Genomic DNA, 57,671 nt, shown 5'->3' with positions numbered 1-57,671 from the left:
GCTTCAGCGCCGATCTTCTTCACGACCGTCTCGGCCGCCTTCAAAGGCCGACCATCGTCGTGCCGCAGCGCAAGCTTGCGGATCGCGCGCCCCGTGCTGCGATCGACCAGCACCGAATGCGGCTCGCCGCGCGCGAACAGGTTCGCTTCGCCCCACTGCCGCAGCATCACGATGACCGGAAACAGCCCCTCGCCCTTTTTCGTCAGCGCGTACTCCTGATACGCGGTGCCGTCCGACGCCGGCACGACGTCGAACACGCCGGCGTCCACCAGCATCTTCAGCCGGTCGGACAGGATGTTGCTCGCCACGCCGAGGCTCGCGCGGAAATCGCCGAAGCGGCGCACGCCGTCGAACGCATCGCGCACGATCAGCAACGCCCAGCGATCGCCGACGATATCGGTCGCCCGCGCCACCGGGCACGGCGAATCCGCAAGACTTTTCTGCCTGGCCATGTTCCTCTCCGCAATCGTGCCGGCCGCCTTTGCGGCAGCGCCGGCCATCCGTGCGCGAGCCGCCGCCCGCCGCACAACAGGTTGCATTTTAAAACTACTTTTCCTACACTCCACACCAGTTTCATTTTGCAACTACTTTGCGTGAGGAAACCCATGGCGTCTTCCTGTCAATCCGGCACCGTTGCTTCGAACGGGCCGACACATGCAACGCATCCGGCCGAAGACGGCCGCCTGTCTTCGGCACGCGTCGCATTGCTGGCCGCCTGCTGCGCGGCGAGCGTCGCGAACGTGTACTACGCGCAGCCGCTGCTCGATTCGATCGCGCGCGATTTCGGCGTGTCGCAGGCGGCCGTCGGCGGCGTCATCACCGCGACGCAACTCGGCTGCGCGCTCGCGCTGCTGTTCGTCGTGCCGCTCGGCGACCTGCTGAACCGCAAGCGCCTGATCGCCGTGCAGCTTCTGCTGCTGACGGCAGCCTGCATCGGCGTGGCCGCGTCGTCGACGCGCATTGCGCTGCTAGCGGGGATGGTGGCGGTCGGCCTGCTCGGTACCGCTATGACACAAGGGCTGATCGCGTGCTCGGCGGCCCTCGCTGGCGCAGGCGAACGCGGGCGCGTGGTGGGCGCCGCGCAAGGCGGTGTCGTGGTCGGGCTGCTGGCCGCGCGCTCGCTGGCGGGTATCGTCACCGACATCGCGGGCTGGCGTGCGGTCTACCTGGTGTCGGGCGTGCTCGCGATCGCGATGCTCGTGGTGTTGTCGCGGCTGCTGCCCGACACACACGCGCCGCGCGAACACATCGGGTACGTCGCGCTGCTGCGCTCGATGGTGTCGCTGCTGCGACATGAACGCGTGCTGCACGTGCGCGGTGCGATCGCGCTGCTGATGTTCGCGGCGTTCAGCATCTTCTGGAGTGCGCTCGTGCTGCCATTGAGCGCGCCGCCGCACGCGATGTCGCATACGCAAATCGGCGCATTCGGCCTCGTCGGCGCGCTGGGTGCGGCGGCGGCGGCCCGCGCGGGCCGGCTCGCGGATCGCGGGCGCGGCGAAGCGACGACCGGCGCCGCACTCGCGCTGCTCGCGTGCTCGTGGCTGCCGCTCGCGTTCGGCAATACGTCGATTGCGCTGCTGATCGTCGGCATCGTGCTGCTGGACGTCGGCGGGCAAGCCGTCCATGTCGTCAACCAGAGCATGATTCTCGGCGCGCGGCCCGATGCGCATGCACGCCTCGTCGGCTGCTACATGCTGTTCTACTCGGTCGGCAGCGGGCTCGGCGCGATTGCCTCGACGATGATGTATGCACGCGCCGGATGGACGGGGGTCTGCGTGCTCGGCGCGGTCGTGAGCGTGGCCGCGTTCGGCGCATGGGCCGTGACGCTCCGGCGCGCGTGACGCGCGCCGGCCGTGTGGATCGGTGTGGATCAACCGGGAAAAGCCGGCCCGCCCTCGTCGGGCGGCCGGCGCGCGAACCGGTCGCGAACATGCGCCGGCCCGGCTTTCGGGTTCGGCGCGCCAGGGACGCGCCGCGGACGCTCAGCCTGCCGCCTGGATCGCCTCTTCGTACACGCCGGCGACGCGTCGCGCGATCACCGCGTTGTCGAAATGATCGCGCGCATACCGCTTGCACGCGGCTTCGTCGGGCAGCGCGATCGCGCCCGACAGCGCGCCGCCGAGCCCGTCGGCAATCGCATCCGCGCCCGTCGACGGCAGCACGAGATCGTCGGACAGCCCGGCAACCGCCTCCGGCAACCCGCCGACCGGCGTGACCAGCACGGGCGTGCCGGACGCGAGCGATTCGACGGTGATCAACCCGAAGCCTTCGAGCGCGACCGTCGGCACGACGCTGATCGTCGCCGCGCGGTACAGCGCCGCGAGATGATGGTCGGGCACGAAGCCGAGCAGCTTCACGTTGTCCTGGAGCCCGGCATCGTCGATGCGCTGCTGCAGCTCCTCGCCGATCTTGCCCTTGCCGGCGATCAGCAGCAGCACGTCCGGGTGACGGTGCTGGACGAGGCCGATCGCATCGATCAGGTCCTCCAGCCCCATGCGCCGCACGAGCCGGCGCACGGCCAGCACGATCGGCCGGTCCTGCGGCAGCTGCAGCTTGTGCCGCGCCTCGGCGGGCGTGAGCGGCGTGTCGAACTGCGCGGTATCGACACAGCCGGGAATGACGCGTACGCGCGACGGATCGATCCCGTAGCGGTTCGTCAGGATCTGGCCGAATGCCTGCGACAGCACGATCAGCCGCGACGAGCGCGTATAGACGGCCTGTTCGAGGTAGCGCTTCGCGCGCTGCCCGAGCGATGCGGCGCCCTCGACCTGGCTTTCGTCGGCCCACGGCCCCTGGAAGTGCGACACCTGCGGAATCCCGCGCGTCACGTCGAGCCCCGGGAACGTGTACAGCGCGAAGTGCGACGAAATCACGTCCGGCCGCTCGCTGCGGATTTCCTCGCGCAGCGCGCGCCGCGCGGCGAGCATCCGGCGCGCGAGCGGCTCCGATGCGGGACCGAAGCCCTGGATCGCCCCGCCCGTGTCGTCGGCGACCTTCGGCGAGCCCGCAACGAGCCCGCGCACCTCGACGCCCGCGCCCGGCAGCGCGCCGACGAGCGAGTAGTACATCCGGTCGAGGCCGCCCGCGCGTTCGGGGAACCAGTGCATGCCGATCTGCAACGATTTGATCGGCCGGGAAGATTGAGACATCACGGTTGCTCCTGCGTGATTGCATGCTCGACCCGCTCGAAGGCGGACGGCTGCGTGGGTTGGCCGATGCGCCGGTAGAGCGCGACGTACTGGGCACCCATGTGCGCCCAGCCGAAACGGGTCATCAGTTCGCGGGCCGCGTCGCCCATCGCGCGGCAGGTGTCGCGCGAGGCCGCGAGCGAGCCGATCGCCTGCGCGAGCGCGGCCGGATCGTCCGGGTCCTCCAGCACGATCCCGCATTCGCGCGTGATGATTTCCGCGCCGCCCGCCGTGCGCGCGGTGACGACCGGCAGCCCGGCCGCCATCGCCTCCAGCAGCGACAGGCTCATCGCTTCGTAGCGCGACGGAAAGACATACGCGTCGACCGAACGCATCAGCGTCGGCATGTTTTTCACGAGACCGAGGAAATGCACGCGCGAATCGATGCCGAGCGCACGCGCCTCTTCCGGATAAGGGCTGCCGGGCAGATAGCCGGCCACCGCCAGGTGCACGTTCGCCGGCAGCTTCGTCAGCGCCTTCAGCACGGTGCCGAGGTTCTTGCGCGGCGTGCGCAGGTCGCCGACGAACAGCAGCAGGAACGCGTCGTCCGGCAGCTTGAACGCCGCGCGATCGGCCTGCGCGCCCGCGAACGCACTGCCGTCGACGCCGTTGTAGATCACGCTGATCTTGCGGCTGTCGATCCCGAGCCCGGCGATCTCGTCGGCCACCTTCTGCGACACCGCGGTAATCGCGCGCGAGCGCCGGTAGGCCCAGCGCTCGAGCACGGTGTTCACGCGCGTATAGACATACTGGTAAGCCGACCACATCCCCTTCGTGGGGCCGAACGGATAGTACGGACTCTTGAACCAGCCGCCGTGCACGAAGTGCGCGGTATTCACGTCGGCCTTGATCCATGAAATGAAGCCGTTCACGTGCAGCACGTCGTATTCGCTGCGATGCGCGCGCAGCCAGGCCGCGCTCTTCAGCGCGAACACCTGCTGCTTGACGAGATTCGACGGCCAGAAGCCGCCGACCTTCACCGGCACCCAGCGCACGCGCGGGTCGGCCAGCAGCTCCGGCGCGACATGCGACGCGACCAGCGTGACCTCGTAGTTCTCGGCCAGCGCCGCGCGCGCGATTTCGTAATTGACGCGGCCCTGCCCGTCGTTATGTCGCACGACATGCGTGACGATCGCGATTCTCAATGGTCGCCTCCCCGTGAACGCGCGGCGGCCAGCAGGCGTTGTGCCTTCTGCCAGTGCGCCGCGGCAAGTATCGAAAAAATGGCTGTGAACATCAGCAGGCCGCCCGTGCCGATCAGCGAGTTCGTGAACACGAGCATCGCGAGGGTCGACAGGCACAGGCTCAGGCACGCGGCGACGAACTTGTCCTTGCGCAGCTTGAAAGCCGCGCGCAGCGCGCGGCCGAACAGCATCACGACGCCGGCGAGATACAGCAGCGTGCCGGGCCAGCCGAGCACGAACGGCACGTTCATCACGCCGCTGTCGAAGCTGCCGTACTTGCCGAGCTCGCCGCTGTCGCTCGACAGCTTCGTCGACGCCCCCGTCGCGCCCATCCCTTCGCCGGCGACGTCGGTGAACGCGGTCTGCGCGAAGGTCGCGTAGAACTTGTTGCGATCGTCGTAGCTCCGGTCGTCCTTCAGGTTCGTGATCGACTGCAGACGCGCGCCCAGACGGTCGGCCACCGGCCCGACGGTCAGCAGCGGCACGCAGAGCCCGACCAGCACGATGCCGCTGATGAGGATCCGCATCCGCACGCGGTTGTTCGACTGAGCCAGCTGGATCGCGAGCGCGATCACCCAGCCGCCCCACGTCGAGCGCACGAGACACAGCGCGAACGACACGAAGCCGGCCGCCCCGGCGAACCAGCGGATCTTCTGCGGCGCCGCGAACACGAACACCAGCGCGCCCATGATCGCGAACGCGAACGGCCCCGACGAGTTCATCGTGCTGAATACCCGCACGCCGTACGGCACCGGCTCGCCCTGCGAACCCATGTCCGACCCGATCATCCACAGCACGTCCCACTGCGGCATCACGAAGTACTGCACGACGCCGTACACGCCCATCACGAGCATGCCCCACATGAACGTGGACAGCAGCACGTCGCGGTACTCGGGATAGTCGCGCGAGTTGACCATGATGTGAAAGCCGATCAGCACCGGGTACACCCAGTTCGCGAGGTCGTAGGTCGCGGCCATCACGCCGCTCGACACGATTCCGACGAGATAGGCGTACGCGAGCCCGAACAGCATCAGCAGCACGGGTATCCCGCGCCGCTGCGCGAGCGCGCGGTAATGCCTGAGCAGCCCCAGGCCCGCGATCATCGTCACCGCGAGCGGCGCGACCTGGATCAGGCTCGTCGGCGTGAACGCGCCCTTCGACCAGTCGGCGAGACGCCGCACCTCCGGGCTCAGGAACCACACCCACCACATGAAGCCGACATAGCGCGCCGGGCTCTTGAAATACAGCCAGATGCCGACCGCGATGGCCAGCACCGGAAACGCGAGCGTCAGTACCTTGCCCTGGTGGATGGCGATCAGCGCTGCGGTAAACGTCCACAATCCGGCCTGCCCGGCCCAGTGCTTCGGCTCGGCGAACCAGCGGCGGTTGCGCGACGGGGCGCGTTCGGCGGTAATCGTACTCATCGATCCGCTCTCAACGCGACGACGGACGCGAATCCGCGAGCGGCATCGTCACGCCTGCCGCGGCCGGCGTACGGCGCCGGCGCAGCATGTCGCGCGTGATCCGCACGTGCTGCTCGGCGAACGCCCGGGTGGTCAGGTCGCGTTCGCGCAGGCACGCGGCAGCCGCCCGCGCACAATCGAGCGCCGCAACCGGATCGGCGACGAAGCGGTCGGCCGCCTGGCGCATCGCCTGCGCATCGAACGCCGGCACATAGGCGGCCGTATCGTGCGGGAAGTAGTCGCTGAGCCCGCCCACGTCGGACACGATCATCGGCTTGCCGACGGCCGCCGCCTCGAGCATCACGGTGATGCCCGACGCATGGAAATTCGGCCGCAGCGGCACGACGATCACGTCGGCCCAAGCATACAGCTCGTGCTGCTTCGCGAGCCCCGACGCCGAACCGATCTTCACGTTCGGCGCGTGCCATTCGCGCGGCACGCGGCGGCGCGTCGCGAGCCGCACGTCGTAACGCTCGTCGCCGCCGAACGCGGCGAGGAACGTGCGCCAGTCGCGATCGCGGTCGTTGCCGATCGCCGCGATCCGCAGCGGCCGGCTCGGCTTCCATTGCTGCGGCTCGGTCGGCGGGAAATCCTGCGTGTTCAGCCCGTAGTAGACGAACTCGGCTTCGCGCCCGAGATAGCGGCGGCACAGGTCCGCGTTGTCGCGGGCGAGCGTGGTCAGCGCGTCCGCGCGCTTGAGCAGCTTGCGGTACAGCCAGCGGCGCGGGCCGCCGAAGCTGCCCCACTTGTCGAACAGCCACACGCTCTGCGCGAGCAGCAACGGGCGCTTGCCTTGCGCGCCGGCGAGCTTCAGGATCAGCGACGCGGCGAGGTGCTCCTGTTCCGTGTGTGTCCAGATCACGTCGGTATTGAGCAGTTCGGCGCGGTTGCGCCAGGCATGCACGAGATCGAAGCCGAGCGCCGCCTTCAACGCACGGCGCGCGAGGCTCGCGACGCGGTTCTCGCCGCCGTCCTGCGAATAGGTCAGCCGGAATTCGTCGGATTCGGCATGGTGATAGCCGTACAGGCAGCCGATGTTCTCGCCTTTCCGGTAGGTACGCGGATCGGCGCCGTAAAACAGGTGGACGTGGACGTTCGTTGCAGTCATGTCAGCCTCCGCCGGGCCGCCTGGCAGTCGGACGGACAAGCCCTCCGGAGACGGGGGGGCTGCGCCCCCCCATGCGAACGGCGTGAGCGTGGGGATTGTTTCATTTCGAGCCCTCCGGGCGTGGCCGTGCGCGATGCGCGCGAGCCGTTCAAGACGTCACCGGCGGCATCGCCGCACGGTGGGGGGCAAGGTTCGTGCGGCGCGCATCGCGCGCGCCGCGGCGCACCGCGCGCCAGTGCGCGAGCACGCGGCCGCGCCGTGCGGTATGCAGCGACAGCAGCACGTGCGCGAAGCCCGGGTAGACGCGCGTGCCCACCAGCGCCCACCACCACCACGCGATCTCGCGCCGTACCGGCGGCAGGTGCTCGCGCAGCGTCAGCTGCAGGTTGTACGCGCCGTTGCTGATCGCATTCAGCGATGCCGCATCGCGCCGGTCGTCGTCGAAGCGCTCGGCCGGGAAATGATCGACGGCGATCGCCGGGTCGTACAGCAGCTTCCAGCCCGCACGCTGCACCTCCATGCTGAACGCGGTGTCGTTGTGCGCCTGTGCGCCCGCGCCGCGCAGCCGCGTATCGAAGTGCAGCCCGGCGATCGCCGTGCGCCGGTAGCTCATGTTCGCGCCCTTCAGCGTGTCGACTTCACGCGCGCCGCCGACACCGAGGTGATGATTGCCGATGATCTTGCCCGACAGCGTGAGCTGGCCGACCAGCTCGCGCGACTCGTCGAGCAGGCGGCCCTTCTCGTGTACCCAGTCGCGGCCGCCGACCGCGCCCACACGCGGGTCGGACAGGAACGCGGCTTCGATGCGCGCGAGCCAGTCGGGATGCGGCGCCGCATCGTCGTCGGTGATCGCGACGACGTCGCCGTGTACCGAGTCGAGCCCCTTGTTCAGTGCGGCGACCTGCCCCGTCACGTCGACCGGCACGATGCGCAGCGGCAGCGCGCCGCCGACCGCCGGATCGGCGAGCCGTTCATGCGTGGCATCGTCCTCCGGGCGCGCGACGACGATCACCTCGTCGGGCAGCCGCTGCTGCCGCTGCAGCGCCAACAGGCAGCGCGCGAGGTCGGCGGGACGCCGGTAGGTCGGAACGAGCACGGAAATTTTCATCGATGGTTCTCCAGTCGGCCGGGCCGGCGGCACGCGCTGCCCGCCCGGTTACGCGCGTTGCGGATCAGGCGCTCAGGTATTCGTGCACGGCCGCATAGCCGCGACCGTAGCCGCGCGCCTTCGGCGGCACGCCGTTGAAGATCCCGCCTTCCAGATCGACGCCCGCGGTGCGCAGGCGCTTGATCGCATCGGCGATCTCGCCTTCGGTATGCATGCCCGAGCGCAGCACGAGGAACGCCGAGCCGGCCATGCGGCCGATGATGGTCGCGTCGGTCACCGCCAGTACCGGCGGCGAATCGATCAGCACGACGTCGTAGCGCTTGCCGAGCCCTTCGAGGTATTGCGGCAGGCGCGTCGACATCAGCAGTTCCGACGGATTCGGCGGGCGCGTGCCGGCCGCGATGAACGACAGGCCCTGCACCGGCGTTTCGCGCACCGCATCCTCGAGCGCCGACTGGTCGCTCAGCAGCTCGGACAAGCCCGGCTGCGCGGTCAGGCCAAAGTAGCGGTCGAGCAGGCCGCGACGCATGTCGGCGTCGATCAGCAGCACGCGCTTGCCCGAATGGGCGAGCAGCACCGCGAGGTTGACCGTCAGGAAACTTTTGCCGATGCCGGGCGTCGGGCCCGTCAGCACGATCACGCGGTTCTTCGCATCCATCATCGCGAACTGCATCGCGGTGCGCAGGCTGCGCAGGCTCTCGACGCTGAGATCCTTCGGACGCAGGCTGGCGAGGATCGGCCGTGCCCGGCCACCGCCCTTCTCGGCCGCCGCGTCGAGCTTCACCTGCTCGGCGCTTTGCGGCACCAGCCCGTACAGCGGCAGGTTGAACGCGCGCTCGATGCGGTCCGGATCCTCGATGCCCTGGAACATGTTGCGGCGCAGGAACACGACGCCCGTGCCGAGAATCAGGCCCAGGAACACGGCTGCCGACAGGATCAGCACCTTCTTCGGCTTGACCGGATCGCCCGGACGCAGCGCCGAATCGATCAGGTGGATGTTGCCGCCCGTGCCCGCCTTCTGCACCGACAGCTCCTGCACGCGGTTCAGCAGCAGCACGTAGATGTCCTCGGCGACCTTCGCGTCGCGCTGGAGCTGGACGGCCTTCACTTCGGTGGCCGGCAGGCTACGGAAGCGGTTGCTGAACTTGTCCTTCTCGCCCTGCAGTTCCGCGAGCTGCTGCTTCGCGGCGATCACCATCGGGTGCGAATCGGTGAAACGCTGCGCGAGCGACGCGAGTTGCAGGCGCTGCGCGGCGATCTGCTGTTCGTACTGCACGCTGCCTTCAAGGTAGACCTTCGCCTCGTCGCTCGCGTTGATCGAGCCCGACGTGCGCTGGTACTGCGTCAGCGCGGCTTCCGCGCGTTCGAGGTCGGCCTTCAGGCGCGGTTCCTCGCCCTTCAGGAAGTCGAGCATCTTGGTCGCTTCGGCCTGCTTCGCGACCACGTGCTGGTTCAGGTACGACTGCGCGAGCGCGTTCGCGATCGCGGCGGTCTGGTCCGGGTCCTTGCCTTCGAGCGAGATCTGCACGACACCCGTCTGCTTGCCCTGCTCGGTCACCTGGATGCCGGCCTGGAACCCGCTGATCGCATCGAGATCGTTGTAGCGGACCACCGTGAACTGCGTGCCGGGGCGCGCGACGAGGTGCTTCACGAGCAGCGACACGCCGCCGCCCTGCGCCGATTCGCCGACGCGGCCCGACAGCAGCCGTTTCCCGTTCTCGTCGACCAGCGAGTAGGTGTCGTTGGGGCCGGCCGTCAGCGTCAGCTTCTTGCCTTCGAGCACGGGATCGACGTTGATCGTGTCGACGTCGGCGACTTCGCCGCCCCACGCATACGATTTCAGGCCGAGCCACGGCCGCGCCGGCTCGCCCGTCGTCGCGAGGCGCGCGGAGAGACTGCCGATCACCGGCAGCGTCTTCGGCACGACCGAGAAGTTCAGCTTGAACTGCTCGACGACCGGCGCGACGACGCCGCGGCTCTTGATGATCTCGATTTCCGCATCGGTCGGCGCCTGCTGCGGGCCGCTGTTGATCATCGCGCCCGTCTGCGTCTGGGTGAGCGCCTGCGACGTGTTGTCGTTGCCCTCGACGCGCACGTGCACATCCGCCTGGTAGACCGGCTTGGCGATGAAGCAGTAGAGGCCGGCGAGTGCGATGACCGTCACCGCGATGCCGAGCAGCAGCCAGATGTCGTCCATGATCACCTGGAGCAACTGGCCGAGGACGACGTCCTCTTCCTCGGTTTTCGCGGTCAGATCCGCGTAGGAGTGTTTCGCTTGCGTGTTCACCATTCGTTCCCGCTTGAGTGGTGCCGGGGCGGAGGCGCCGCCCCGGCGGGCTATCAGCGTGTGATTTGCCGCATGTAGAAGATCGTCTGGATCGTCGGCAGCACCTGCTGCAGCACACGGTTGAACTGCACCGAGCTGGCCGTGCTGACGTACACGACGTCGAGCGGTTGAAGCGGGAAGCGGCTCGACAGCATCAGCGCGTCGGGCTGCGTCATGTCGAGACGGAACACTTCAGGCTTCGTCGGGTTGTCGCGCATCCCGCGCATCACGTAGATCTTGCGCGGGTTCGCGTCGGTGTCGAGGATGCCGCCGCCCGCCGTCAGCGCGTCGGCGATGGTCAGCCTGCCCTTGAGCATCGGCACCGTGACCGGCGTCTTGACCTCGCCCATGATGAACACGCGGCTGTCGCTGCGGTCCGGCACGTTGACGATGTCGCCCGCCTGCAGCATCACGTTCTTGTTGACCTCGCCGCGATCGAGCACGCCGTTCGCGTCGAGCGTGTAGAGCTTGCCGTCGCGCGTCAGGCGCACGCGCTGCAGGTCGGCCTCGTTGGTCGAGCCGCCCGAGCGCGAGATCGCGTCGACGAGTGTCAGCGGCACGTCGCTCATCGCGAGCGGGCCCGGCTGCTTCACTTCGCCCGTCACCTGCACCTTCTGGCTGCGGAACGACAGCACGCGCACGTCGAGCTGCGGATTCTTCACGTAGCGCGACAGGCTGGACGCCATCTGCTCGCGGATCTGCGCGACCGTCTTGCCCGCCACGCGCACGCGGCCGACGAACGGGAAGAAGATCGTGCCGTCGGCGCCGACCGTCTGGCCGTACGGATCGGCCTGGCCCGGCAGCGCAGTCGTATACGGCTGCTGCAGCGCGCCCGCGACCGATTGCGTCGTGTTGCCGCCGCTCGAGAACGACTGGCCCTGCGGCGTCGTCAGCTCGGGGTGATCCCACACGGTGACGCCGAGGATGTCCTGCGGGCCGACGCGATACGTGTACTGCGACGGATCGCTATAGCGCCCAGGCGGCAGCGGATGGTCGACCTGCGCTTTCTGCAGCTGGTCCATCACCACTTTGGCGTCGATGTAATGAACCGGATAGGTTTCGGCCGCTTCCTGCCGGCCCTCGTCCTTCAGGTTCGACGAATCGAGGTAGTTGCCGGGAGCGGTTGCACAGGCTGACAGGAAAGTCGTCAGCGCAACGGCAAGCGCCACCGGACGCATTGGGCGCATCGGGCGTTTCAGCATAGTTTCTGTAGCCATCCTTGAACCAGGCGTTCGATCAGTGAGTAGCTCTCGCGGTAATCGGCTTCGGGGCCGCCGTGCGGGTCGGCAATCTCGGCCCCTTCCCACTTGCCGAGCAGGTGGACCTTGCCGCGCGCGAACGGATCGACCTTTTCGACGGCCGCAATCTGTCCGCGCTCGCTGACGAGAATCAGGTCGGCGTCGCGCACGATCCGGCGCGACAGCCGCCGCGACCGGTGGGTCGTCGCATCGACGCCCCGCTCGGCGAGCAGTTGCCGCATCACCGGATCGATGCCGTCGCCGTCATTCGCGTGCACGCCGGCCGAGTGGAACGTCGGGCGCGGGCCGCCGCGCGACGCGGCGTGCGACTTGAACAGCATTTCCGCTGCCGGGCTGCGGCAGACGTTCGCGTGGCAGACGATCAGGATGTTCCGGAACATGGTGTCTCGTAACGAGTGACGGGAAACGGGTTACGCGCTTGCGCGCGCAGTGCCCGGCACGCGGGCGGCGACGGCCTGGCGCGAGCCCGGCCGGCCGATCGGGTGGTATTCGATGCCCTGCTCGCTCATCGTCTCCGGCTCGTACAGGTTGCGGCCGTCGAAGATCACCGGCGCCTTCCACAGGCGGCCGAGCGCAACGAAGTCGGGGCTCTTGAAGATCTTCCATTCGGTGACGATCACGAGCGCGTCGGCGTCGCGCGCGGCCTGCGCCTCGTCGTCGACGAAAGTCAGGCGCTCGAGCCAGCTCGGGTGATCGGCGAGATCGAGTGCGATCACGCGGTGCGCTTCCTGCTGCGCGACCGGGTCATACGCCGCGACGCGCGCGCCGCGCGACAGCAGCTCGGCGATCAGCTCGCGGCTCGGCGCCTCGCGCATGTCGTCGGTGTTCGGCTTGAACGCCAGGCCCCAGATCGCGAACGTGCGGCCCGTCAGGTCCTCGCCGAAGCGCGCGACGATCTTGTCGGCGAGCACGCGCTTTTGCGTCGCGTTGACCGACGACACGGCCTTCAGGATCTGCAGCGACTGGCCGTGCTCGTCGGCCGTGCGGATCAGCGCCTCGACGTCCTTCGGGAAGCACGAGCCGCCGTAGCCGCAGCCGGCATACAGGAAGTGGTAGCCGATGCGCGGATCGGAGCCGATCCCGCGGCGCACGGCCTCGATGTCCGCGCCGAAGCGGTCGGCGAGATTCGCCAGCTCGTTCATGAACGAGATGCGCGTCGCGAGCATCGCGTTCGCCGCGTATTTCGTGAACTCGGCCGAGCGCACATCCATGTACAGCGTGCGTTCGTGGTTGCGGTTGAACGGTGCGTAGAGCTTCTTCATCAGCTCGCGGGCACGCTCGCCCGGCACGTCGTCGTCACAGCCGATCACGATACGGTCCGGCCGCGTGAAATCGTCGAGCGCCGCGCCTTCCTTCAGGAATTCCGGATTCGACACGACCGAGAACATCTGGTCGCCGCCGCGCTTCGCCAGCTCCTCGGCCACCGCCGCGCGCACGCGCTCGGCCGTGCCGACCGGCACCGTCGACTTGTCGACGATCACCTTGAAGCTTGTCATGTAGCGGCCGATGTTGCGCGCCGCCGCGAGCACGTACTGCAGATCGGCCGAGCCGTCCTCGTCGGGCGGCGTGCCGACCGCGATGAACTGCACGTCGCCGTGCGCGACCGCCGCCTCGACGTCGGTCGAGAAGCGCAGGCGGCCGGCCGAGCGGTTGCGCGCGATGACTTCCTTCAGGCCCGGCTCGTGGATCGGCACGCCGCCGTTGTTCAGGATGTCGATCTTTGCCTGGTCGACGTCGAGACAGAACACGTCGTGCCCGATGTCGGCGAGACAGGCGCCGGTGACAAGACCTACGTAACCGCTGCCGATGATAGTCAGATTCATGATGTGTCGGACCTCGTGACCAATGATTCGAAATTCGTAAAACCGGAATGCCTGCGCGACGCGCCGTCAGTACGCGTTGCTGCCGGTGAAACCTTTCCAGAGCGTCAGCGCGACGATCTTGATGTCGAGCCAGAACGACCAGTTCTGCATGTAGTACAGATCGAGCTTCACGCGTCCCATCATCTTCTCGATCTGGTCGGTCTCGCCGCGAAAGCCGTTGATCTGCGCCCACCCGGTGATGCCCGGCTTGATCCGGTAGCGGAACATGTAGCCCTTGACCAGATCCTTGTAGATGTCGTCGTGCGCGAGCGCATGCGGGCGCGGGCCGACCACCGACATCTCGCCCTTCAGCACGTTGATGAACTGCGGCAGCTCATCGAGGCTCGTGCGGCGCAGGAACCGGCCGACCGGCGTCACGCGCGTGTCGTTCTTCGTCGCCTGCGTGACCTGCCCGGCCACTTCCTGGTGCACTTTCATCGAGCGGAACTTGTAGATCTCGAACTCGTGCCCGTCGATGCCCTTGCGCTTCTGGCGAAAGAACACCGGCCCGCGCGACGTCAGCTTGATCAGGCCCGCGATCAGCACCATCACCGGCGCGAGCGCCGCCAGCGCCGCCAGCGCGAACAGCCGGTCGAACACGAACTTCGGCATGATCCGCACGTCGGTGATCGGCGACGCCGCGAGATTGATCGCCGGCACGCCGAGCACCTCGACCACTTCCTGGTTGAAGAACGACAGCGTGCGCACGTCCGGAATGAAGCGGATATTCACGAAGTCGTGGCGGAACACCGTCACGATCTGGTGAATCCGGCGCTCTTCCGTGATCGGCAGCGTGAGCCACAGCTCGCTGATCGCGCGGCTGCGCACCAGCCACACCAGCGATTCGAACTGCCGCTCGATGCGCACGTCGTCGAGCGCCACTTCGCCCGGCGCCTCGCTTTCGTCGTACACGCACACCGGGTTGAAGCCCGCTTCCGGACGCGCCCGCATCTGTGAGATCAGCCGCCGCGCCGCCGGCGTGCCGCCGACGATCGCGACCGCCTTCAGGTTGTAGCCGCCACGGCGCAACTGCCGCAGCACGACGTGCACGCAGGCCTTCGAGCCGACGAGCAGCGTCATCGTCACGAGCGCCCAGTAGCCCAGCCACAGCCGCGACAGGTCGCCCGACTGGTGAAAGCTGAAGCTCATCAGGATGCCCGCGAGCTCGACCGCGAGCCATGCGAACACGACACGCCCCATCAGCCCGACGAGACGCTTGCCGCGCCACGACTGGTAAATGCCGAAGGCCGGGAAGGACACGACGACGAGCAGGCAGTCGAACAACACCGTCGTGCGCTGCAGGTCGTTGAGCCAGATGCTGCCGCCGTGCAGCGTGGCAGCGATCAGCGCTCCCGCCACGACCATCGCGATATCGATGACTCTCGCCAGCACGCTCAACATGTCTGCTTCCTCTTTGAACAGGCGTTTGCCGAACAGCTCCTCATGCGACCCGTGCCGCACATTCGATTCAAACGTTGCATGACGCTATTGAACCGGCAAGAAAATCGCCCCTCAAGCGCACAAGTATTTCGAAAAATAATCGGAAATTCTTGCCGCGATCTTTTTTAATTAAATCGGCACGTTTTCCCGGATCGATCGGGATTCGAGAATTTTTCGGAAACTTTACGTTCGCCGCGAACCCTTTGCCGGCGGGCGCCGACCGTCGATGCGCGGAATTATTTTTTATTTTTTTATTGGCATCCGATGCTATCGAGGAAAATTTTCCCAGATGCACGCGCGGCGAATATCCGCCAATGGATCCGGTTTTATTGTCGATTTACTTCATGCTACAACGACAGGCACTGACTTCAACCGTGGAGAGTGTCATCATGAATGCTCCGGCAGTGGCCGCCGAAACGCGCCAATCTTCTTCCGCCGCACCCGCCGCCGGCACGCGCCTCGCCGTGCAGCCCGTGATTCTTGCCGGCGGTTCCGGCACGCGCCTGTGGCCGATGTCGCGCGAACGTTTTCCGAAACAGCTGATCGGCCTGCTCGGCGATCATTCGCTGCTGCAGTCGACCGCCCTGCGCCTCGACGGCCTCGCGGCCGCCCATCCGCTGAACGACGACGTGGTGATCGTGTGCGGCGAGGATCACCGCTTCACGACCGCCGAACAGCTGCGCCTGACGGCCAAGGACGCGACGATCATGCTCGAGCCGCTCGGCCGCGACACCGCGCCCGCGCTGACGCTCGCCGCGCTGCGGCTCGTCGCCGGCGGCAACGATGCGGTGATGACCGTGATGCCGGCCGACCATGCGGTCGCCGACCTGCCGCGCTTTCACGCGGCCGTCGCGGCCGGCGTGCACTGCGCGGCGCAAGGCAAGATCGCGACGATGGGCATCGTGCCGAAGCACGCGGAAACGGGCTACGGCTACATCCGCGTCGGCGCGCCGCTCGGCGACGCCGCAACGGGCAGCCTCGACGTCCGCCGCCTCGACCGTTTCGTCGAGAAGCCGCATCTCGAACTCGCTCAGCAGTACGTCGCATCCGGCGAATACTGGTGGAACAGCGGGATCTTCATCGTCCGCGCCTCGGTCTGGCTGAAGGCGATCCGGCATCTCGAACCCGCGATCTACGCGGCCTGCGAACAGGCCGTCGCACTGGGCAAGTCCGACGGCGATTTCTTCCGCGTCGATCGCGACGCATTCGCCGCCTCGCCGTCGAACTCGATCGACTACGCGGTGATGGAGCCGCTCGCGGGCCAGCCGCAACTGTGCGAGAGCGTCGTCGTGCCGCTCGACGCGGGCTGGTCGGACGTCGGCTCGTGGGACGCAATCTGGCAGATCTCGCCAAAGGACGATACCGGAAACGTCGGCCGCGGCCACGTGCTGTTCGAAGACGCCGAATCGACTTTCGCGCATTCGGAAAGCCGGCTCATCGCCTGCGTCGGCACGCAGAACCTGGTCGTCGTCGAAACGCCCGACGCCGTGCTCGTCGCCGACAAGTCGCGCGTGCAGGACGTGAAGAAAATCGTCGGGCGCATCAAGGCGCAACGCGGCGCGGAAGCGACCGATCACCGCAAGGTGCACCGCCCGTGGGGCCATTACGACTCCGTCGACACGGGCGAGCGCTTCCAGGTGAAACGCATCGTCGTGAAGCCGGGCGCCCAACTGTCGCTGCAGATGCACCACCACCGCGCCGAACACTGGATCGTCGTGCGCGGCACCGCGCGCATCACGCGCGGCGACGAAACGTTCCTGCTGTCCGAAAACGAATCGACGTACATTCCGCTCGGCGTGTCGCACCGCCTGGAGAACCCGGGCAAGATGCCGCTCGAACTGATCGAAGTGCAGTCGGGCGCGTATCTCGGCGAGGACGACATCGTCCGCTTCGACGATACCTACGGCCGGCAATGACGCAGCAAAGCCGGGGGCGCCGCTTCGACAGCGGCGCCCCCGGATTGGGCAGGCCTGGAGAGATGGCGCTTCCGCGCGGCCGTCGTGGCACACGACGGCCCGCGCGTTGCATTGAAACGGCGATCAGCCTACGCGGTACGCGTACTCGCGGCGTTCCGCCTGCACGGGATCGTTGCGGCTTTCGGACAACGCGCCCGCGCGGCGTTCGGCAATGAAGCGCTTGATGTCCGATTCCGCGCGAGCCAATGCGGACAAGCCGGCCAGCACCTCGCCTTGCGGCTCGCGCGCCGGCTCGTCGCTCGCCCCGTGGCGATCGATCCATTGGCGCGCCCAGTCGAGCGCGAACTGCTCGGCTTCCTCGGCATCGGTGAAGCGCGGACCGATCAGGCCCGAGCGTTCGACGCGCCGTTCGTCCTGCGAAATTTCGGCCCACGCGCGGTACATCAGGTTCTGCACGGGTTGTGCAATGCCGCTGATCGTATAGCCGCGATACTCGTCGGTCTGCGGTTCGGCCGCGGCGAAGCTCGCCGACGACGCATGCGCGTGGCGCAGTTCCGTGGCCGGCGCACCGGGCACCACGAACGACGCGTCGGACGCGTCGAGCATCTGGTCGTCCGGCATCGTGCTCACCGACGCACCCTCGCCGTCCCAAACGTTTGCCTGCGAAACCGGCAATTGCCACGATTCCGGGTTCTGCCAGAACACGCCGCGCAAGCGGTCGTTGTCGGGCACGGGCTCCGCACGGTGCGCGGGAACGACCGGCAGCGGCGGCGGCGGAATGTACGCGAACGCGCGCCCGCTGAACTGGGTCAGCACGTCGATCATCTGCAGCAGCGTGCCGCTCGCGAGCCACTCTTCATAGCGGCGGCGGCACGTCGGCCCGGACGGATAGCGGCCGGGCAGCTTGGACCAGGCTTCGCCCGTCGTCAGGATCCAGAGCACGGCGTTGGCAACGACGCGCGGCTCCGCACGTGGACGCCCACGACGATTCAGCCGGATGGGTTCATCGGCGATCAGCGTTGAAAGACGAAACCACTCTTCATCGTTAAGCTCATCGAAGAACATAGTAGATCTCTCCACGCAGCCAGGCCGGGCTGCGATTGGCGGCGCCGTCGCGACACGTCGCGTCGCGGAGCAGCCAGGTTGCACATTATGGTTATCCGGTGTTGTGCATGCCGGTCCGACACCGCACTTTCACGGTGCCGCGATTCCCGGCAATGGCGCACAAATCACGGTCTCACTCCAATGTGGGAATTTTTGTGCACGAAGCATACCACCCCCAGGGTTTATCTCAATATGACAATGACTTAATGTTACGCACTGAAACAACCTGCCATGGATAGGCAATCTATTTACGCATGAATTTTTTTGCGAGATCTTTATGCCCGTCGCTGCAAAGGCCCGTCTGGCGGGGCTCTGCAGCGTATGAAGAATGCCTTGAAATAAGCTGTTACAGCCTGATCCGACCCTTGCCGGCAACAATCCCCGGAATTGCTTCTTAAAATCGGTAAATCCTGGCGAAATTCGTAACAAGATATTCACGAATCGGTAAATCATTCAAAACCGATTCAATCGAATTATCTCCGTGCACAATCTTTTAATTGTTTCTCCGCGAGTGATGAAAGTACGGTGACGCGCGATGCACAGTGTGTCCCCGCATGCAAACTCGACACGCCTGTTACATCTTCGCGGCGATGAGCGCGCGGCAGCGCCGCGCCGCATGCGGACATCCTGCTTCGGGTCGGAACGGAAAAGCGGAAACCGGCGTTCGGGACGCGCGGCGGCCGTGTCAGCGCAGATCGCCGGCCAGCGACGCGGCCACGTCCGCATCGACGCGCTGCGGCGGCATCGTGTAGGCCGGGTGATCGCAGCCGATCGACAGCGCCGCCCCCTCCTTGAGCGCCGCGCGCATCGGCGCGCCGAGTTCGAAACGCACGAAATGCACGGCCGACGTCTTCTCGGCATTGTCACGCTCGAGATCCTCGTCGGCGATCGCGTAAACGTTCGCATGCCCGTCGACCTGCAGGTACACGCGATCCTCCACCCCGATCAGCCGCGCGAGCGCCGCGCGCCGTTCGATCTCGTGCTCGTACTCGATCTGCATCGTCGCCTTCAGGTTGGTGCCGTCGGGCACCAGCGGCAGATACGCTTCGAGCTCCCCTTCGATGCCGGCCTCGTCGAAAATTTTCTCGATGTGCAGCATCTCCTGGATCTGATAGCGGATCGTCGTCTCGTCCTCGAACAGGAAGCGCAGGTGATTGCCGAGCGCCACCGCGCGGCGGCGCTTGTACGCGACCAGTCGCGCGTGTTCGGTCCGGCGGATCTTCGCGTACGCCTCGAGCGTCAGCAGGGAGTCGCGGGTCAGCGTCATGGCAGGTCCTCGTGAGTGGCCGGCATCGGCTCAGATGCCGTACGCGCGGCGCAACAGCGTCAGCGGATGCGCGAGCGGCGCAGGCGGCAGCCCCTTTTCGTCGATGCCCTGCACGATGTGATGGCCGGCCAGCGCGCAGTCGGACGACACGAAATCCGGTTGCGGCTCGGCCATCGCCTTGAACACGGGCGCGCCGATCCGCATTGCGTCCGCATGGAATTCCTTCTTCACGCCGAACGTGCCCGCGTGGCCCGAACAACGCTCGACCACGTTGACGCGCGTATCGGGCACGAGCGACAGCGCATCGGCGGTCTTGCGGCCGATGTTCTGCACGCGCGCATGGCACGGCACGTGATACGACACGGTGCCGAGACCGGTCTTGAAATCGGTCTTCAGCAACCCGTCACGATGCCGCGCAATCACGTATTCGAACGGATCCCAGAAGGCATCGGCCACCGCGCGTACCGCTTCGTCGCCGGGGAACATCAGCGGCAGCTCGCTCTTGTACATCAGTACGCAGCTCGGAATCGCGCCGATCAACGCATACCCTTCGCGCGCATAGCGTTCGAGCACGGGCATGTTCACGGCCTTCTTCGCGGCGACGCCGGCGAGGTTGCCCTGCTCGAGCAACGGCATCCCGCAGCAGGCTTCGCGCGTGACAAGCTCGTACGGAATGTCGTTGTGCGCGAGGATCGCAAGCAGGTCGTGGCCGATGCCGGGCTCGTTGAAGTTCACGTAGCACGTCGCGTAGATCGCGACCTTGCCGGGCGTGCGTTCGCCGTCGCGCACGGGCGGGTTGCCGGAACGCTGCGCGGCACGCCGGAACTTGCGGGGTGCGAACTCCGGCAGCCACGCGTTGCGATCGACGCCGAGCGCCGCTTCGAGCGCGTGGCGCGCGGGCGGCGTGCGGTTCACCGCGTTGACCGTCTGCGTGACGATCGGAATGCCCGCGAAATGGCCGAGCGCATCGGTATTCGACAGCACCTTGTCGCGCAGCGCCACCTCGCCGAGCCGGTAGCGCGCGGCCTTGCCGCGCAGCATCAGGTGCGGGAAGTCGACGTTCCATGCGTGCGGCGGCACGTACGGGCATTTCGTCATGTAGCAGAGGTCGCACAGGTAGCACTGGTCGACGACCTTGCCGAACGCTTCCTTGGGCACTTCCTCGATGTCGCCCATCGGCGTGTCGTCGACCAGGTCGAACAGCGCCGGAAACGCGCCGCACAGCGACACGCAGCGCCGGCAGCCGGCGCAGATGTCGAACACGCGCGTCATTTCCGCGTCGATCGCGGCCTGGTCGTAGAACGCTTCGGACTGCCAGTCGAGCGGATGCCGGGTCGGGGCTTCGAGACTGCCTTCCTTGTGGGGCATGGGGCGCTCCAGCGTGGCGCGCATGTGCGCAAGCGCGCCGCCCGCGCGATGCGGGCAGCGATGAACGAACAGCCGGCCGCGTGCCGTTCGCACGGCGATGCCGTGCGGCCTGCGGCGGCCCGTCAGTCGACGAGACTGTCCAGCGCCTTCGTATAGCGGTTCGCGTGGCTGCGTTCGGCCTTCGCGAGCGTCTCGAACCAGTTCGCGATTTCGTCGAAGCCTTCGTCACGCGCGGTCTTCGCCATGCCCGGATACATGTCGGTGTATTCGTGCGTTTCGCCGGCGATCGCCGATTCGAGATTCAGCCGCGACGAGCCGAACGGCAAGCCCGTGGCCGGATCGCCGACGGCTTCCAGGTATTCGAGATGGCCGTGCGCATGGCCGGTTTCGCCTTCGGCGGTCGAGCGGAACAGCGCGGCGACGTCGTTCTGCCCTTCGACGTCGGCCTTCGAAGCGAAATACAGATAGCGCCGGTTCGCCTGCGATTCACCCGCGAATGCGGCCTTCAGGTTCTCTTCGGTTTTGCTGCCCTTGAGTTGAGCCATTTGCGCCTCCGTTCGAGTCGGCGCGGCCGCATGCAGAGCCGGGCCGATCAGATATGTGGGGAACGATGCGTGCATCGGGGCGCGCGCATCGTGCTCTCCAATCTAGGCGCTCGCGTTCGCATCCCCCAATAGGCTTTTTCAATGCGCGCGATAGTGTCCGGCGCGGGCCGCGGGAATCATCGGGAAGACGGGTCCGGCGCACGGTGCCGCGCTTGCGCGCGCCGCGTCCGTCATGCGTCCGTCGCGCGCCTGAGCAGCAATTCGCGTTCGCGCTCGTTGCGCGTCAGTTCCGCCGCGCGGCGGAATTCGAGCTTGGCCTCGTCGGCGCGGCCGAGTTTCGCAAGCAGGTCGCCGCGCACGCTCGGCAGCCAGTGATAGCGCGCGAGCGCAGGATCGTCGCGCAGCACGTCGACGAGTTCGAGCGCCGCGGCCGGGCCGAACGCCATCCCCACCGCCACCGCGCGATTCAGCTCGACGACCGGCGACGGCGCGACCTCGGCGAGTGCGTCATACAGCGCGACGATCTGCACCCAGTCGGTATCCGACGCCTGCCGCGCACGCGCATGGCAGGCGGCCAGCGCGGCCTGCAGCGCATACGGGCCGCGCACGCCGCCGAGCTTCGTCGCCCGCTCCAGCGCCGCGAGGCCGCGCCGGATCAGCAACGGATCCCAGCGGCTGCGGTCCTGGTCGAGCAGCAGCACGGGCCGGCCCTGCGCATCGGTGCGCGCATGCATGCGCGAGGTCTGCAGTTCCATCAGCGCGACGAGCCCGAGCACTTCGCTTTCGTCCGGCGCGAGCCCGGCCAGCACGCGGCCGAGCCGCAGCGCCTCGTCGCACAGCGCCGGGCGCGTCCAGTCGTCGCCGGCGGTCGCCGCATGGCCTTCGTTGAACACGAGGTAGATCACTTCGAGCACCGACGCGAGCCGCGCGGGCCGCGCATCGGCGGCCGGCACCTCGAACGGCACGTGCGCGGCCGCGAGCGTGCGCTTCGCGCGCACGATCCGCTGCGCGATCGTCGGCTCCGGCGTCAGGAACGCGCGTGCGATCTCGCCCGTCGTCAGCCCGCCGAGCAGGCGCAGCGTCAGCGCGACGCGCGCATCGGTCGACAGCACCGGGTGGCACGACGTGAAAATCAGCCGCAGCAGGTCGTCGCCGATCTCGTCGTCGCTCGCGTCGGCCAGCGCATCGGCGATGTCGGGGACGACATGTGCTTCGAGCGCGTCCATCTCGTGGCCGAGCTGGTCGCGCTTCGCCGCGTGCAGCGACTCCTGCCGGACCCGATCGAGCGCGCGACGCTTCACGGCCGTCATCAGCCAGGCGGCCGGGTTGTCGGGCACGCCGTCGACGGGCCAGTGCTCGAGCGCCGCGACGAGCGTGTCCTGCGCCAGCTCCTCGGCCACGCCGACGTCGCGCACCACGCGCGCAGCGCGCGCGATGATTTTCGGCGCCTCGATCCGCCAGACCGCTTCGATCGCACGGTGAGTCGCCTCACGCGTCACGACGCGTGCCCCTGGGCGGACGCATCCAGTGGCATGGCCATCAGCTCCCATGCGTGGCCGTCCGGATCGTCGAACCCGTGGCCGTACATGTTCGGATACTCGCGCGGCGCTTGCGGCGCGGACCCGCCGGCCGCCAGCGCCTTCGCGACGATCGCGTCGACCTCGGCGCGGCTTTCGCATGACAGGCACGACAGCACCTGCACCTGCGTCGCCGGATCGATGATGGTCTTGCCGGTAAAGGACTGGAAAAACGGCCGCACGAGCAGCATCGCGAAGATCGTGTCGCTGATCTTGATGCAGGCTGCCTGGTCGTTGGTGTATTCGGGCACGACCTCGAAGCCCAGCGCCTGGTAGAACGCCTTCGAGCGCGGCAGGTCGGCCACGGGCAAATTGATGAAAACCATCTTGTGCATGACGGGTGCTCCCGGTGAGGTTGGATTCAGGTGGGCATTCACGCGTTGGTGCGGCCGACGTGGAGGTCGCGGAACCGCTCGACCGCGTCGCTCGGCGTGAGGTCGTCGAGCTCGAACAGCGGACGCACCTCGATCTCGCAATCCATCTCGGCGCCGAACGGCGCGGGGAACCGCCGCGTCCACTCGAGCGCTTCGTCACGCGAACGCACCTGGATCAGCGTATAGCCGGCGATCAGTTCCTTCGTTTCGGCGAACGGGCCGTCGACCACGGTGCCCTTGCCGCCCGTGTAGCGCACGCGCCAGCCGCGCGCGCTCGGCCGCAGCCCGTTCGCGTCGAGCAGCACGCCGGCCTTGGCCAGTTCCTCGTGATAGACGGTCATGGCTTCGACCAGCCGGTTGTCCGGCAACGCGTCGGATTCGCTGACGGCGTTCGCCCGGATCATGATCATGAATCGCATCGTTCACTCCTTGTCGTCGATGGAAGGCAGCACCCGTTCATCGGGGCCTTATCCGGACGACGGACGGAAGACCGCCGATTCGACACGCGCCACGACAAATCAGGGTAAATACCGAGCCGCGACACTCACAGAAAGCACGGCCCCACCGCGCGGACCTCGACCGTGCACCATTGCGCGGCCGGGCACTGACGCGCGATCTCGATCGCTTCTTCGCGCGTGTCGACGTCGACGAGGAAGAAGCCACCGACCATTTCCTTTGCCTCCGCGAACGGGCCGTCGAGCAAACGCGTCTCGCCGTCGCGCACCTGCACGCGCGTGCCGCGCTCGGAGCGCTCCAGCGACTCGACGCCGCGCAGCACGCCGCGCGCCTTCAGCGACTCGGCGAAATCGACCATCCGCGCATAGAGCGCCTGACCTTCGTCGAGCGTGCGCTCGGCGCGCTGTTCGGTCGGTTCGACAATCAACAGCATGTAAGACATGGATTTCTCCTGTGGGAACGGGGTGCGGCGGCACTCACCAGGCGCCCGGCCTGCGACACCCGACGCGAGAGCGTAACAGCCGCGGTGCGGCTTGCCGGCATCGTTGGCCGAACGACACTGGCCGGATGGCCAATTCGACCGCAGCCTGACATTTTGCCTTCAAGATGCGAGCCCGAACCGTCGAATTGTCTTCCTGTGGACCGCCCCATGTCACGCCTGCTTCCGCTGCTTGCCACTGCGTTGCCGCTTGCCCTCCTTGCCGGGCCGGCGGCCGCCGCGCTGCCGGTCAGCGCGGGCTGCGGCGGCGCAACCACGGCGATTGCCGAGATCCGCCGTGCCAGCGGCCCGTCGCCGCTGGCCGGGCAGACGACCTCGATCGAAGCGGTCGTCACCACGGCGTTCGGCAGCGCCGACGGCCTCGGCGGCTTCTTCGTCCAGCAGGCCGACGCGCAGCGGCAGCGCAGGCCGGGCGTCCCGGAAGGCCTGTTCGTGTATGCGCCGGGCGCGCGCGCAAAGGCGGGCGATCTCGTGCATCTCACCGGCAAGGTCGACGAGCGATACGGCCGCACGCAATTCACGCTGTCGGGCGGCATTGCCGTCTGCGCGCGCGGGCAGACGGTCACCCCGGCAACGCTCACGCTGCCGTTCGCCTCGCCGGCCGTACCGGCCGCGCACGAAGCCATGCGCGTGCGCCTGCCGCAAACGCTGACGGTCAGCGATACCTACGAACTCGGCCGCTACGGCAGCGTCGTGCTCAGCAACGGCCGGCTGCGCACGCCGACCCACGTCGCGCCACCCGCCGAAGCGGCCGTGCATGCAGCGGCCAATGCACTCAACCGCATCGTGCTGGACGACGGTTCGCTCCGCCCGCACCCTGCGACCGTCCGCTTTCCGCCGCCCGCGCTGAGCGCCGCCAACACGCTACGCGCGGGCTACACGGTGCGCGGCGTCGAAGGCGTGCTCGAGCTGCGCTTCGGCACGTGGCGGCTGCAACCGGTTACCGGCAAGACGCCCAGGTTCGATGCCGCCGCGAACCCGCGTGCCGCGGCACCGGCCCGGCATCCCGATGCCGACGTGCGCATCGCATCGTTCAACGTGTTCAACTATTTCAACAGCGACGGCGACGGCCACGGCGGCGGATTCGGCGCACCGACCAGCCGCGGCGCGAAAACACCCGCCGCGTTCGCCCGACAGGAGGCGAAGATCGTCGCAGCCTTGCGCGCACTGCGGGCCGACGTGATCGGGCTGATGGAAATCGCGAACAACGGCTACGGCGACGCGAGCGCCGTGCAGCGTCTCGCCGCGCAACTCGGCGACGGCTGGCGCGCGGTCGATCCCGGCACCGCGCGGCTCGGGCGCGATGCGATCGCGGTCGCGCTGCTGTATGACAGCCGCGCGGTCGAACCGGTCGGGCGCCCCGCCACCGTCGCACTCGGCGGCCGGCACCGCCCTCCGCTCGCGCAGACGTTCCGGCGCATCGGCGGCACGCGTGCGCTCACGGTCGCGGTCAATCACCTGAAGTCGAAGAACTGTCCTCGCGCGGAGGGGGCCGACCTCGACCAGTCCGACGGCCAGGGCTGCTGGAATGCGGCGCGCACGCGGGCAGCCGCGCGTGTCGCCGACTGGCTCGCCACGTCTCCGACGGGCGCCGCGGCCGACGGCGTGCTGCTGATCGGCGATCTGAACAGTTATGCGAAGGAAGACCCGATCCGCACGCTCGAAGCGCGCGGCTACACGAACCTGGTTGCCCGCTTCGTCGGCGATGCTGCGTACAGCTACGTATTTCGCGGTGAAGCCGGCAATCTCGACCATGCGCTTGCCACGCCACCGCTCGCCGCGCGTGTCAAAGCCGTGCATGTCTGGCACATCAATGCCGATGAACCGGCTGCACTGCAACCGGTGCCCGATTACAAAACGGCCGCGCACCGGCTGTCCTATTACGCGCCCGACGCATACCGCTCGTCGGACCACGATCCCGTCGTCATCGACATTGCGCCGGGCGACAGCGGCCCGGCACCGGCCGCGGGCACGAACCCTGCTCGCCGATACACCGTGGATTAGTGCATTTGCATCAGCACATCGCCTGCAACGGCACTATTTACCTGAAACCCCTGGCGACGCCATATTTACCGGACATTCACTTCGCGCCACCGGCCGTTGTACGCGTTTCGCCCGATCGGGAAATTTTTTCAACCGCCGCACGGCCCCGCGCGACGGGGCTTCGCGGCGATCCTGCCGACAAATTGAAAAATTGTCTCGAAACTCAATCGGATCAAGTGAATCACATTAGTTGCTGGGATTCGTCTTATCTTCAAACTTGCCTTGAATCAATGGAGGATAAACACCATGGCGCTTACCGACTCGATCGAACACAAGCTGGACCGCGGCCTGTCCGACATCCGTCGCACCGGCCGGCGCGTGGGGCGCACGACGCGCTCGGCCGCCCGCGACCTGCATACCGACGTGACCGACGATCTGCGCGGGCTGGTCGACGAACTGGAAGATCTGCTGAAAAACGATGGCGATGGTGATATCGCCGCCCTGCGCAAGCGTGTGCAATCCCGGCTCGATGAAGCGCGCAGCGCGCTCGACTACGCGTCGGGCAGCGCGGCCGCCCGGCTGCGCGATTCGGCCGAACGCGTATCGCAAGCCGTGCACGACAACCCCTGGCAGACCGCCGGCGTCGTCGCGGGCCTCGCGTTCGTTGCGGGCCTGCTCCTTTCCCGCCGTTGAACGGGGCCGGCCGCCCCGCTGCCCGCACCGTCCGTCCTCAATCAGACAACGAAGGAGAACCGCCATGCAGAAATCCCTCGCCATGAAAGCCGCCGCTGCCGTGATGCTCGGCAGCCTCGCGCTCGCCGGCTGTACGACCACGCCCGACAAACCCGAGAACGCATCGACCAGCGCGTCGAAGCGCCAGTCGATCGACGCCAGCGTGAACGCCACGCTGTCGCGCCTCTATTCGACGGTGCCGGGTTCGCGTGAGCTCGTCGCGAAATCGCGCGGCACGCTCGTGTTCCCGAACGTGCTGCAGGCCGGCTTCATCGTCGGCGGCCAGTCCGGCAATGGCGCGCTGCGCGTCGGCGGCAGCACCGTCGGCTACTACAACACGTCGTCGCTGTCGGTCGGCCTGCAGGCCGGCGCGCAATCGAAGGCGATCGTGTTCCTGTTCATGACGCAGGATGCGCTCGACGCGTTCCGCAAGTCCGAAGGCTGGGCTGCCGGCGCCGACGCATCGGTCGCGGTCGTGAAGGTCGGCGCGAACGGCGCGGTCGACACCACCACGGCCACCGCCCCGGTCGAGGTGCTTGTCCTGACCAACGCCGGCCTGATGGGCGACCTGTCGGTGAACGGCACCAAGGTCACGAAGCTCAACATCTGACGATGCGGCGCGCGGCTGTGCGCCGCGCCCGCTTCCCGGCAGCGCCGCGGCCCCGGCCGCGGCGTTTTCGCATGGGTCACACGCAGCGGCTATGATGGCGGGGCCTTTGCGGGCATACTCCCGTTCGGGCCGCCCCACGCCGCGTACCGCCGCGAACCCGTGACGTTCGCGAGCCGATCGCGCCCCGGGCAACGCAATTCAATCAAACGAAGCAACAATCTGCGCGAACGCCATCCATGGAAAGCGGACACGATCACCAAAAATTCTTCTATTTCCTGCTGGCCGCGGTCACCGTCGGACTCTGCTGGATCCTCGCGCCGTTCTCCGGCGCGGTGTTCTGGGGCACCATTCTCGCGATCCTGTTCCAGCCCGTGCAGCGCTGGCTCGCCGCGCGCTTCGGCAAGCGGCGCAACCTGGCCGCGCTCGTGACGATGTCGGTGATCATCCTGATCGTGATCCTGCCGCTCGTGTTCGTCGCGGCGACGCTCGTGCAGGAAATCGCGTACGTGTACCAGGAAATCAAGACCGCCCAGCCGAACTATTCGCAATACTTCCAGGACATCATTCACGCGCTGCCGTCGTCGATCCAGCACCTGCTGCAGAAGTACGGGCTGACCAACATCCCGGGCATCCAGAAGAAGCTGACCGACGGCGCCGCGCAGATCAGCCAGTTCGCGGCCACCCAGGCGCTCAGCATCGGCCAGAACACGTTCCAGTTCGTCGTGAGCTTCGGCGTGATGCTGTACATGGTGTTCTTCCTGCTGCGCGACGGCGGCGAGATCGGCCGCCGCGTACGTCGCGCAATACCGCTCGACGAAGAACACAAGAACCTGCTGCTCGCGAAATTCACGACGGTCGTACGCGCGACCGTGAAGGGCAACATCGCGGTCGCGCTCGTGCAGGGCGCGCTCGGCGCCCTGATCTTCTGGATCCTCGGGATCGAGGGCGTCGTGCTGTGGGGTGCGCTGATGGCGTTCCTGTCGCTGCTCCCCGCGATCGGTGCGAGCCTCGTGTGGGTGCCGGCCGCGCTCTACTTCCTGATGATCGGCGCGGTCTGGAAATGCGTGATCCTCGTCGCGTTCTGCGTCGGCGTGATCGGCCTCGTCGACAACCTGCTGCGCCCGATCCTCGTCGGCAAGGACACGAAGATGCCCGACTGGGTCGTGCTGATCTCGACGCTCGGCGGGATGGCGCTGTTCGGCATCAACGGCTTCGTGATCGGGCCGCTCGTCGCAGCGCTCTTCATGGCGAGCTGGGACATCTACGCACGCTCCGAACAGGGCGAATGACGCACCGCGCGGCCGCGTGCCGCGCCACCGGCCGACGGCAATCCGCACACCTGCGGCAATCGCCGGTCAGGGATGACGAATGTTGATCACGACGGGCGCCACGGCGCCCGTTGCTTCATCCGCGGCAACCGTCATCACGCCGCCATGCGGACCCACGCGATGGGCACGGCCCGACGCCAGCGGCACGCTTCGCCCGTCGCGCGCATCGCGCCACGTTGCCTGCATGCCCGCGCCGGCATCCGGCGCGAACGGCACACCATCGGCCCCGACCAGCGTCACCTGCGCACCCGGCAAGCGCCGGCCATGCGCATCGAACCGGAGCGTGGCCGTCGCATTGCTGCCGGCCCCCTCCGGTGCGTCACGGCGTGCGACCGACGGCGCATCGAGTGTCACGTCGTAGCGATCGACAAGTGCGCCGGTGAACCGTACGACGCCGTCCGACGTGGCCGGTCCGGCCGCCATCGCATTCGGCATCGCCAGCACCGCACCGAGTCCGAACGCTGCCGTCCACACGGCATCTGCGCACCGCCTCGCCCGCTCACGTACGTCTGCCGTTACCGATGCCGCCCGCTTCGCCTTGTTTCGCATGCTCGCCCTCCTGTGTCGCAACACCAGAAAAACAGGCGGCGTGACGCATCTGTCACACCGCCTGTTTGCTGGCAATCACTGTAGGGAGAGCGCCCCGGACAATATATGGGACAAGTCCTAAATTGCAGCCCGCTGGATCGTACTCACTGCCGCCGACACGACCGCGCGGCAACCCGCGACCGGCGTGGCATGCCCGTCACGCATCCGGATCGACACGCAGCACGAGCTTGCCGCGGTGGTCGCCATCGAACAGGCGATTCAGCACGACAGGTGCATTTTCGAGGCCGTCGGCGACGGTTTCCTCGGCCTTGAGCCGGCCGTCGCGCAGCCAGCCGGAAAGCGTCTGCACGGCTTCGCGGCTCTTGCGGTAGTCGAGGATCAGGAAGCCGCGCATCGTCAGCCGCTTCGAGATCAGCGCGCCGAAGTCGTCGGCCGCGCGGCCGCTGTTGTAGTTCGAGATCACGCCGCACAACGCGACGCGCCCGCCGATCACCATCCGCGACAGCACCGCACGCATCACCTCGCCGCCAACGTTCTCGAAGTTCACGTGCACGCCGTCGGGGGTGGCCGCCTTCAGTTGCTGACGGAAATCGTCGGCCTTGTAGTCGACGGCCGCGTCGAAGCCGAGCGTCTCGGTCAGGTAACGGCACTTGTCCGCGCCGCCCGCGATGCCGACCACCCGTGCGCCGTGGATCTTGCCGATCTGCCCGGCGATCGAGCCGACCGATCCGGCCGCCGCCGACACGACGAGCGTTTCGCCCGGCTGCACCGGCGTGATGTCGGTCAGTCCGTAGTACGCGGTCAGCCCGCTCATCCCGCACGCGCCGAGCAACGTCGGCAGCGGCAGGCCCGACTGCACGGGCAGCTTCACGAGCTGCGCGACCTGTCCGGCCGGCACGACTGCATAGTCCTGCCAGCCGACGAGCCCCTGCACGAGATCGCCTTCCGCGAAACCCGCGTGGCGCGATGCGACCACGCGCCCGATGCCGAGCGCGCGCATCACGTCGCCGATCGCGACGGGCGGCAGGTACTGCGGCACATCGCTCATCCACACGCGGTTGGTCGGGTCCATCGACAGGTACAGCACGCGCACGAGCACCTCGCCGTCCGCGAGCGCCGGCACCGGCGTCTCGACGAGCGAAAAGTGTTCGCGGCCGACCCGCCCTTCGGGGCGCGTCTTCAGCAGCAGCTGGCGGTTCACGGGTGTGGACATGATGTTCTCCTCCGGTCGTTGTGGTTCGGGATGCGCGTCAGACCGCGCACATGCCGCCGTCGATCACGAGTTCGGCGGCCGTCACGAAGCGGCTCTCGTCGGATGCGAGATACACGGCCGCATGCGCGACGTCGTCCGGCTCGCCAAGCCGGCGCAGCGGAATGCCGCGCGCGAGCTTGCGCGTCGCGTCGCGTTCGCCGAGCGACTGGAACAGCGGCTCGACGATCCCCGTGCGGATGAATGCCGGGTGAATCGAGTTGCAGCGCACGTCGATCTCGCGGCGCGCGCAGTCGATCGCGACCGACTTCGTCAGCGACGCAACCGCCGCCTTCGATGCGTTGTATGCGGTGAAATCCGGCTCGACCTTGAACGCGGCGACCGACGAGATGTTGATGATCGACGCGGGGTGGCTCTCAGCCAGATAGGACAGCGCGTGCTTGCAGCCGAGCACGATGCTCTCGACGTTGATCGCCATCACGCGCCGCCATTCGTCCAGCTCGATCTGCGCGGGCGAGCCGATCGAGCCGACGCCCGCGTTGTTGACGAGCACCGACAGCCCGCCCATCGCGTCGACCGCCTGCGCGAGCAGCGCCTGCCAGCGCGCTTCGTCGCGAACGTCCTGCGTCGCGGCGAACGCGACCGGCGTCGCGTGGCCCGCGTTGAGTTCCTGCGCGAACGCGTCGAGCACCGCCGCTTCGGCGATGTCGGTCACGAACACGCGCGCGCCCTGCTCGACCATCCGGCGCGCGATCGCGCGGCCGAGGCCGCCCGCGGCGCCCGTGATGTATGCGCACTTGCCTGCGAGGCGCGAAGAAACGACTGTCATGTGACTGGCTCCTGTCGTGAATCGTCGTCGCGCAACGTTGCCGCGACGGGTGTGTCCGTAGGTATCGCGCCGACGCGGGCCGCTCGCCGATGCATCGGCGCTGCGAGGCACGCTACGATTTCCGCGAGTATATCGAGATGAATGCGACACGCGCCGGGCAAGCCGGGCAGCCGGCCCCGGTTGAACGACAGCCAGCGTACGCGAATGACGCCAATCGATGAAATGAATATTCGTTATGCCCGGTCATCATCCCTGTTCATGACTTGCGCATACCGGCGCCGATGCGCCGGCCGGTACGCCGGCCAGCTGGCGCAGCGTTTTTCAGGGGAAATGACGCAAGTTGCGTTCCGCGCAGGCGCGGAAGCCATCGGGAAGATGAACGGGCATGGCGTCGTGCAACCGCCGGACGATTGCCGGCAGCCAGAAGGCGACGCAGACGCGCCGCCGTCGGCAACCGTCAGAATCCGTCGCCCGACGGTGCGCGCACGAACGCGCAGAGCTGCGGCGAATGCGTGTCGATCATCTGCTGGAACGGCGCGCGGTGCCCGTACGCGATGCCCGACACGAGCAGCAGGCAGACCGCCGCGACACGCGGCGAGAACGCGCGCTGCCGCGCGCCGTCGTAGCCGCGCAGGAACACCAGCGCGACCAGCGCGCCGAGCATCCAGCCGACGACGACTTCCGGGACGGTATGCGAGTGATCGAACACGCGCGCGACGGCCGTGACCGCGCCGACCGCGAGCCCGGCCGCGATACCCGGCGCCTTGCCCGGCCGGAATGCCTGCCACAGCATCGACAGCGCAACCGTCCACACGGACGTCGACAGCATCGTATGGCCGCTGATCACGCGGAAATCGAATTGCGGGAGTTCGATGCCGCACCCCGCATACAGGATCTTCGTTGCGCCGACGAGGCCCATGCCGGCGGCGAGCAGCACACCCCAGCGGACGGCGAGACGCCAGTCGGTCAGCGCCAGCCATGCCGCGCACGTCAGCGCGATCGGCAAGGTCAGCGCGGCATCGCCGATGTTGCTGATTTCACTCCACATAACGGACTTCGCAGACGATCGAAAGGCCGCAGTTTACCGCATGCGCGCCGTGCGTCTGTGTCCGCCTGTGACAGGCTGTATCAGCCCGCGACACCGGTAATCAACAGCAGGTTCGTCCCGCCGATGACGACGAACAGCGCCCACGCGGCGACCTGCATCCCGCGCCCGATCGCATGTTCGCCCATCGTCTTTCGATCGCTGACCGAACGGATCAGCGGCCACATCGCGAACGGCAGCTGCAGGCTCAGCAACACCTGGCTCCACACGAGCAGCTGCCCGACCGAGCCGTCGCCGAGCCACAGCACACCGATCAGCGCCGGCACGAGCGCGAGCCCGCGCGTGATCAGCCGGCGCTGGTAGCACGGGATCTTCGTATGCAGGAAGCCGTCCATGATCACCTGGCCGGCGATCGTGCCGGTCAGCGTCGAGCTCTGCCCCGACGCGAGCAGCGCGATGCCGAACAGCAGCGCGGCCGCACCGCCCGCGATCGGCGTAATCAGCTTGTAGGCCTGCTCGATGTCGGTCACGTTGTGCTGGCCGGTCGCGTGGAACGCCGCGCCGGCGACGACCAGGATCGCCGCATTGACGAGCATCGCGACGAACAGCGACACGCAGGTATCGATGCGCACGAGCGCGAGCGTGTCGCGGATCACGCCGCGCGCGCCGCCGACCACATGCCGCGTCTGCACGACCGACGAATGCAGGTACAGGTTGTGCGGCATGATCGTCGCACCGACGATGCCCAGCGCGAGCACGATCGCGTCCTTGCGGTCGTGGCCCGGATCGCCCGGCACGAGCCCGCCGACCACCGCGTGCCAGTCGGGCGGCGTGATCGCCACCTGCGCGACGAAGCAGAACGCCATCGTCGCGATCAGCCCGAGCACGATCGCCTCGATCTGCCGGAAGCCCTTGCCCTGCAGGCCGAGCACGATCACCGTGTCGAGCGCGGTCAGCACGACGCCCCACGCGAGCGGCACGCCGAGCAGCAGCTTGAACGCGAGCGCGCAACCGAGCACTTCCGCGATGTCGCACGCGATGATCGACACTTCGGCCGTGATCCACTGCACGATGCGGCCGAACCGGCCGTAGCGGTCATAGCTGGCCTGCGCGAGATCCTTGCCCGCGACGAGGCCGAGCCGTGCCGCGAGCATCTGCAGGAAGATCGCCGCGAGGCTCGAGAACGCGACGACCCACAGCAGCGAATAGCCGAACTGCGACCCGGCCTGAATGTCGGTCGCCCAGTTGCCGGGATCCATGTAGCCGATCGCGACCAGCAGGCCGGGGCCGAAGAAGCGCTTGAGCTTCTGCCAGCGCGGCGCGGCGGCATCGATCGTGATGCTGCCCTTTACTTCCGACGGGCAGAAAGGGGCGGTGGCGGTAGTGGGGAGGAAGGGCATGGAAACCGGGAATCGAGATCGCGACAGGACGATTTTACGGGTATCCGTCCCGTTTTCTCGTGCGCGTCGATACACGCGTCGCAACTCGCCCCGTCGCCATCGCAAAACGCCGGGGCAGGCCCGTCGTCCGCATCGGGCCGCATGGTGCCGTGATTCAGGATCCTGTCCCGTTCGGCCAGCCGAAATTCGGTCGGCGACATCAGGAGGCGCTGGCGAAACAGCTTCGCGAGCCGCTCGCCGCTGCCGAACCCGGTGCGCCGCGCGACCTTGTCGGCCGGCAGCGTCGTATGGATCAGCATGTGGCACGCGCGCTCGAGCCGCACGTGCTGCACGAACTCGGTCGGCGTCACGCCGATTTCCTTCTTGAAGCGCCGCAGGAAATTGCGCTCGCTCATCGCGGCCGCCTGTGCAGCGTTCGCAATCGAAATGCGGTTCACGCTCTGCGCGCGCAGCCGCTGCGCGGACATCCGGATCGACGGGCTCGCGCTCAGTTCGCGGAACGCCCACATCGACTGGGCATAGCGCTGCTCGACCGGCCGCATCATGTTGCTGGCGATCTCCTGCGCGGCGCTGTCGCCGAGGTCGGCGCGAAACATGTCGAGCGCGGCGGCAAACACGTCGGTCTCGCCGGCCTGCAGTTCGACCGTCGCGGCGGCACGGCGCCGGCCGGGCCGCATGTCGAGCGTCGCCGATGGCCGATGCGTGGCCGCGAGCGCAGGCAGATCCATCGCGTCGACGATCCACCGCGCATGATGACGAATGTCCGTCAGGCGCCGCTGCAACGCGTCATCCCAGTTGACGGCCGCGCGATCGCCATGAAGATGAAAGAACGCGAGCGCGCGACGGCCGTGCTCGTCGCCGAGCGGATCCGCTGCGATTCTCACGCCGGACGACGACTGCAACAGTCCCCCGCTTTCGGATACGTACTTCAACTGGTAATCCGCACTGTACGCATGCAGGCGATTCGCCAGGTTGAAGGCCTCGCCAAGGCGCGCGGCCTGGGCTAACGAAAACCCCGTACTCAAATAGATAACGACCCACCGCTGATCTGCTGCATTCACTGGCCAAGCCCCCGACTTGTTCGACTTCTTCTAATACCGTCGAACTGTCAGGCTTATATTTGGTTTGAATGCGTGCGACAGGACGGCTATCCCGAAATATGAAGCGACGGCATCTTAGCCGAACGGGTAGCGCCTTTGGCACGAAATGGCCGACGTGGACAGCATGATGGCGGATTACTACAGGCTGTCGGCGGCCACTGGTATGCCAGCACAGAATCGCGTGCGCGATGCGGTCGATTATTGCGGCTGTCGTGCGTCATGACGGCCGGGTTCGATTGCATTGCGCATCGGGCAATGCGGCACTCGCGTATCGGTTCGATACGGAATCGATACGGAATCGATACGCATCGAACGCACGCGATGGCCCCAGCGCATCCGTTGCCTGCGCATCCTTTAGAATCGAGCCGTCCTTTACCACGCCCTCCGCGCGCCGTGCCCGCCGATCATCGACTCGACCTGAACCTGTTTCGCGTGCTCGACGCCGTCTACGTGCACGGCGGCATCGGCGCGGCCGCCCGCGCGCTGCATCTCACGCAGCCGGCCGTCACGCATGCGCTCAACCGGCTGCGTGCGCATTTCGACGATCCGCTGTTCGTGCGCCAGGGCAACCGCGTCGTGCCGACCGAGCGCACGCGGTCGATCATCGCGGACGTGCAGTTGCACCTGAAGGGCCTGCAAGGCGCCGTGCGCGATCCGTCGGCATTCGATCCCGCCACGCTCGACCTGAGCATCGCGGTGGGCATTCGCGACGTGCTCGAATCGATTGCATTGCCGCGCATCGTCGCCGCGTTCGCCGACGAAGCGCCGGGCCTGCGGCTCGTGAGCCGCCGCGTCGCGGTATCCGAGATCGAGCGCGAACTCGCGTCGGGCAACATCGATCTCGTCGTCGACCGTCGCGTGCAGACGGGCTCGCGCATCGCCACCGAACACCTGCTCGACGATTCGCTCGTCGTCGCGCTGCGCCGCGATCATCCGCTGGCGGGCGACCCGCTGCGGCGCGGCGATTATTTCGCGGCGCAGCATATCGCGGTGTCGTCGCTCGGCGAACCGCAATCGCTCGACGTGCTGCTCGGCAACGACGGACGCTTCCGCGACATCCGGCTCACCTGCCAGCACTATTTCGCCGCATGCCAGATCGCCGCGGCCGGCGATCTGCTGGTCACGCTGCCGCAGACCTATGCGCTGCGGATGGCCGCACTGCTGCCGATCGTCGTGCAACCGCTGCCGCTGCGGCTCAAGCCGTTTCCACTGTTCGCGTACTGGCACGAATCGCGCGACACCGATCGCGCGCACCAGTGGGTGCGCGAACGCGTCGCCGCACTCGTCCGCAGCAGCGCCGGCGTCACCGACGCATAACGGCACGGCGCGCGCCGTCGCGCCCGGGACGGTATGCTGACGGCTGCATGCCGCCACGCGGCGCCCTCTTTCCTTCTTGCTCACCGGAGACTTGTCATGTCGCTCATCCACGCCGCCGCCGTCCTCGAGGCCGACGCGCCCGACTACGTCGTCCAGTTGCAGGCCGGCACGCACGCGCTGACCGGCGACGAAGCGCCGCGCGAAGGCGGCCAGGATCGCGGGCCCGCGCCGTACGAATTCGTGCTGGCCGGGCTCGCGCAATGCACGGCCGCGACGCTGCGCATGGTCATGCAGCGCAAGACGTGGCCGGCCGTGCGCATCGCCGTGCGCACCGAGCTGCATGCGGATCGCGAAGGCGTGCAATACGTGCGCCGCGTCGTCACGCTCGACGGCCCGCTCGACGACGCGCAACGCCAGCGTCTCGCGGAAATCTGCGAGAAGACGCCTGTGACGCAGTTCATCAAGCGCGGCACGCGGATCGAAACGACGTTGAACTGATACAGGCGGCAGGCGACAGGCGGCACGCGATCGCCGCCTGACATGCAAAACGGGCGGGCCGCGCATGATGCGCGACCCGCCCGTTCATCGATTCCGCGTGGCGCTTACAGGCCGAGCGCGGACAGATCCAGCTTGCCGCCCTTCATCGGCGGGCACCAGAAATACGCGCCCGTCAGCGGCCGCGTGAAGCGGAACAGGCCGTCGACGATCCCGTCGTCCGCACCGCTCATCCGGCGCATCTGCACGTCGAACGCGCGGAACGAGCAGCCGAACGCGACGAAGTAGAGGCCCGCGCGACGCGCATCCGACCACGGCGACGAACGGCGCAGCATGAACGCCTCGGGCTCGAAGCTTTCCTGCGCGGTGCGCTTCACGTGCGCGAACTCGGGTGCATCGTCGAGTTCCTCGTTGTCCGAGCGGCGGCGCCCGATGATGTTGTCCATGTCGCCCGACGGAATGCGTTCCATCTGGTCGAAGTCGTGCAGCCATTGCTGCACCGCGACGAAGCTCGCGCCGTCGAGCCCCGCGCCCTGCCCCGTCACGACCGCCGCAGCCACCGCGTCGTCGCCTTCCGGGTTCTCGGTGCCGTCTTCATAGCCGGACAGGTCGCGATCGTTCGAATAGCGGAACCCGTCGACGGCATCCTGCAGCGCGAATGCCGGCGCGAGCGCGCGTTCGATCGCCCGTGCGCGCAGCACGATCTCGCCGCGGTCGTCGGCGCGCAGCCAGACCCACACGTCGGCCGGCGTCGCCGGCAGCGTGCTGTCCTTCACCGCGAACGCCGGGAAGCCGGTCAGGCCCGGAACCGGGCGCCCGAGGTGCGCGGCCAGCGACTGTCCGAAACCGACGACCGTGTCGCGCCCGTCGACGATCTCGCGCAGCGCGGCCAGCGCCGCTGCCACATTGCCGTCATTCGATATCGTGAAAGTGAGGTATCGGGCTGCCGTGTCGATCGGAGCCAGGATGCCTTGCTGAACGTCGCTCATCGTTTCCTCAGGAATGGTTCGGAGTAAATCTGTACGGGCCGCATCGTCGCGCGCCGCGGACGCCGAAGTGTAATCGATGCGCGCGCCGGCCCGTACCCGCCGTGGCGGAACGCACGCGAAAAGGGGCCAAAACCCTGAATACTAACCGTATCGACGCCGCAACGTCGCATTCGTCAGACGTTGCAGCGCGCGTGACACTGCTGATAGAATCTTTACACGTCTTTTCGGCGTCCTTTCAACCGTTCACACTTCAGGGAGGTGCAGATGTTCCGAATGCCAGCAACCTTCCCGAACGTGGTCCCACGGCGCAGCTGATCCAGCCCGCCGTCCGCGCAGGCTCCCGAGTTTTCCGCTAACCCGTCAGCCGCGCTTTTCCCGACAGCCCGTTTCGTTCCGCCCGCGTCTTTCGCGCGGCCCGGCTGTTGCGTTTTCGACGTTCTCCGAACCGGAAAGTCCCGTCGCGCGATGCGCCGGGCAACGATACATGACCAGAAAAACCACCCATCTGGGCGGCCACGCATTCCAGGCCGTCTTCGGCTTCACCATTCGCTACTGGCGCAAGCAGCCGGCGCGCACCGCCACGGTCGCGAGCTTCGCGCTGCTCGCCGCGCTCGCCGATGTCCTCACGCCGCTGTTCGCCGGCCGCCTGATCGACGCGCTGTCGACCGGCCTGACCGACCGCGCCGCCGCCTGGCACGCGGCCCTCGTCGCGTTCGGCACGCTCGCCGCGCTCGGCATCGGCGCGACGATACTGCGCCAGGGCGTGTACCTGAACATCATCACGCTCACGCTGAAGATGATGAGCGAGATCGCCGCCGCGTCGTTCCACCGCGTGCAGCGTTTCTCGACCGACTGGCACGCGAACAGCTTCGCGGGTTCGACCGTGCGCAAGATCACGCGCGGGATCTGGGCGCTCGACCTGCTCAACGACACCGTGCTGATCGCGCTGCTGCCGTCGGTCACGATGCTGGTCGGCGCCACCGTGCTGCTCGGTTCGCACTGGCCCGTGATGGGGCTCGTCGTCGGCGCGGGTTCGCTGCTGTACATCGCGGTGACGGTCGCGGTGTCGCTCGGCATCGTCGCGCCGGCCGCACGGCTCGGCAACCTGTGGGATACGCGCATGGGCGGCGCGCTCGCCGACGCCGTGAGCTGCAATGCCGTGGTCAAGGCCTTCGGCGCGGAAACGCGCGAGGAAACGCGGCTCGCGCGCGTGATCGGCAAGTGGCGGCAGCGCACGCGCCGCACGTGGGTGCGCGGCACGTTCAACGGCGGGTTGCAGGGCGCGATGCTCGTCGCGATGCAGGCCGCGATGATCGGCGTCGCGCTGCGGCTGTGGGCGAACGACGAAGCGAGCGTGGGCGACATCGCGTTCGCGCTGACGATGTTCTTCATGCTGCAGGGTTACCTGCGCGACGTCGGCATGCACATCCGCAACCTGCAGCGCTCGGTGAACGACATGGAAGAACTCGTCGCGCTCGAGCGCCAGCCGCTCGGCATCGACGATCGCCCCGACGCACCGGCCATCCGGATCGGGCAAGGCGAGATCCGCTTCGAGCACGTGACGTTCCGCTACGGCAACCACCCGGTGCCGCTGTACGACGATTTCTCGATGCGGATCGCACCCGGCGAGCGCGTGGGTCTCGTCGGCCACTCGGGGTCGGGCAAGACGACGTTCATCAAGCTGATCCAGCGCCTGTACGACGTGTCGGGCGGCCGCATCACGATCGACTGCCAGGACATCGCACGCGTGCAGCAGGATTCGCTGCGCAGCCAGATCGCGATCGTCCAGCAGGAGCCCGTGCTGTTCCACCGCACGCTCGCGGAGAACATCGCCTATGCGCGCCCCGACGCGAGCCGCGCCGACATCGAGCGCGCCGCGCGTCTTGCCAGCGCGCACGACTTCATCGTCGCGCTGCCGGACGGCTATGACACGCTCGTCGGCGAACGCGGGATCAAGCTGTCGGGCGGCGAGCGCCAGCGGGTCGCGATCGCGCGTGCGTTCCTCGCCGATGCGCCGATCCTGATCCTCGACGAAGCGACGTCGAGCCTCGACAGCGAAAGCGAGCTGCTGATCCAGCAGGCAATGGAGCGGCTGATGGTCGGCCGCACGACGCTCGTGGTCGCGCACCGGCTGTCGACCGTGCGCGCGCTCGACCGGCTGCTCGTGCTCGATCGCGGCAAGGTGATCGAGGAAGGCAACCACGACGCGCTGATCCGCATCGACGGCGGCATCTACCGCCGGCTGTTCGAGCGGCAGGCGCTGGAGCTCGCGAAGGGGCTCGCGGATGCGCCGCGGCGCATGGCGAACGATGACGCCGGGCCGCTGGGGGAGCCGGCCGAGGCTTGACGCAAGTGCGTCGCGGCACGCGCCGGCGGTGCGGTCATCACCGCCGGCACGCGTCGATAAACGGATCCGGATCGAGGCCGTGCCAGGTGCACGGCCTTTTTTACGTCCGCGCGTCACGCCTGCAGCCCTGACGCCGCGCGCCACGACGTGCCCTTTTCCGGTATCCCTTATCATGTCGACCAGGAAATTTGCGACTAGGGATCGACCATGTTTACAGGAATTGTCCAGGGTGTTGCCACCATCAAGACCATCGCCGACCACGGGGAACTGAGAACCTTCAGCATCGAATTCCCGGAGCGGTTTACCGACGACATCGAGATCGGCGCCAGCGTGTCGGTCGACGGCGTCTGCCTGACGGTGACGACCATCCATTCGCCGGAGCTGATCGACTTCGACGTGATGCTGCCGAGCCTGCGGATCACGACGCTGGCCGATCTCGCGACGGGCGCGCACATCAACGTGGAGCGGGCCGCGAAGGACGGCGCGGAGATCGGCGGGCATCCGCTGTCCGGCCATGTCGACTTCACCGGGACCATCCGGCACATCGCGATGTCCGAACACAACCGGATGGTGCGCATCGGCGTGCCGGAAGCGTTCAAGCGATACGTGTTCGCGAAGGGCTATATCGCGATCAACGGCTGCAGCCTGACGGTGTCCGACGTCAACCGCGACGAAGGCTGGTTCGACGTCTGGCTGATCCCCGAAACGCGCCGCGCGACGACCTTCGATGCGAAGGGCGTCAACGACACGGTCAACATCGAGATCGAGCGCAGCACCCAGGTCGTCGTCGATACGATCCGGGAATCGGTCAAGGAAACGCTCGGCGAACTGAACGGCGTCGTCACCGCATTGCTGGCGGAAAAAGGCATCGATATCGAGGAACTGCTGGCGCGCCATGTTGCGCGCCTGCCGAAGCAGTAACGGATGCCGGCGTGCTAGGGCCTGTTCCACTCGCCCGCGACCGGACACGGATCGTCTTCATCCGATGACATCGACGCCACGATAAAGCGTTCGATGTCGGCCGCCACGCGCCCAGGTGTGCCGTCGCTCGCAAATCGCCTGCAGTTCAGGCGCATGAAGGCAGGGAACCGATCGCGGATCTTGCGCATCTCGTCCGCTTCATTCGCATTCAGATACGGCCGAGCCATTTGCCGGCCCACGATCAGTTTCACGCAGCGTTCGAGATCGAACGAAGGCAGCAGGAGCACGGTGAATCCGTCCTCCTCGATGCCGCGGCGAAGTGCCGGATAGGCCGGCGCGACATCGGCCGGATACAGCATGAAACCGGACGACACCGCGCAGATCGTGGGCGCCGACATGCCGCGTGCGAGTTGCTCGTACAGCCGGACGTTGTGCGACGCATACTCGGCATGGCCGCGATCGCGGATGAAATCGCCAATGTTCCCGTGCGCGGCCAGGAAGCACTGATCCACATCGACGAACCGCCAGTTCAGGCGCGCCGCGACAATCGCCCCGACCGTGGTCTTGCCGGCGCCGCCCGGCCCGATCAGATGTACCCGCAACGACACGCTCCCCGTCCGATATCGCATGCATCGCGCTCCCGGAGAAGCCGCAACGAATCCGCCTTCCGCGCCCGCCTCACTCCGCCTCGGCCTGCGCCCCCTTCCCCACCGCCACGCGCTGCGCGCGGTAAATCCCCGCGTGCCCCGAAAACAGGTACGCGACGACACACGCGACGATCGCATACACGCCGATATCCGCGCCGAACAGTTCGATCGCCATGATCGTCGACGCGATCGGCGTGTTCGCGGCGCCTGCGAACACCGCGACGAAGCCGAGCCCCGCGAGCACGGGCACCGGCAGCGCCAGCAGCTGGCCGAGCGCATTGCCGAGCGTCGCGCCGATGTAGAACAGCGGCGTCACTTCGCCGCCCTTGAACCCCGATGCGAGCGTGACGACCGTGAACGCGAACTTGCCCGCGAAATCGTAAAGCGGCAGCGGGCCGTGAAACGCGGCTTCGATCGTCGGGATGCCGAGGCCGAGATACTGCGGCACGTTCAGCACGGTGGCCGCCGCGGCGACCAGCAGGCCGCCGAGCACCGGCTGCAGCGGCGCATAGCGGATCACGCGGCGGAACCACGCGGTCAGCGCATGCGTCGCGAATGCGAACAGCCGCCCGGCCACACCGAACGCGATACCCGCGACGACCGTCACGGCCAGCCCCGTCGCCGACACGGCCGGCACGAACGGGATCGCATAGGCCGTGTGATGCACGCCCCACGCGCGGCACACGACGTCCGCGACGATCGCCGACGCAACGCAGGTCAGCAGCGCGTCGTACCGCACGCGCCCGATCGCGAGCACCTCGAGCCCGAACACGGCGCCCGCGAGCGGCGTGCCGAACACCGACGCGAAGCCGGCCGCGATGCCCCCCATCAGCAGCACGCGCCGGTGCTCGCGATCGAGACGGAACACGTGCGTGATGCGATCGGCGAGCGCGCCGCCCATCTGCACGGCCGTGCCTTCGCGGCCGGCCGAGCCGCCGAACAGGTGCGTGACGACGGTCGCGACGAGCACGAGCGGCCCCATGCGTTTCGGCACGAGCGCCTTCGGGTCGTGAATCTCGTCGATCAGCAGATTGTTGCCGCGGGCGACCGACTGGCCGAAGCGATGATAGATCCAGCCGGTGGCGAAACCGGCGGCCGGCAGCCCCCACAGCAGCCACGGATGCGCGACGCGCGTGCCGGTCGCCCAGTCGAGCGCAATCAGGAACAGCGCGGATGCCGTGCCGGCCAGCGCGCCGAGCAGGGCTGAAAGCGCGAGCCAGCGGCACACATAGCGCACGGTCGCGAAAAGATCGGCAGAAGTCGTGAAAAACATGATTTCCAGATTCGACAGAACATCAAAACCTGGGCGGCAGAATACCGCATGGACGGCCTGCGACCTCCTGAAGACCCAGGAACACGCAGGCATCATCAGCCGGGCAAACCGGCGGTTGAGGGCCGCACCGCGCGCGCAACGCGCCGGGAACGACCGCAGGGAGGCATGCCATCTCCGCAGGCGGCCATTGTACGCGACGCCGCGCAGCACGCGCAATGCGCGCGCCGGGGCGCCGCGAAACGCCGGCGCCCGCCCGCTGCGCCGTCAGTCGCGCGGCGCGAGCGCGATCCGCGAAATCAGGTGGGGCGCGATCCGCTCGAGCGGCAGGATCGCCGACGCCGCACCGATCGCCGCGGCCGCCTTCGGCATCCCGTAGACGGCACTGGTCGCCTCGTCCTGCGCAATCGTGTAGCAGCCCTTCGCACGCATCGCCTTCAGGCCGAGCGCGCCGTCGCGCCCCATGCCCGTCAGCAGCACGCCGAGCGCATCGCCCTGCCAGCCGTCCGCGACGCTGTTGAAGAACACGTCGATCGACGGCCGGTACGGCGTTTCGGCCGGATGCCGCGTGTAGCCGAGCACGCCGCGCGGCGACAGGGTCAGGTGATCGTTGGTCGCCGCGAGCAGCACTTCGCCCGCCTGCGGCACGCTGCCCTGCCGCGCGACGCGCACCGGCAGCCGCGTATAGCCGTCGAGCCATTCGGCCATGCCGTACGCAAACGCCTGGTCGACGTGCTGGACGATCACGATCGCGGCCGGAAAATCCTCCGGCAGCGCGCGCAGCAGCGCGGTGAGCGCGGTCGGCCCTCCCGCAGACGCGCCGATTGCGACGAGCGTCGGCTGGCCGCGCGCGGGCGTCGGCCCCGGCGGCACCAGCGCCGCGGTGCGGCTTTCGAGCAGCCGGCCAATCTGGTCGATCTTCGCGAGCAGTGCTTGCGGCGACGCGTCGGTCGACAACCCGAGCGCGAGCGTCGGCGTGTCGACCGCATCGAGCGCGCCGGCGCCCATCGCCTCGTAGACCGACGACGTGTTCGCGCTGACGCTCGCCGTCACGACCAGGATCGCGCACGGCGCACGCGCCATGATCCGGCGCGTCGCGGCGACGCCGTCGACCTTCGGCATCACGAGATCCATCAGGACGACATCGGGCGGATGCGCGACGCAGAAATCCACCGCCTCGTCGCCATCGGTCGCGACCCATAGCACGCGGTGGTCGGCACGCAGCGCAATCACGCGGCGCAGCGCCTCCACGGCCAGCGGCAAGTCGTTGACGATGCCGATGTTCATCCGCGCGAGTCTCCGATCAGGTCGTGCACGGCATCGAGCAGCGCCTCGTCGTGGAAGCTGCTCTTCGCGAGGTAGTAGTCGGCGCCGGCATCGAGCCCGCGGCGGCGATCCTCGTCGCGATCCTTGTACGACACGATCATCACCGGCACGCGCTTGAGCATCGGGTCGCCCTTGATCAGCGTGACGAGTTCGATCCCGTCCATGCGCGGCATGTCGACGTCGGTCACGACCAGATCGAACGCATCGCTGCGCACCGCGTTCCAGCCTTCCATCCCGTCGACCGCGACCGTCACGTCGTAACCGCGCTTTTCCAGCAGCTTGCGTTCGAGCTCGCGCACCGTCAGCGAATCGTCGACGACGAGCACGCGGCGGCGCCGGTCGGCCAGCGCAAGCTGCGGATCGCGCGTGAGCCGTGCGAGCTGCCCGCCGCGCACGAGCTTGTCGACCGAGCGGATCAGGTCCTCGACGTCGACGATCAGCACCGGGTCGCCGTTCTCGAGCAACGCGCCGGCCGCGATGTTCTGGATCTTGTGCAGGCGGCTGTCGAGCGGCTGCACGACGAGCATCCGCTCGCCGAGGAAGCGGTCGACCGCGACGCCGTACAGCTCGGGCTCGCCGCCGACGACCACGACCGCCGTGCTGGTGCGCGCGACGTCGGGCTCGCCCGCGTCGAGCAGCTGGTGCGCGGCGACGAGCCCCGCGCGCCGGCCGTCGAACGGGAAATGCGGCTGCCCTTCGAGCACGTCGATGTCGTCATGCGCGAGCTCGAGCGTGCGGCGCACATGCGCGAGCGGAAACGCGTACGGCTCGCCGCCGACTTCGACGAGCAGGCTGCGGATCACCGACAGCGTGAGCGGCAGTTGCAGCACGAAACGCATGCCCGCGCCCGGCTCGTTGAAGATCCGCACCGCGCCGCGCACGCCGCGCACCATCTCCTGCACCGCATCGAGGCCGACGCCGCGCCCCGACACGTCGGTCACCGCGTCGCGCATCGAAAAACCCGGCAGCAGCAGGAATTCGAGCAGCTCGGGATCGGACAGCCGCGCGGCCGTCTCGTCGTCGGTCAGGCGCTGGCGCACGACGGCTGCGCGCAGCGCGTCCATGTCGACGCCCGGCCCGTCGTCGATCACGCTGACGAGCAGCGAGCCGGCGCTGTGGCGCGCCTCGAGCGTGACGCTCGCCTCGGCCGGCTTGCCGCGCGCGTGCCGCGCGTCGGGCGAATCGACGCCGTGGTCGATCGCGTTGCGCAGCAGGTGGCCGAGCGGCGCGTCGAGCAGGTCGAGGATGTCGCGATCGACCTGCGTGCCTTCGCCGACGATCGAGAAACGCACCTGTTTGCCGAGCGAGCGCGCGAGATCGCGGACGATCCGCGGGTACGCGCGCGTCGCATCGCCGAACGGCCGCATCCGGCATTGCAGCGCCTCGTCGTACAGCTGCTCGGCGATATGCGTGCTGCGCCGCTCGAACCGGTCGAACTCGTCCATGCGCTCGGCGAGCGAACGCTGCAGGTCGTTGAGCATGTGCCGCACTTCGTTCATCGACGCGAGCATGCCGGCGTCGAGATCGTCGGCGAACTGTTCGTACATCAGGTCGAGCGAACGGGCCGCATCGCGCTGCGCCCGCTTCACGCGCAGCATCGATTCGGCGAACGGCTTGAGCCAGCGCGATTCGACCAGCGATTCGCCGGACAGGCTCAGCAACCGGTTCAGCGTATCGGCGCGCACGCGGCGCATCGCGCCGGCGCCCGCCACGCGGCCGGCCTGGGCCGGATCGGGCACCGCGCCCGACACGGCGAGCGGCGGCACGGTCGCGCTGGCCCCGACGGGTTCGTTCGCGGCGCCGTCGTGGTCGCGATACGACATGACCGGCGGCGGCACCGGCGGCACCGCGGAAGACGCCTGCATGGTCTGTGCGCCGTCGGCGCCCGTCAGCGCGGCCGCGAACACGTCGATCTCGGTCGGCGTGACGGGCTGCGCCTGCGGATCGCCGACGCGCACCAGCAAATCGACGCCGGCCAGCAGCACATCGACGTGCGTGGCCGTCAGCGAGATCGTGCCGGCCTGCGCAGCGACGAAGCACTCCTCCATCCGCCCCGCGATGTCGACGCCGAGCGGCACGCCGACGATGCGCGCGGCACCCTTCAGCGAATGCGCGGCGCGCATGCAGGCTTCGAGCGCGACGGAATCGGGCTCGCCCGATTCGAGCGCGAGCAGCCGCTCCGACAGCGCCTGGGTCTGCGTGCGCGTCTCTTCCCGATACAGCTCGAGCAGCGACAGGTGGCTCAGGTCGTCATCGCCGCTCATCGCATGCTCCGTGTGACGGCATCGAACAGACGATCGTCGTCGAGCAAGCCCACCGACTTGCCGCGCCACGACAGCACGCCGCGCGACAGGCCGGCGCTCGCGCGCCCGACCGTCGCCGGCACGGGCACCCAGTCGGATGCGCCGAAGCGCAGCACGCCCTCGACCTCGTCGACCGGAAACACAACCGGTTCGCCCTGGTGCGCGGCCACCAGCAGCCGCGTGAAACGGCCGTCGTCGCTGCCGCGCTTGCCGGCCTCGAGGCCGAGCAGCGCGCCGATCGAGATCGCGATGCGCAGCGTGCCGCGAATATTGACCACGCCGAGCACGGCCGAATTGCGGCGATGCGGCAGCGAATGCATCGGACGCGTGCCCGCGATCTCGCGCAGCACGCCGATCGGCAGTGCCAGCCATTCGTCGGCCACGCGGAACGCCAGCGCCGCGTGGCGCGTATCGCCGTCTTCGTCGCCCGCGCGTGTCGTGTCGAACGCGCTCATCCGGCGCGTGGCGGCGGCCATCTCGGCAGCGTCGAGCGGACGCTCGAGCAGCTTCGCCGCGTGAGACGCGTAGACCGGACAGTTCAGGCAGCGCTGGCAGTCGTTCAACCGCTTGCACGAGCGGTCGCCGCGCGTGCCGATCCGGTTCCAGCAATCGTCGACGTCGATCGTCGTGTCGTCAGTGGCAGCGGCGTCGCGGTTCATGAATTCCTCTGGTCATCGCGGTGTCGGTCCCTATCCCGTCGTCGTGTCAGCCGGCCGAGCGCCGCGCGCGCTCGAGCAGCCATTGCGCGCCCGCGCGATCGCCGCCGACGTCGAGCAGCGTCGCAAGATGCGTCAGCGCCTCGTGGTGCGTGGGCCGCAGGTACAGCGCCTTCCGGTAGAAGTCGCCCGCTTCCGCGGCACGCCCGCGCGCATCCGCAATCAATCCGTTCAGGTAGAACGCATCGGCATGCGGCCCGACGCGCGCCGAGAATTGCGCGAGCACGCGCTCGGCCTCGTCGAACGCGCCCGCATTCGCGAGCGCCTGCGCCTCTTCCAGCGTCGGCGCGACGTCTTCGGCAACCGGTGCTACCGGGTCGGCCGTCGCCACCGACAGGTCGGCCCGTGCATCGAATGCGGCCGTGCGCACGGCCGGCGGCGGCGCTGCGAACGGCTGACCCACGTCGCCGAGCCAGGCCGGCGGCGCGACGGCCAGCACCGGGCGCGTCGCCGCGAGCGGCGCGACCGTGAAGCGCTCCGCACACCGGTACGGCGCCACCGCCGACAGCGGCGCGACCGGCCGGGCCGCGCACGCATCGGCCGGCTCGCGCTGGAACGCGAACGCCAGCGGCACGCGCGCCGAGCGCATCCCGTGCCGCATCGCGACACCCGTTTCGGCCGGCCCGACGAACAGCGTGCCATCGTCGGCGAGACGCTCGTCGAGCGAGCGGATCACGCGATCCTGCGCGTCGCGGTCGAAGTAGATCAGCACATTGCGGCAGAACACGAAATCGTAGCGAATGCCCGTATCCGCGACCGGTTCGACAAGGTTTGCATGACTGAACTGCACGCACGCGCGCACGCGATCGTCGAGCAGCCAGCCGTCGCGGGTTGGCGTGAAGTAGCGCGAACGAAACTCCGTTGCGGTCCCGCGGAACGCATTGCGCCCGTAACAGCCGAGCCGCGCCTGCTCGATCGCGCGCGCGCTGAGGTCGATCGCGTCGATCGCGAAACTGGCCGGGTCGAGCCCGGCATCCAGCAACGCCATCGCCGCCGAGTACGGCTCCTCGCCCGTCGAGCACGGCGCGCTCAGCACGCGGATTACACGGCCGGGCAGCGCGGCAAGCCGTTCCGCGGCCAGCCGCGCGAGCGTCGCGAAGGCCTCGCGGTCGCGGAAGAACCATGTCTCCGGGACGACGAACAGTTCGATCAGCGCGCGCCGTTCGTCGGCCGATGCGTTGAGCTGCTGCCAGTACGCGTCGAGCGCTTCCGGCGTCACGGGCGGCCGCGCCGCCGACAGCAGGCGCTCGCCGTCCGCCTGCAGTGCGTGCACGCGATCCGTCAGCGCCCGCGTCAGAAAATCGTTGCCGAGCGAATCGGGGTCGATGCCGGTCTCGCGCAGCAGCCAGCCGCGAAATCGCGCTTCGGACTCTTTCATGCGGACTCCTCCCCGTGGCCCGGCAGGCCGTCGAACAGATACAGGCGCGCAACGTCGTCGACCAGGTCGGACACCGACACCTGCTGCACGACGCCGTCAGGCGTGTTCGCGACGAGCCCGAGCCAGCGCGTGCGTGCGGTCGAGACGCCGCTTGCGCGAAACGCCGCGCGATCGATCCGCATCGTCTGCGTCGCGCGTTCGACGATCAGGCCGAGCGTGCGCTCGCCGTCGGCCTCGCCCGCGCGATAGCGGACCATCACGAGCCGCGTCGAGCGCAGCGCATGCGCACGCCGCCCGAGCGCCAGCATCGGCACGTCGATCACCGGCACCGGCTGGCCGCCGCGCATCAGCAGCCCGGCGATCCAGTCGGGCGCGCCCGGCACGGCTTTCGTGACGGCGAGCGGCAGCACCTCCTCGATGCCGGCCGCGTCGAGCGCGTAACGCTCGCCGTCGAGCTCGAACATCAGGAACAGCGCATGGGCGCCGCCCTGCGGATCGGCGCGCGTCACGCGTCGACCTTGAAACGCGACACGCTGGTACGCAACTGGTTCGCCACCAGCGTCAGGTCGTCGATCGCCTGCGACGACTGGCGCAGCGACTCGGCCGTCTGCTGCGCAGCCTCCGACAGCTGCGACAGCGCCTGCGTGATCTGCTCGGCGCCGTTCGCCTGCGTCTGCATCCCTTCGTTGACCATCTGGAAGCGCGGCGCGAGCGTCTGCACCTCGGCGATGATCTGCGACAGCTGCCCGCCGACCTGCTGCACGTCGAGCATCCCGCGACGCACTTCCTCGGAGAACTTGTCCATCCCCATCACGCCCGCCGACACGGCCGACTGGATTTCCTTCACCGTCTGCTCGATGTCGTAGGTCGCGACGGCCGTCTGGTCGGCCAGGCGGCGGATCTCGGTGGCGACGACCGCGAAGCCGCGGCCGTACTCGCCGGCCTTCTCGGCCTCGATCGCCGCGTTCAGCGACAGCAGGTTGGTCTGGTCGGCCACCTTGGTGATCGTCGCGACCACCTGGTTGATGTTCAGCGCCTTCTCGTTGAGGATCGCGAGCTTCGCGTTCACCGAGCCGGCCGCATCCATCACGCTGCGCATCGTCTCGCCCATCCGCGTGAGCCCGCTCTGGCTCACGCCCGCGAGCGTCGCCGATTGCTCGGCCACGCCGGCCACCTCGTTCATCGTGCGCAGCAGGTCGCGCGACGTCGCGAAGATCTCGCGCGACGTCGCGCCGATTTCCGTCGTCGTCGCCGCCGTTTCATTCGCGGTCGCCTGCTGCTCGCGCGACGTCGCCGCGATCTCGGCCACCGACGTCGTCACCTGCAGCGAGGATTGCTGCGCGCGGGCGACGAGTTCGGTCAGCTCGTCGGCCATCCGGTTGAAGCCCGTCTCGAGCGTGCCGAATTCGTCGCGGCGGCGCAGGTCGAGGCGGCGCGTCAGGTTGCCGGTGCGCATCACGTCGTGCACTTCCACAAGGCGCGCCATCGGTACGGTGACCGAACGGTACAGCACGTAGCCCAGCCCGAGCGCGGTCAGCAGCACGAACGCGAGTGCGGTCGCGAGCACGACTTCGGTGTCCTGCACGGATTCGCGGATCATCTTCGCGGACTGTTCCGCGAACTTGCGGTTCTCCTGCACCAGCACGTTCGCGTTGCGCACGACCTCGGTCCATGCGGGCAGCGTTTTCGCGTACGCGGCGACGGCCTCCTCGCGCGACACACGGCTCTTCTGAACGGCTTCGTTCAGCAGCGGCACGTAGCGATCGTAGGCGCCGCGGAACGTCGCGAAGCGTTGCCGGTCGTCGTCGCGGAACGTCGTGCTCTGGTAGTCGACCGACAGCGACTCGATGTCCTTCAGCGCGTCGGAGATCTTCGCGAGATCGCGCTGCACGGTTTCGGACTCGGTGTCGACGAAGGTCGCCTGCTGCAGCAGCGTGAACGATTCGTTGACCGAACCGCGCAGCGACGACGCGAGGTAGACGCCGGGCAGCGAGTCGCGCTCGATGCTGACGGCTTCGCTGTTGATCGCGCGCAGTCGCTCGTACGACACGCCGGCTGTCACCAGCATCAGCACGAACAGCACGCCGAAGCTGAGCAGGATGCGATTGCCGAGCGTCAGCCGGGCAGCGCCGATCGTCGGATGCAGGCTTTCATTGGTCGCGCGGGGCGTCACGGTGGCCATGTTCGTTATGGGCTTTCTAAAATCAGCGTTGAAAAAATCCGCGCCCGCCTGCGCGCCGGAAGGCGCGCCACGAGCGCATCGGGGTCTGCGGGCGGCGCGGCGCCGGCTGGCCGCACCGCGAAATCACCGCTCCGGTTGCGCCGGCAGCCGGAGCGCGACCATGAAGCCGCGCGCCGTATTGCGCATCAGGATCTGGCCGCGATGCCGCGCCGCCGTCGCGCGAACGAACGCGAGCCCGAGGCCAAAGCCGCTGCGCGCCGCGCCATGCGCGGATTCGAGCTGCACGAACGACTCGGTCGCAGCCGTGCGCTGCTCCGGTGCGATGCCGGCGCCGGTATCCTCGACGCCGATCAGCCAGGCGCCATCCTCGACGCTCAGCGTGCAATGCACGTCCGTGCCGGCCGGGCCGTACTTCAGCCCGTTGTCGATCAGGTTCGCGACCGCGCGCGTGAGCATCATGCGGTCGCCCATCGTCACGCACTCGGCGTCGGGCACATGCGCGACGACCCGGCAACCGAGCCCGGCCGCCTTCTCCCACAGCTGGTCGACGGCATCGAGCACGATTTCGTTGAGACTCACGACGTCGTGCGCACGGCGCTCGGACTGCGCACGGGTCAGATGGATGAAGCCGTCGGCGAGCGCGAGCGCGCGCCGCGCATGGCCGGCGATGCGCTCCATGATCGCCGGCATGTCGCCGTGCTCGGTGCGGTAGACGTCGAGCAGCGCGAGGATCGACGTCTGCGGCGAACGCATGTCGTGCGACAGGAAATCGAGCGCCTCGTCGCGCTGCCGGGACATCAGGTACGAATTCGAGTGATAACGGATGCGCGCGGTCAGTTCCATCGCGTCGGGGAGCTTCACCAGATAGTCGTTCGCGCCGGCGATGAACGCCTCACGCTTGACGATCGGCTCCTCCTTCGCGGACAGCACGATGATCGGCACGCGTGCGGTGCCGGCGTCGGCGCGCCACGCGCGAACGAGATCGAGGCCGTCGATCTCCGGCATCACGAGGTCCTGCAGGATCACCGTCGGCTTCACGTCGCGCGCGACCGCCATCGCCCGGTGCGCGTCGGTGCACACGTGCAGGTCGATGTCGTGCTCGCTGCGCAATGCGCGGCGGATCACCTCACCGACGAACGGCTGATCGTCGACCAGGAGGACCGATAACCCCGATTCGAGACAATCCGAGGCATTATCACTGCTCGATTCTTTCATAAATACAGTTTCAAACGCCGAATCTCCAATCGATTCTTTCATAGGAGTTGTTTATCCGACTTGGACGCCATCTTATTTTGGCGGTTGATAAACCCGCCTGATTCCGCCGATTTAGCCTGTCGGCACTGCCTTGCGGGGCTTTGGACGCCGCTTCTTTCCCCGTCGGCGACCGCATTACCTCCGCATTCTTTCTCTCAATAAAGATAACCGGCTGATTCTAAATGAAATTAGAACACAGCATCTATCTCCTTCCGGTTTAGTTTTGCCAAATATGCAGAAAGAGACGGAATCAGATAAATCAGATCATTTCCGGATTCGAAACACGATAACGTTTGCGAGACCGGCGCCATCAGGTTTGCATGCGCTGCAAGGCTGGCTGCCGGTCGTATTGAGGGCCGGATTCAGAAACACCGAATCGGCGCGCGGGCGGGAGCAAAAAGTCGCGTGACGGGCGAGGATCGCCCTGTGCGCGCATCGGCGCCGGCAGGACGCCGGCCCGTGAGAAGGCGGGTCGCGCCCGCTTACCCGCGCGCGTGCTGCGCGGACACTTCCTGCAGGTCGAGGTCGCGCTCGAGCGCGTGCAGCATTTCGTCGTGGATGCGCCCCGAACGGTGCAGGCGCAACAGCTCCGCGCGCCCGGCCCGGATCGCGGCCAGCACCACATCGTAGTGCGCGGCGCGCACTTCCGCCGGGTATTCGGGCTCGTTCTTCGCCCGCTCGGTCAGTTCCGCGCGATACGTGTATTGCTCGAGCAGGCGCGGATGGATCACGACGCCGTTCTCGTCGCGCACGAGCGGCTGGATCGCCGCGAGCTGCGCGGCCTCGACGTGTGCCCACGTCTGCGGCTCGGTCAGGTGGTGCGCGGCGCGCTCCTCGCGCTGCGGCAGGCGCAGCAGCCGGATCAGTGGCCCGATCGTCGTGCCCTGCAGCAGCACGGTGACGAGGATCACCGCAAACGACGCGACCAGGATCACGTCGCGGCCGGGCAGCGCCTCGGGCAGCGACAGCGCGATCGCGAGCGTCACGACGCCGCGCATCCCGGCCCAGCTCATGATCGTCGCCGCCTTCCAGTCGGGTGCTTCGCCGCGCCGCGCGAACCCGCGCACCGGCCACTTCAGCGCCTCGACCGCGTAGATCCACACGAAACGCGACACGATCACCGCGGCCAGTACCGCAAGCACCGGCGGCACCATCGTGGCGAGCACCTGTTCGAAACCGCCGAGGCGGTGAATCGCGCCACGCAGCGACAGCCCGATCAGCACGAACACCATCGCTTCGAGCAGGAACACGATGACCTGCCAGAACGCGGTGCCGCGCGTACGCACGGCCGCCGAGAACACCTCATGCTGATGCCAGCCGACGATCATCCCGGCCGTGACGGTTGCGATCACGCCCGACACCTCGACCATTTCGCCCGCGATGTACGCGATCCAGCCGGCGATGACCGCGACGGTGATCACGAGATAGTCGTCGTCGAGCAGCTTGAGGAACCACACGACGAGCTTGCCGACCACGAAGCCGACCACGACCCCGCCGAGCCCGAGTTCCGCGAAACGCACGACCGCATGCTCGAGGCTGAACGCGCCGGTGAGCGCGGCAGCGACCGCGAAGCGGAACAGCACGAGGCCGGCCGCGTCGTTCAGCAGGCTCTCGCCTTCGAGCAGCACCATCAGCCGGCGCGGCAGCGCGACGCGTTCGAGCACGGCCTTCGCGGCCACCGCGTCGGGCGGCGACACGATCGCGCCGAGCGCGAAGCACGCGGCCCACGGCAGCGCCGGCACCACCCAGTGCACGGCGAAGCCGACCGCGAACGTGGTGAACGCGACCGCGCCGATCGCGAGCATCAGGATGCCGCCGACGTTGCGCTTGAACTCTTCCCACACGGAGAAGTACGCGCCGTCCATCAGCAGCGGCGGCAGGAACACCAGCAGCACCAGCTCGGGATCGAGGTTGATCGGCGGCAGGCCGGGGATGAATGCGATGCCGATGCCGCCGATCAGCAGCGCGGCGGCCGGCGGCAGCCGCAACCGCTTGGCGATGCATTCGAGCGCGACGATCGCCAGGAATGACAACAGAACCAGCTTGAATGCCGAGACGGGGGACATGAATCGACCTCGTGAAGAATGAATTCGCGCTTTCCGGCGTCGTACCCCGGTCGGCAGTTTGGCGCGATTACATCACGAGGCGAGGCTCGCAGTCGAGCGCGCGGCCGGCGGGCCACCGCGCGGGGGGGACGCGCGAGCTGCGTCGGCCCGATGCGCACGCCACGATGAAAAACGGCACGCAGGCCGGCCCGATCGCCCGCCTGCGTGCCGTCGCGGCTCCGTGCCGCGCACCCGCGCGCGTTATCGGCGCCGCACGACCATCAGCCGCGGTTCGGTCATGTCCTCGATCGCGTAGCGGATCCCTTCGCGGCCGAGGCCTGAATCCTTCACGCCGCCATACGGCATGTTGTCGACGCGGAACGACGGCACGTCGTTGATCACGACGCCGCCGACCTCCAGTTCGTCCCACGCACGCTGCGCATGCGTGAGCGAATCGGTAAACACGCCGGCCTGCAGCCCGAAGTCGCTGTCGTTCACGCGCGCGAGCGCATCGTCGAAGCGCTCGAACTTCTCGAGGATCGCAACGGGGCCGAACGCCTCCTTCCGGTACAGGTCCTGCTCATGCCCGACGTTCTCGAGCAGCGTCGCCTCGAACATCGCGCCATCGACCTTGCCACCCGCGACGATCTTCGCGCCCGCCGCGACGGCCGCATCCATCCAGCCCGACAGCCGGCGCGATTCGGATTCGGAGATCATCGGGCCGACGAACGTCGACGGATCCTTCGGATCGCCCATCTTCAGCGAACGCGTCTTCGCGATCAGCTTCTCGCGCAGCGCGTCGTAAAGATCCGCATGCACGAGGATCCGCTGCACGCCGATGCAGCTCTGGCCCGACTGGTAGTACGCGCCGAACGCGAGACGCTCGACCACGTAGTCGAGCCGGTCGCACTGGTCCGCATCGACGATCGCGGCCGCGTTGCCGCCGAGTTCCAGTACGACTTTCTTCTTGCCGGCCTTCTCCTTCAGCGCCCAGCCGACGGCCGGCGAACCCGTGAACGACAGCAGCTTGAAGCGCTCGTCGGTCGTGAACAGGTCGGCGCCGTCGCGATGTGCGGGCAGCACCGAAAACGCGCCCTTCGGCAAGTCGGTTTCCGCGAGCACCTCGCCGATGATCAGCGCGCCGATCGGCGTGCGGCTCGCGGGCTTCAGCACGAACGGGCAGCCCGCCGCGAGCGCCGGCGCGACCTTGTGCGCGGCGAGGTTCAGCGGAAAATTGAACGGCGAGATGAACGAGCACGGGCCGACCGGCACGCGCTTCGTGTAGCCCGTATAGCCCTGCGCACGCGCGGAGATCTCGAGGTTGATGATCTCGCCGTCGATGCGCACCGATTCCTCGGACGCGACGCGGAACGTATCGATCAACCGCGTGACTTCGCCCTTCGAATCGTTGATCGGCTTGCCGGCCTCGATGCACAGCGCCTCGGCCAGCTCGTCGAAGCGCTCGCGAAAGCGCGCGACGCAATGGTCGAGCACGGCCTGCCGCTTGTAGGCCGGCATCTCGCGCATCGGCTTCGCCGCGTCGACCGCCGCGGCGATCGCCGCATCGATCGCCTTCGCGTCGGCCAGCGCGACGCGCGTCGCGACCTTGCCGCTGAACTTGTCCGTCACCTCCAGATCGGTATTCGCGTAGACGGCTTCGTTGGCGAGGTAGTACGGATAGGTTTCCTTCAACATGGAACGACTCCTTCCTGTGAACGGGGATTTCAGAGTTGCGCCGACAGACGCTTGATCTCGCGGTTCAGCACGCGCTCGTTGTCCGAATAGTCGATCGGCACGTCGATCACGTGCACACCCGGCGACGAGAAGCACTCGCGCAGCAGCGGCTCGAGATCGTCGGCCGATTCGACGCGGTGCCCGTGCGCGCCATAGCTTTGCGCATACGCGACGAAATCGGGGTTCTGCAGCGTCATCGCGTAATCGGGGAAATTCATGTTCTCCTGCTTCCAGCGGATCATCCCGAACGCGTCGTCGCGCAGGATCATCACGACGATGTCGAGCTTCAGCCGCACGGCCGTTTCGAGCTCCTGCGAATTCATCATGAAGCCGCCGTCGCCACACACGGCGATCACCTTGCGCTGCGGATGCACGATCTTCGTCGCGATCGCCGACGGCAGGCCCGCGCCCATCGACGCGAGCGCGTTGTCGAGCAGCAGCGAGTTCGGCTCGTGCGCACGCCAGTAGCGCGCGAACCAGATCTTGTACATCCCGTTGTCGAGACAGACGATGCCGTCGACCGGCATGGCGTTGTACAGGTCGTTGACGATGCGCACCGGATACATCGGGAAGCGCGGGTCGTGCTGGCCCTTCTCCAGGTGCGCGTCGAAGTGCTCCTTGATCATTGCGAAGCGCGCGAAATCCCAGTGCGGCTGCGGCGACACGGCCTCCTTCATCTGCCACACCGCGTTCGCGATGTCGCCGACCACCTCGATCTGCGGGAAATAGACGGGATCGACCTGCGCGCCGAGGAAGTTCACGTGAATCACCGTCTTGTCGTCGGTGCGCATGAAGAACGGCGGCTTCTCGATCACGTCGTGGCCGACGTTGATGATGCAGTCCGCATGCTCGATCGCGCGGTGCACGAAGTCGCCATCGGACAGCGTCGCGTTGCCGAGCCACAGCGGATGCGTCTCGTCGATCACGCCCTTGCCCATCTGCGTCGTGAAGAACGGGATGCCCGTCTTGTCGACGAATTCGAGCAGCATCTTGCAGGTGGTCTTGCGGTTGCCGCCCGCGCCGATCATCAAGAGCGGATGGCGCGCGGCCTGGATCGCGTCGACCGCATGCGCGACCGCCTTCTCCTCGGCCACCGGCCGCCGGCTGTAGCTGCGCGGGATCGGCTTGCCGTCGCCCTCCTCGTGCGCGATGTCTTCCGGCAGTTCGAGGTGCGTGGCACCCGGGCGCTCCTCCTCCGCGCGGCGGAACGCCTCGCGCACGGCCGACGGGATGTTGCCGATCGACACGATCTGCCGCGTGAGCTTCGTGAGCGGCTGCATCATGTCGACCACGTCGACGATCTGGAAGTGGCCCTGCTTGCTGGACTTGATCGGCTTCTGCCCGGTGATCATCAGCATCGGCATGCCGCCGAGCTGCGCATACGCGGCGGCCGTGACGAAGTTCGTCGCGCCGGGCCCGAGCGTTGCGAGACACACGCCGGTGCGGCCCGTCAGGCGGCCGTAGGTGGCGGCCATGAACCCGGCCGCCTGCTCGTGCCGGGTCAGCACGAGCTTGATCTTCGATCGCCGCAGCGATTCGAGCAGATCGAGGTTTTCTTCGCCGGGAATACCGAACACGTACTCGACGCCTTCGGCTTCCAGCGCCTTCACGAACAGATCCGATGCTTTCATGGGGGACTCTCGGTTATGCCGCCTGCCCGGCCTACGGACACGCGGCGTTCATAACGCGCGCCGGCCTACGGCACGCGGACGCTGACCTACTGGACACAAACCACGGCACTTCCCGCCGCGCAATACGCGCTTGCAATGCGCCGCGGCGCCTCCGGCCATACCGGAGAACGAACGGATCCGCCCGCGCGCGGCAAACGCGCACGGGCGGCAAAGACGTTTTTGATTGTAGACGGATTCGCGGAATTCCGGCTTCGGCCGGATGGCCAATCCACACACAAACGAAGCG

The 57,671-nt window shown here is 67.7% G+C and carries 48 protein-coding genes and 1 riboswitch (1 of these 49 running past the window's edge); of the genes, 10 read left to right on the top strand and 38 right to left on the bottom strand.

Annotated features, from left to right (window positions below):
* Positions 1–452 carry the 5' portion of a winged helix-turn-helix transcriptional regulator gene (locus tag OHZ10_RS23225; protein WP_256087314.1) on the bottom strand. 19 nt of this gene lie to the left of the window's left edge, so 452 of the gene's 471 nt are visible here — the first part of the coding sequence; it begins with the start codon at positions 450–452; its stop codon lies beyond the left edge, outside the window.
* A 153-nt stretch (positions 453–605) separates the two neighbouring features.
* On the opposite strand from OHZ10_RS23225, the gene OHZ10_RS23220 reads away from it, so the two are divergent.
* The gene (locus OHZ10_RS23220; protein ID WP_342705867.1) at positions 606–1,841 is read left to right on the top strand and encodes an MFS transporter; all 1,236 of its coding nucleotides are present in this window, start codon (positions 606–608) and stop codon (positions 1,839–1,841) included.
* A 141-nt stretch (positions 1,842–1,982) separates the two neighbouring features.
* Here the strand turns inward: OHZ10_RS23220 and OHZ10_RS23215 are convergent, their stop codons facing one another.
* The 10 genes from OHZ10_RS23215 to OHZ10_RS23170 all read right to left on the bottom strand — a co-directional run bounded on the left by OHZ10_RS23215 (position 1,983) and on the right by OHZ10_RS23170 (position 14,899).
* On the bottom strand, positions 1,983–3,149 hold the full coding sequence (locus OHZ10_RS23215) for a glycosyltransferase family 4 protein (RefSeq protein ID WP_174993128.1): 1,167 nt from the start codon (positions 3,147–3,149) through the stop codon (positions 1,983–1,985).
* On the bottom strand, positions 3,149–4,333 hold the full coding sequence (locus OHZ10_RS23210) for a glycosyltransferase family 4 protein (protein ID WP_342705866.1): 1,185 nt from the start codon (positions 4,331–4,333) through the stop codon (positions 3,149–3,151). The genes OHZ10_RS23215 and OHZ10_RS23210 overlap by 1 nt, the downstream gene beginning before the upstream one ends.
* Positions 4,330–5,796: an O-antigen ligase family protein gene (locus OHZ10_RS23205; RefSeq protein WP_059237355.1), complete on the bottom strand. Its 1,467-nt coding sequence runs from the start codon at positions 5,794–5,796 to the stop codon at positions 4,330–4,332. Before OHZ10_RS23205 ends, OHZ10_RS23210 begins: the two co-directional genes overlap by 4 nt.
* Positions 5,797–5,806: 10 nt before the next feature.
* A complete protein-coding gene (locus OHZ10_RS23200; RefSeq protein WP_059237356.1) occupies positions 5,807–6,943 on the bottom strand; it encodes a glycosyltransferase family 4 protein in 1,137 nt (378 codons plus the stop codon).
* Between the two features lie 148 nt (positions 6,944–7,091).
* Entirely contained in the window at positions 7,092–8,051 is a 960-nt protein-coding gene (locus OHZ10_RS23195; protein WP_059237357.1) for a glycosyltransferase family 2 protein, read from the bottom strand.
* Positions 8,052–8,115: 64 nt separating this feature from the next.
* Positions 8,116–10,341 (bottom strand): polysaccharide biosynthesis tyrosine autokinase, encoded by a 2,226-nt coding sequence (locus OHZ10_RS23190; RefSeq protein WP_342705865.1) that lies wholly within the window; start codon positions 10,339–10,341, stop codon positions 8,116–8,118.
* A gap of 50 nt (positions 10,342–10,391) precedes the next feature.
* Positions 10,392–11,594, bottom strand: a complete 1,203-nt coding sequence (locus OHZ10_RS23185) for a polysaccharide biosynthesis/export family protein (protein ID WP_404823493.1) — start codon at positions 11,592–11,594, stop codon at positions 10,392–10,394.
* Positions 11,573–12,016, bottom strand: coding sequence for a low molecular weight protein-tyrosine-phosphatase (locus OHZ10_RS23180; protein WP_027791027.1), 444 nt, complete (start codon positions 12,014–12,016; stop codon positions 11,573–11,575). Before OHZ10_RS23180 ends, OHZ10_RS23185 begins: the two co-directional genes overlap by 22 nt.
* Before the next feature lie 30 nt (positions 12,017–12,046).
* Entirely contained in the window at positions 12,047–13,459 is a 1,413-nt protein-coding gene (locus OHZ10_RS23175) for a UDP-glucose/GDP-mannose dehydrogenase family protein (RefSeq protein WP_342705864.1), read from the bottom strand.
* Between the two features lie 66 nt (positions 13,460–13,525).
* The gene (locus OHZ10_RS23170) at positions 13,526–14,899 is read right to left on the bottom strand and encodes an undecaprenyl-phosphate glucose phosphotransferase (protein WP_342705863.1); all 1,374 of its coding nucleotides are present in this window, start codon (positions 14,897–14,899) and stop codon (positions 13,526–13,528) included.
* 428 nt (positions 14,900–15,327) lie between these two features.
* On the opposite strand from OHZ10_RS23170, the gene OHZ10_RS23165 reads away from it, so the two are divergent.
* On the top strand, positions 15,328–16,854 hold the full coding sequence (locus tag OHZ10_RS23165; RefSeq protein WP_059237361.1) for a mannose-1-phosphate guanylyltransferase/mannose-6-phosphate isomerase: 1,527 nt from the start codon (positions 15,328–15,330) through the stop codon (positions 16,852–16,854).
* 123 nt (positions 16,855–16,977) lie between these two features.
* Here OHZ10_RS23165 and OHZ10_RS23160 read toward each other — a convergent pair whose 3' ends face one another.
* The 8 genes from OHZ10_RS23160 to OHZ10_RS23125 form a co-directional block, all read right to left on the bottom strand.
* The gene (locus OHZ10_RS23160) at positions 16,978–17,919 is read right to left on the bottom strand and encodes a transposase (RefSeq protein ID WP_059237362.1); all 942 of its coding nucleotides are present in this window, start codon (positions 17,917–17,919) and stop codon (positions 16,978–16,980) included.
* 724 nt (positions 17,920–18,643) lie between these two features.
* Complete coding sequence (locus OHZ10_RS23155) at positions 18,644–19,225, bottom strand: DUF3501 family protein (RefSeq protein ID WP_342705862.1); 582 nt, start codon at positions 19,223–19,225, stop codon at positions 18,644–18,646.
* Between the two features lie 30 nt (positions 19,226–19,255).
* On the bottom strand, positions 19,256–20,593 hold the full coding sequence (locus OHZ10_RS23150; protein ID WP_342705861.1) for a heterodisulfide reductase-related iron-sulfur binding cluster: 1,338 nt from the start codon (positions 20,591–20,593) through the stop codon (positions 19,256–19,258).
* 122 nt (positions 20,594–20,715) lie between these two features.
* Positions 20,716–21,138: a rubrerythrin family protein gene (locus OHZ10_RS23145; protein WP_006497294.1), complete on the bottom strand. Its 423-nt coding sequence runs from the start codon at positions 21,136–21,138 to the stop codon at positions 20,716–20,718.
* Between the two features lie 230 nt (positions 21,139–21,368).
* Positions 21,369–22,637: an RNA polymerase sigma factor gene (locus OHZ10_RS23140; RefSeq protein ID WP_174993123.1), complete on the bottom strand. Its 1,269-nt coding sequence runs from the start codon at positions 22,635–22,637 to the stop codon at positions 21,369–21,371.
* Positions 22,634–23,050: a VOC family protein gene (locus OHZ10_RS23135; RefSeq protein WP_059237365.1), complete on the bottom strand. Its 417-nt coding sequence runs from the start codon at positions 23,048–23,050 to the stop codon at positions 22,634–22,636. Before OHZ10_RS23135 ends, OHZ10_RS23140 begins: the two co-directional genes overlap by 4 nt.
* A 38-nt stretch (positions 23,051–23,088) precedes the next feature.
* Positions 23,089–23,508, bottom strand: coding sequence for a YciI family protein (locus OHZ10_RS23130; protein WP_059237366.1), 420 nt, complete (start codon positions 23,506–23,508; stop codon positions 23,089–23,091).
* A gap of 125 nt (positions 23,509–23,633) precedes the next feature.
* A complete protein-coding gene (locus OHZ10_RS23125; RefSeq protein ID WP_006482933.1) occupies positions 23,634–23,987 on the bottom strand; it encodes a YciI family protein in 354 nt (117 codons plus the stop codon).
* A gap of 207 nt (positions 23,988–24,194) precedes the next feature.
* Between OHZ10_RS23125 and OHZ10_RS23120 the strand changes: the two genes are divergently transcribed.
* The 4 genes from OHZ10_RS23120 to OHZ10_RS23105 all read left to right on the top strand — a co-directional run bounded on the left by OHZ10_RS23120 (position 24,195) and on the right by OHZ10_RS23105 (position 28,658).
* A complete protein-coding gene (locus tag OHZ10_RS23120) occupies positions 24,195–26,048 on the top strand; it encodes an ExeM/NucH family extracellular endonuclease (protein WP_342705860.1) in 1,854 nt (617 codons plus the stop codon).
* A 285-nt stretch (positions 26,049–26,333) separates the two neighbouring features.
* Positions 26,334–26,720 carry a DUF883 family protein gene (locus tag OHZ10_RS23115; protein ID WP_342705859.1) on the top strand — a complete coding sequence of 129 codons (387 nt, stop codon included), beginning with the start codon at positions 26,334–26,336 and terminating at the stop codon, positions 26,718–26,720.
* 64 nt (positions 26,721–26,784) lie between these two features.
* Positions 26,785–27,369, top strand: a complete 585-nt coding sequence (locus OHZ10_RS23110; protein ID WP_059237368.1) for a BPSL1445 family SYLF domain-containing lipoprotein — start codon at positions 26,785–26,787, stop codon at positions 27,367–27,369.
* Between the two features lie 236 nt (positions 27,370–27,605).
* Positions 27,606–28,658: an AI-2E family transporter gene (locus OHZ10_RS23105; RefSeq protein ID WP_059237369.1), complete on the top strand. Its 1,053-nt coding sequence runs from the start codon at positions 27,606–27,608 to the stop codon at positions 28,656–28,658.
* 66 nt (positions 28,659–28,724) lie between these two features.
* Here the strand turns inward: OHZ10_RS23105 and OHZ10_RS23100 are convergent, their stop codons facing one another.
* From OHZ10_RS23100 to OHZ10_RS23075, 6 genes are all read right to left on the bottom strand, one after another.
* Positions 28,725–29,246: a thioesterase gene (locus OHZ10_RS23100; protein ID WP_340625204.1), complete on the bottom strand. Its 522-nt coding sequence runs from the start codon at positions 29,244–29,246 to the stop codon at positions 28,725–28,727.
* Between the two features lie 196 nt (positions 29,247–29,442).
* Positions 29,443–30,459 carry an NADP-dependent oxidoreductase gene (locus OHZ10_RS23095; RefSeq protein ID WP_342705858.1) on the bottom strand — a complete coding sequence of 339 codons (1,017 nt, stop codon included), beginning with the start codon at positions 30,457–30,459 and terminating at the stop codon, positions 29,443–29,445.
* Between the two features lie 37 nt (positions 30,460–30,496).
* Entirely contained in the window at positions 30,497–31,285 is a 789-nt protein-coding gene (locus tag OHZ10_RS23090) for an SDR family oxidoreductase (protein WP_046549465.1), read from the bottom strand.
* Between the two features lie 457 nt (positions 31,286–31,742).
* Positions 31,743–32,333 carry a phosphatase PAP2 family protein gene (locus tag OHZ10_RS23085; RefSeq protein WP_059237372.1) on the bottom strand — a complete coding sequence of 197 codons (591 nt, stop codon included), beginning with the start codon at positions 32,331–32,333 and terminating at the stop codon, positions 31,743–31,745.
* An 80-nt stretch (positions 32,334–32,413) separates the two neighbouring features.
* Positions 32,414–33,730, bottom strand: coding sequence for an Nramp family divalent metal transporter (locus tag OHZ10_RS23080; protein ID WP_174993119.1), 1,317 nt, complete (start codon positions 33,728–33,730; stop codon positions 32,414–32,416).
* On the bottom strand, positions 33,679–34,755 hold the full coding sequence (locus OHZ10_RS23075) for a helix-turn-helix domain-containing protein (protein WP_174993118.1): 1,077 nt from the start codon (positions 34,753–34,755) through the stop codon (positions 33,679–33,681). Before OHZ10_RS23075 ends, OHZ10_RS23080 begins: the two co-directional genes overlap by 52 nt.
* Before the next feature lie 468 nt (positions 34,756–35,223).
* On the opposite strand from OHZ10_RS23075, the gene OHZ10_RS23070 reads away from it, so the two are divergent.
* Both OHZ10_RS23070 and OHZ10_RS23065 read left to right on the top strand, forming a co-directional pair.
* On the top strand, positions 35,224–36,147 hold the full coding sequence (locus OHZ10_RS23070) for a LysR family transcriptional regulator (protein WP_340625206.1): 924 nt from the start codon (positions 35,224–35,226) through the stop codon (positions 36,145–36,147).
* Positions 36,148–36,243: 96 nt separating this feature from the next.
* Positions 36,244–36,645, top strand: coding sequence for an OsmC family protein (locus OHZ10_RS23065; protein ID WP_059237376.1), 402 nt, complete (start codon positions 36,244–36,246; stop codon positions 36,643–36,645).
* Between the two features lie 104 nt (positions 36,646–36,749).
* Here OHZ10_RS23065 and OHZ10_RS23060 read toward each other — a convergent pair whose 3' ends face one another.
* Positions 36,750–37,631, bottom strand: coding sequence for a Dyp-type peroxidase (locus tag OHZ10_RS23060; protein ID WP_059237377.1), 882 nt, complete (start codon positions 37,629–37,631; stop codon positions 36,750–36,752).
* A gap of 484 nt (positions 37,632–38,115) precedes the next feature.
* Here OHZ10_RS23060 and OHZ10_RS23055 point away from each other — a divergent pair, with 484 nt between their 5' ends.
* Positions 38,116–39,978: an ABC transporter ATP-binding protein gene (locus tag OHZ10_RS23055; protein ID WP_342705857.1), complete on the top strand. Its 1,863-nt coding sequence runs from the start codon at positions 38,116–38,118 to the stop codon at positions 39,976–39,978.
* 207 nt (positions 39,979–40,185) lie between these two features.
* Positions 40,186–40,899 carry a riboflavin synthase subunit alpha gene (locus OHZ10_RS23050; protein WP_174993113.1) on the top strand — a complete coding sequence of 238 codons (714 nt, stop codon included), beginning with the start codon at positions 40,186–40,188 and terminating at the stop codon, positions 40,897–40,899.
* A gap of 14 nt (positions 40,900–40,913) precedes the next feature.
* On the opposite strand, the gene OHZ10_RS23045 is transcribed toward OHZ10_RS23050, so the two are convergent.
* From OHZ10_RS23045 to OHZ10_RS22990, 12 genes are all read right to left on the bottom strand, one after another.
* A complete protein-coding gene (locus OHZ10_RS23045; protein WP_342705856.1) occupies positions 40,914–41,528 on the bottom strand; it encodes a shikimate kinase in 615 nt (204 codons plus the stop codon).
* Positions 41,529–41,577: 49 nt separating this feature from the next.
* A complete protein-coding gene (locus OHZ10_RS23040) occupies positions 41,578–42,819 on the bottom strand; it encodes a voltage-gated chloride channel family protein (protein WP_059237380.1) in 1,242 nt (413 codons plus the stop codon).
* A 79-nt stretch (positions 42,820–42,898) separates the two neighbouring features.
* Positions 42,899–43,004, bottom strand: a riboswitch (Fluoride riboswitch).
* A gap of 79 nt (positions 43,005–43,083) precedes the next feature.
* A complete protein-coding gene (locus OHZ10_RS23035) occupies positions 43,084–44,103 on the bottom strand; it encodes a chemotaxis response regulator protein-glutamate methylesterase (RefSeq protein ID WP_059237381.1) in 1,020 nt (339 codons plus the stop codon).
* Complete coding sequence (locus tag OHZ10_RS23030) at positions 44,100–46,406, bottom strand: hybrid sensor histidine kinase/response regulator (protein ID WP_059237382.1); 2,307 nt, start codon at positions 46,404–46,406, stop codon at positions 44,100–44,102. Before OHZ10_RS23030 ends, OHZ10_RS23035 begins: the two co-directional genes overlap by 4 nt.
* A complete protein-coding gene (locus OHZ10_RS23025) occupies positions 46,403–47,104 on the bottom strand; it encodes a chemotaxis protein CheW (RefSeq protein WP_342705855.1) in 702 nt (233 codons plus the stop codon). Before OHZ10_RS23025 ends, OHZ10_RS23030 begins: the two co-directional genes overlap by 4 nt.
* A 46-nt stretch (positions 47,105–47,150) precedes the next feature.
* Positions 47,151–48,539 carry a CheR family methyltransferase gene (locus OHZ10_RS23020; protein WP_342705854.1) on the bottom strand — a complete coding sequence of 463 codons (1,389 nt, stop codon included), beginning with the start codon at positions 48,537–48,539 and terminating at the stop codon, positions 47,151–47,153.
* A complete protein-coding gene (locus OHZ10_RS23015; protein ID WP_059237385.1) occupies positions 48,536–49,048 on the bottom strand; it encodes a chemotaxis protein CheW in 513 nt (170 codons plus the stop codon). Before OHZ10_RS23015 ends, OHZ10_RS23020 begins: the two co-directional genes overlap by 4 nt.
* Positions 49,045–50,721, bottom strand: coding sequence for a methyl-accepting chemotaxis protein (locus OHZ10_RS23010; RefSeq protein WP_059237386.1), 1,677 nt, complete (start codon positions 50,719–50,721; stop codon positions 49,045–49,047). Before OHZ10_RS23010 ends, OHZ10_RS23015 begins: the two co-directional genes overlap by 4 nt.
* A 123-nt stretch (positions 50,722–50,844) precedes the next feature.
* Positions 50,845–51,978: a hybrid sensor histidine kinase/response regulator gene (locus tag OHZ10_RS23005; protein ID WP_059237387.1), complete on the bottom strand. Its 1,134-nt coding sequence runs from the start codon at positions 51,976–51,978 to the stop codon at positions 50,845–50,847.
* 479 nt (positions 51,979–52,457) lie between these two features.
* Positions 52,458–54,041: a Na+/H+ antiporter gene (locus OHZ10_RS23000; RefSeq protein ID WP_342705853.1), complete on the bottom strand. Its 1,584-nt coding sequence runs from the start codon at positions 54,039–54,041 to the stop codon at positions 52,458–52,460.
* A 240-nt stretch (positions 54,042–54,281) separates the two neighbouring features.
* On the bottom strand, positions 54,282–55,715 hold the full coding sequence (locus OHZ10_RS22995; RefSeq protein ID WP_342705852.1) for an aldehyde dehydrogenase family protein: 1,434 nt from the start codon (positions 55,713–55,715) through the stop codon (positions 54,282–54,284).
* Between the two features lie 29 nt (positions 55,716–55,744).
* The gene (locus OHZ10_RS22990; protein ID WP_174993107.1) at positions 55,745–57,385 is read right to left on the bottom strand and encodes an acetolactate synthase large subunit; all 1,641 of its coding nucleotides are present in this window, start codon (positions 57,383–57,385) and stop codon (positions 55,745–55,747) included.
* Positions 57,386–57,671 lie beyond the last annotated feature (286 nt).

It is taken from the genome of Burkholderia arboris (assembly GCF_038723655.1).
Lineage (GTDB): Bacteria > Pseudomonadota > Gammaproteobacteria > Burkholderiales > Burkholderiaceae > Burkholderia > Burkholderia arboris.
This window is presented reverse-complemented; position numbering and strand designations above follow the sequence as displayed.

Excerpts from the sequence above, each read along its gene's own strand:
- OHZ10_RS23220 (WP_342705867.1), top strand. The coding sequence starts at position 606 with ATGGCGTCTTCCTGTCAATCCGGCACCGTTGCTTCGAACGGGCCGACA.
- OHZ10_RS23215 (WP_174993128.1), bottom strand. The coding sequence starts at position 3,149 with ATGTCTCAATCTTCCCGGCCGATCAAATCGTTGCAGATCGGCATGCAC.
- OHZ10_RS23205 (WP_059237355.1), bottom strand. The coding sequence starts at position 5,796 with ATGAGTACGATTACCGCCGAACGCGCCCCGTCGCGCAACCGCCGCTGG.
- OHZ10_RS23200 (WP_059237356.1), bottom strand. The coding sequence starts at position 6,943 with ATGACTGCAACGAACGTCCACGTCCACCTGTTTTACGGCGCCGATCCG.
- OHZ10_RS23195 (WP_059237357.1), bottom strand. The coding sequence starts at position 8,051 with ATGAAAATTTCCGTGCTCGTTCCGACCTACCGGCGTCCCGCCGACCTC.
- OHZ10_RS23190 (WP_342705865.1), bottom strand. The coding sequence starts at position 10,341 with ATGGTGAACACGCAAGCGAAACACTCCTACGCGGATCTGACCGCGAAA.
- OHZ10_RS23185 (WP_404823493.1), bottom strand. The coding sequence starts at position 11,594 with ATGGCTACAGAAACTATGCTGAAACGCCCGATGCGCCCAATGCGTCCG.
- OHZ10_RS23180 (WP_027791027.1), bottom strand. The coding sequence starts at position 12,016 with ATGTTCCGGAACATCCTGATCGTCTGCCACGCGAACGTCTGCCGCAGC.
- OHZ10_RS23175 (WP_342705864.1), bottom strand. The coding sequence starts at position 13,459 with ATGAATCTGACTATCATCGGCAGCGGTTACGTAGGTCTTGTCACCGGC.
- OHZ10_RS23170 (WP_342705863.1), bottom strand. The coding sequence starts at position 14,899 with ATGTTGAGCGTGCTGGCGAGAGTCATCGATATCGCGATGGTCGTGGCG.
- OHZ10_RS23165 (WP_059237361.1), top strand. The coding sequence starts at position 15,328 with ATGAATGCTCCGGCAGTGGCCGCCGAAACGCGCCAATCTTCTTCCGCC.
- OHZ10_RS23160 (WP_059237362.1), bottom strand. The coding sequence starts at position 17,919 with ATGTTCTTCGATGAGCTTAACGATGAAGAGTGGTTTCGTCTTTCAACG.
- OHZ10_RS23155 (WP_342705862.1), bottom strand. The coding sequence starts at position 19,225 with ATGACGCTGACCCGCGACTCCCTGCTGACGCTCGAGGCGTACGCGAAG.
- OHZ10_RS23150 (WP_342705861.1), bottom strand. The coding sequence starts at position 20,593 with ATGCCCCACAAGGAAGGCAGTCTCGAAGCCCCGACCCGGCATCCGCTC.
- OHZ10_RS23145 (WP_006497294.1), bottom strand. The coding sequence starts at position 21,138 with ATGGCTCAACTCAAGGGCAGCAAAACCGAAGAGAACCTGAAGGCCGCA.
- OHZ10_RS23135 (WP_059237365.1), bottom strand. The coding sequence starts at position 23,050 with ATGCACAAGATGGTTTTCATCAATTTGCCCGTGGCCGACCTGCCGCGC.
- OHZ10_RS23130 (WP_059237366.1), bottom strand. The coding sequence starts at position 23,508 with ATGCGATTCATGATCATGATCCGGGCGAACGCCGTCAGCGAATCCGAC.
- OHZ10_RS23125 (WP_006482933.1), bottom strand. The coding sequence starts at position 23,987 with ATGTCTTACATGCTGTTGATTGTCGAACCGACCGAACAGCGCGCCGAG.
- OHZ10_RS23120 (WP_342705860.1), top strand. The coding sequence starts at position 24,195 with ATGTCACGCCTGCTTCCGCTGCTTGCCACTGCGTTGCCGCTTGCCCTC.
- OHZ10_RS23115 (WP_342705859.1), top strand. The coding sequence starts at position 26,334 with ATGGCGCTTACCGACTCGATCGAACACAAGCTGGACCGCGGCCTGTCC.
- OHZ10_RS23110 (WP_059237368.1), top strand. The coding sequence starts at position 26,785 with ATGCAGAAATCCCTCGCCATGAAAGCCGCCGCTGCCGTGATGCTCGGC.
- OHZ10_RS23105 (WP_059237369.1), top strand. The coding sequence starts at position 27,606 with ATGGAAAGCGGACACGATCACCAAAAATTCTTCTATTTCCTGCTGGCC.
- OHZ10_RS23100 (WP_340625204.1), bottom strand. The coding sequence starts at position 29,246 with ATGCGAAACAAGGCGAAGCGGGCGGCATCGGTAACGGCAGACGTACGT.
- OHZ10_RS23095 (WP_342705858.1), bottom strand. The coding sequence starts at position 30,459 with ATGTCCACACCCGTGAACCGCCAGCTGCTGCTGAAGACGCGCCCCGAA.
- OHZ10_RS23090 (WP_046549465.1), bottom strand. The coding sequence starts at position 31,285 with ATGACAGTCGTTTCTTCGCGCCTCGCAGGCAAGTGCGCATACATCACG.
- OHZ10_RS23085 (WP_059237372.1), bottom strand. The coding sequence starts at position 32,333 with ATGTGGAGTGAAATCAGCAACATCGGCGATGCCGCGCTGACCTTGCCG.
- OHZ10_RS23080 (WP_174993119.1), bottom strand. The coding sequence starts at position 33,730 with ATGCCCTTCCTCCCCACTACCGCCACCGCCCCTTTCTGCCCGTCGGAA.
- OHZ10_RS23065 (WP_059237376.1), top strand. The coding sequence starts at position 36,244 with ATGTCGCTCATCCACGCCGCCGCCGTCCTCGAGGCCGACGCGCCCGAC.
- OHZ10_RS23060 (WP_059237377.1), bottom strand. The coding sequence starts at position 37,631 with ATGAGCGACGTTCAGCAAGGCATCCTGGCTCCGATCGACACGGCAGCC.
- OHZ10_RS23055 (WP_342705857.1), top strand. The coding sequence starts at position 38,116 with ATGACCAGAAAAACCACCCATCTGGGCGGCCACGCATTCCAGGCCGTC.
- OHZ10_RS23050 (WP_174993113.1), top strand. The coding sequence starts at position 40,186 with ATGTTTACAGGAATTGTCCAGGGTGTTGCCACCATCAAGACCATCGCC.
- OHZ10_RS23045 (WP_342705856.1), bottom strand. The coding sequence starts at position 41,528 with ATGCGATATCGGACGGGGAGCGTGTCGTTGCGGGTACATCTGATCGGG.
- OHZ10_RS23040 (WP_059237380.1), bottom strand. The coding sequence starts at position 42,819 with ATGTTTTTCACGACTTCTGCCGATCTTTTCGCGACCGTGCGCTATGTG.
- OHZ10_RS23035 (WP_059237381.1), bottom strand. The coding sequence starts at position 44,103 with ATGAACATCGGCATCGTCAACGACTTGCCGCTGGCCGTGGAGGCGCTG.
- OHZ10_RS23030 (WP_059237382.1), bottom strand. The coding sequence starts at position 46,406 with ATGAGCGGCGATGACGACCTGAGCCACCTGTCGCTGCTCGAGCTGTAT.
- OHZ10_RS23025 (WP_342705855.1), bottom strand. The coding sequence starts at position 47,104 with ATGAACCGCGACGCCGCTGCCACTGACGACACGACGATCGACGTCGAC.
- OHZ10_RS23020 (WP_342705854.1), bottom strand. The coding sequence starts at position 48,539 with ATGAAAGAGTCCGAAGCGCGATTTCGCGGCTGGCTGCTGCGCGAGACC.
- OHZ10_RS23010 (WP_059237386.1), bottom strand. The coding sequence starts at position 50,721 with ATGGCCACCGTGACGCCCCGCGCGACCAATGAAAGCCTGCATCCGACG.
- OHZ10_RS23005 (WP_059237387.1), bottom strand. The coding sequence starts at position 51,978 with ATGAAAGAATCGATTGGAGATTCGGCGTTTGAAACTGTATTTATGAAA.
- OHZ10_RS23000 (WP_342705853.1), bottom strand. The coding sequence starts at position 54,041 with ATGTCCCCCGTCTCGGCATTCAAGCTGGTTCTGTTGTCATTCCTGGCG.
- OHZ10_RS22995 (WP_342705852.1), bottom strand. The coding sequence starts at position 55,715 with ATGTTGAAGGAAACCTATCCGTACTACCTCGCCAACGAAGCCGTCTAC.
- OHZ10_RS22990 (WP_174993107.1), bottom strand. The coding sequence starts at position 57,385 with ATGAAAGCATCGGATCTGTTCGTGAAGGCGCTGGAAGCCGAAGGCGTC.